The sequence below is a fragment of the Stenotrophomonas oahuensis genome, from assembly GCF_031834595.1.
In the GTDB taxonomy this organism is placed as follows: Bacteria; Pseudomonadota; Gammaproteobacteria; order Xanthomonadales; family Xanthomonadaceae; genus Stenotrophomonas; species Stenotrophomonas oahuensis.
Map to the genome: position 1 here is coordinate 169,434 of NZ_CP115541.1, position 57,671 is coordinate 227,104.

Annotated in this window: 46 protein-coding genes, 3 tRNA genes and 1 pseudogene (2 of these 50 cut by a window edge); 8 read left to right on the forward strand and 42 right to left on the reverse strand. The window is 65.3% G+C overall.

The window, feature by feature from the left end; translation table 11 throughout:
* From PDM29_RS00815 to PDM29_RS00925, 24 genes and pseudogenes are all read right to left on the reverse strand, one after another.
* Positions 1 to 2,033: the 5' portion of an autotransporter family protein gene (locus tag PDM29_RS00815; protein ID WP_311192019.1), read on the reverse strand. Its footprint begins 865 nt before the window's first position; the window shows 2,033 of its 2,898 coding nt (coding positions 1-2,033); the start codon lies at positions 2,031 to 2,033; its stop codon lies beyond the left edge, outside the window.
* Positions 2,034 to 2,701: 668 nt separating this feature from the next.
* Positions 2,702 to 2,911: pseudogene (locus tag PDM29_RS21000) on the reverse strand (RHS repeat-associated core domain-containing protein); the annotation flags it as partial.
* Between the two features lie 39 nt (positions 2,912 to 2,950).
* Positions 2,951 to 3,844 (reverse strand): RHS repeat-associated core domain-containing protein, encoded by an 894-nt coding sequence (locus PDM29_RS00820; protein ID WP_311192020.1) that lies wholly within the window; start codon positions 3,842 to 3,844, stop codon positions 2,951 to 2,953.
* A gap of 233 nt (positions 3,845 to 4,077) precedes the next feature.
* Positions 4,078 to 4,154: transfer RNA gene (locus PDM29_RS00825), tRNA-Met, on the reverse strand.
* A 43-nt stretch (positions 4,155 to 4,197) separates the two neighbouring features.
* Positions 4,198 to 5,031 carry an RHS repeat-associated core domain-containing protein gene (locus tag PDM29_RS00830; RefSeq protein WP_311192021.1) on the reverse strand — a complete coding sequence of 278 codons (834 nt, stop codon included), beginning with the start codon at positions 5,029 to 5,031 and terminating at the stop codon, positions 4,198 to 4,200.
* A gap of 232 nt (positions 5,032 to 5,263) precedes the next feature.
* A tRNA-Met gene (locus PDM29_RS00835) sits at positions 5,264 to 5,340 on the reverse strand.
* 118 nt (positions 5,341 to 5,458) lie between these two features.
* Positions 5,459 to 6,919 (reverse strand): NADH-quinone oxidoreductase subunit NuoN, encoded by a 1,461-nt coding sequence (nuoN, locus tag PDM29_RS00840; protein WP_311192022.1) that lies wholly within the window; start codon positions 6,917 to 6,919, stop codon positions 5,459 to 5,461.
* A 15-nt stretch (positions 6,920 to 6,934) separates the two neighbouring features.
* Positions 6,935 to 8,443 (reverse strand): NADH-quinone oxidoreductase subunit M, encoded by a 1,509-nt coding sequence (locus PDM29_RS00845; RefSeq protein ID WP_311192023.1) that lies wholly within the window; start codon positions 8,441 to 8,443, stop codon positions 6,935 to 6,937.
* A gap of 23 nt (positions 8,444 to 8,466) precedes the next feature.
* Positions 8,467 to 10,659, reverse strand: coding sequence for an NADH-quinone oxidoreductase subunit L (gene nuoL / locus PDM29_RS00850; protein ID WP_311192024.1), 2,193 nt, complete (start codon positions 10,657 to 10,659; stop codon positions 8,467 to 8,469).
* Positions 10,660 to 10,666: 7 nt separating this feature from the next.
* The gene (gene nuoK, locus PDM29_RS00855; RefSeq protein WP_125360403.1) at positions 10,667 to 10,972 is read right to left on the reverse strand and encodes an NADH-quinone oxidoreductase subunit NuoK; all 306 of its coding nucleotides are present in this window, start codon (positions 10,970 to 10,972) and stop codon (positions 10,667 to 10,669) included.
* Positions 10,969 to 11,625, reverse strand: coding sequence for an NADH-quinone oxidoreductase subunit J (locus PDM29_RS00860; protein WP_311193858.1), 657 nt, complete (start codon positions 11,623 to 11,625; stop codon positions 10,969 to 10,971). The genes nuoK and PDM29_RS00860 overlap by 4 nt, the downstream gene beginning before the upstream one ends.
* A 9-nt stretch (positions 11,626 to 11,634) precedes the next feature.
* Positions 11,635 to 12,123 carry an NADH-quinone oxidoreductase subunit NuoI gene (gene nuoI, locus PDM29_RS00865; RefSeq protein ID WP_311192025.1) on the reverse strand — a complete coding sequence of 163 codons (489 nt, stop codon included), beginning with the start codon at positions 12,121 to 12,123 and terminating at the stop codon, positions 11,635 to 11,637.
* Between the two features lie 3 nt (positions 12,124 to 12,126).
* Positions 12,127 to 13,218 carry an NADH-quinone oxidoreductase subunit NuoH gene (gene nuoH / locus PDM29_RS00870; protein WP_311192026.1) on the reverse strand — a complete coding sequence of 364 codons (1,092 nt, stop codon included), beginning with the start codon at positions 13,216 to 13,218 and terminating at the stop codon, positions 12,127 to 12,129.
* Positions 13,215 to 15,455, reverse strand: a complete 2,241-nt coding sequence (nuoG, locus tag PDM29_RS00875; protein ID WP_311192027.1) for an NADH-quinone oxidoreductase subunit NuoG — start codon at positions 15,453 to 15,455, stop codon at positions 13,215 to 13,217. Before nuoG ends, nuoH begins: the two co-directional genes overlap by 4 nt.
* Entirely contained in the window at positions 15,452 to 16,792 is a 1,341-nt protein-coding gene (gene nuoF / locus PDM29_RS00880; protein WP_282295090.1) for an NADH-quinone oxidoreductase subunit NuoF, read from the reverse strand. Before nuoF ends, nuoG begins: the two co-directional genes overlap by 4 nt.
* 3 nt (positions 16,793 to 16,795) lie before the next feature.
* Complete coding sequence (gene nuoE / locus PDM29_RS00885; RefSeq protein WP_125360409.1) at positions 16,796 to 17,323, reverse strand: NADH-quinone oxidoreductase subunit NuoE; 528 nt, start codon at positions 17,321 to 17,323, stop codon at positions 16,796 to 16,798.
* A gap of 94 nt (positions 17,324 to 17,417) precedes the next feature.
* On the reverse strand, positions 17,418 to 18,647 hold the full coding sequence (locus tag PDM29_RS00890; protein WP_425508770.1) for an NADH-quinone oxidoreductase subunit D: 1,230 nt from the start codon (positions 18,645 to 18,647) through the stop codon (positions 17,418 to 17,420).
* Between the two features lie 89 nt (positions 18,648 to 18,736).
* Positions 18,737 to 19,486, reverse strand: a complete 750-nt coding sequence (locus tag PDM29_RS00895; protein WP_311192029.1) for an NADH-quinone oxidoreductase subunit C — start codon at positions 19,484 to 19,486, stop codon at positions 18,737 to 18,739.
* 32 nt (positions 19,487 to 19,518) lie between these two features.
* On the reverse strand, positions 19,519 to 20,073 hold the full coding sequence (locus PDM29_RS00900) for a NuoB/complex I 20 kDa subunit family protein (RefSeq protein WP_017354657.1): 555 nt from the start codon (positions 20,071 to 20,073) through the stop codon (positions 19,519 to 19,521).
* Complete coding sequence (locus tag PDM29_RS00905; RefSeq protein ID WP_026069699.1) at positions 20,064 to 20,420, reverse strand: NADH-quinone oxidoreductase subunit A; 357 nt, start codon at positions 20,418 to 20,420, stop codon at positions 20,064 to 20,066. Before PDM29_RS00905 ends, PDM29_RS00900 begins: the two co-directional genes overlap by 10 nt.
* Before the next feature lie 113 nt (positions 20,421 to 20,533).
* Positions 20,534 to 20,618 (reverse strand) — tRNA-Leu (locus tag PDM29_RS00910).
* Between the two features lie 49 nt (positions 20,619 to 20,667).
* Complete coding sequence (gene secG, locus PDM29_RS00915) at positions 20,668 to 21,120, reverse strand: preprotein translocase subunit SecG (RefSeq protein WP_311192030.1); 453 nt, start codon at positions 21,118 to 21,120, stop codon at positions 20,668 to 20,670.
* Between the two features lie 26 nt (positions 21,121 to 21,146).
* Entirely contained in the window at positions 21,147 to 21,902 is a 756-nt protein-coding gene (tpiA, locus tag PDM29_RS00920; protein ID WP_311192031.1) for a triose-phosphate isomerase, read from the reverse strand.
* A 378-nt stretch (positions 21,903 to 22,280) separates the two neighbouring features.
* On the reverse strand, positions 22,281 to 23,216 hold the full coding sequence (locus PDM29_RS00925) for an isopenicillin N synthase family dioxygenase (protein ID WP_311192032.1): 936 nt from the start codon (positions 23,214 to 23,216) through the stop codon (positions 22,281 to 22,283).
* Between the two features lie 201 nt (positions 23,217 to 23,417).
* On the opposite strand from PDM29_RS00925, the gene PDM29_RS00930 reads away from it, so the two are divergent.
* Genes PDM29_RS00930 through PDM29_RS00940 form a run of 3 tightly spaced genes read left to right on the forward strand, consistent with a single transcriptional unit; the run spans position 23,418 to position 27,309 of the window.
* A complete protein-coding gene (locus tag PDM29_RS00930) occupies positions 23,418 to 25,283 on the forward strand; it encodes a DUF3413 domain-containing protein (protein WP_311192033.1) in 1,866 nt (621 codons plus the stop codon).
* Between the two features lie 18 nt (positions 25,284 to 25,301).
* Positions 25,302 to 26,468 carry a glycosyltransferase family 4 protein gene (locus PDM29_RS00935; RefSeq protein ID WP_311192034.1) on the forward strand — a complete coding sequence of 389 codons (1,167 nt, stop codon included), beginning with the start codon at positions 25,302 to 25,304 and terminating at the stop codon, positions 26,466 to 26,468.
* Positions 26,455 to 27,309 (forward strand): polysaccharide deacetylase family protein, encoded by an 855-nt coding sequence (locus PDM29_RS00940; protein ID WP_311192035.1) that lies wholly within the window; start codon positions 26,455 to 26,457, stop codon positions 27,307 to 27,309. Before PDM29_RS00935 ends, PDM29_RS00940 begins: the two co-directional genes overlap by 14 nt.
* Before the next feature lie 1,400 nt (positions 27,310 to 28,709).
* On the opposite strand, the gene glmM is transcribed toward PDM29_RS00940, so the two are convergent.
* The 4 genes from glmM to trpB form a co-directional block, all read right to left on the reverse strand.
* The gene (gene glmM / locus PDM29_RS00945; protein WP_311192036.1) at positions 28,710 to 30,077 is read right to left on the reverse strand and encodes a phosphoglucosamine mutase; all 1,368 of its coding nucleotides are present in this window, start codon (positions 30,075 to 30,077) and stop codon (positions 28,710 to 28,712) included.
* Positions 30,077 to 30,952, reverse strand: a complete 876-nt coding sequence (accD, locus tag PDM29_RS00950) for an acetyl-CoA carboxylase, carboxyltransferase subunit beta (protein ID WP_311192037.1) — start codon at positions 30,950 to 30,952, stop codon at positions 30,077 to 30,079. Before accD ends, glmM begins: the two co-directional genes overlap by 1 nt.
* A gap of 231 nt (positions 30,953 to 31,183) precedes the next feature.
* Positions 31,184 to 31,999: a tryptophan synthase subunit alpha gene (gene trpA / locus PDM29_RS00955; protein ID WP_311192038.1), complete on the reverse strand. Its 816-nt coding sequence runs from the start codon at positions 31,997 to 31,999 to the stop codon at positions 31,184 to 31,186.
* Positions 32,000 to 32,041: 42 nt separating this feature from the next.
* Positions 32,042 to 33,265, reverse strand: coding sequence for a tryptophan synthase subunit beta (gene trpB, locus PDM29_RS00960; RefSeq protein WP_311192039.1), 1,224 nt, complete (start codon positions 33,263 to 33,265; stop codon positions 32,042 to 32,044).
* Between the two features lie 95 nt (positions 33,266 to 33,360).
* Between trpB and PDM29_RS00965 the strand changes: the two genes are divergently transcribed.
* Positions 33,361 to 34,248: a LysR family transcriptional regulator gene (locus PDM29_RS00965; protein WP_311192040.1), complete on the forward strand. Its 888-nt coding sequence runs from the start codon at positions 33,361 to 33,363 to the stop codon at positions 34,246 to 34,248.
* Positions 34,249 to 34,281: 33 nt separating this feature from the next.
* On the opposite strand, the gene PDM29_RS00970 is transcribed toward PDM29_RS00965, so the two are convergent.
* The 12 genes from PDM29_RS00970 to prmB form a co-directional block, all read right to left on the reverse strand.
* Positions 34,282 to 35,382, reverse strand: a complete 1,101-nt coding sequence (locus tag PDM29_RS00970; protein WP_311192041.1) for a toxic anion resistance protein — start codon at positions 35,380 to 35,382, stop codon at positions 34,282 to 34,284.
* A 41-nt stretch (positions 35,383 to 35,423) separates the two neighbouring features.
* On the reverse strand, positions 35,424 to 36,128 hold the full coding sequence (locus PDM29_RS00975; protein ID WP_311192042.1) for a hypothetical protein: 705 nt from the start codon (positions 36,126 to 36,128) through the stop codon (positions 35,424 to 35,426).
* Entirely contained in the window at positions 36,125 to 41,506 is a 5,382-nt protein-coding gene (locus tag PDM29_RS00980; RefSeq protein ID WP_311192043.1) for a DNA repair ATPase, read from the reverse strand. The genes PDM29_RS00975 and PDM29_RS00980 overlap by 4 nt, the downstream gene beginning before the upstream one ends.
* A 75-nt stretch (positions 41,507 to 41,581) precedes the next feature.
* Positions 41,582 to 43,600, reverse strand: coding sequence for a hypothetical protein (locus tag PDM29_RS00985; RefSeq protein WP_311192044.1), 2,019 nt, complete (start codon positions 43,598 to 43,600; stop codon positions 41,582 to 41,584).
* Complete coding sequence (locus PDM29_RS00990; protein WP_311192045.1) at positions 43,597 to 44,277, reverse strand: OB-fold-containig protein; 681 nt, start codon at positions 44,275 to 44,277, stop codon at positions 43,597 to 43,599. The genes PDM29_RS00985 and PDM29_RS00990 overlap by 4 nt, the downstream gene beginning before the upstream one ends.
* A 197-nt stretch (positions 44,278 to 44,474) precedes the next feature.
* Positions 44,475 to 45,131, reverse strand: a complete 657-nt coding sequence (locus tag PDM29_RS00995; RefSeq protein ID WP_311192046.1) for a phosphoribosylanthranilate isomerase — start codon at positions 45,129 to 45,131, stop codon at positions 44,475 to 44,477.
* Positions 45,128 to 45,901 carry a tRNA pseudouridine(38-40) synthase TruA gene (gene truA / locus PDM29_RS01000; protein ID WP_311192047.1) on the reverse strand — a complete coding sequence of 258 codons (774 nt, stop codon included), beginning with the start codon at positions 45,899 to 45,901 and terminating at the stop codon, positions 45,128 to 45,130. Before truA ends, PDM29_RS00995 begins: the two co-directional genes overlap by 4 nt.
* Before the next feature lie 64 nt (positions 45,902 to 45,965).
* On the reverse strand, positions 45,966 to 47,939 hold the full coding sequence (locus tag PDM29_RS01005) for a type IV pilus assembly protein FimV (protein ID WP_311192048.1): 1,974 nt from the start codon (positions 47,937 to 47,939) through the stop codon (positions 45,966 to 45,968).
* A 54-nt stretch (positions 47,940 to 47,993) separates the two neighbouring features.
* Entirely contained in the window at positions 47,994 to 49,019 is a 1,026-nt protein-coding gene (locus tag PDM29_RS01010) for an aspartate-semialdehyde dehydrogenase (protein WP_311192049.1), read from the reverse strand.
* 120 nt (positions 49,020 to 49,139) lie between these two features.
* Complete coding sequence (locus PDM29_RS01015; protein WP_311192050.1) at positions 49,140 to 50,213, reverse strand: 2-hydroxyacid dehydrogenase; 1,074 nt, start codon at positions 50,211 to 50,213, stop codon at positions 49,140 to 49,142.
* On the reverse strand, positions 50,206 to 51,309 hold the full coding sequence (gene aroC, locus PDM29_RS01020) for a chorismate synthase (protein WP_311192051.1): 1,104 nt from the start codon (positions 51,307 to 51,309) through the stop codon (positions 50,206 to 50,208). The genes PDM29_RS01015 and aroC overlap by 8 nt, the downstream gene beginning before the upstream one ends.
* Positions 51,306 to 52,235, reverse strand: coding sequence for a 50S ribosomal protein L3 N(5)-glutamine methyltransferase (prmB, locus tag PDM29_RS01025; protein ID WP_125359791.1), 930 nt, complete (start codon positions 52,233 to 52,235; stop codon positions 51,306 to 51,308). Before prmB ends, aroC begins: the two co-directional genes overlap by 4 nt.
* Positions 52,236 to 52,368: 133 nt before the next feature.
* Here prmB and PDM29_RS01030 point away from each other — a divergent pair, with 133 nt between their 5' ends.
* Together PDM29_RS01030 and asd are read left to right on the forward strand one after the other, a co-directional pair.
* Positions 52,369 to 53,019, forward strand: a complete 651-nt coding sequence (locus PDM29_RS01030; RefSeq protein ID WP_311192052.1) for an SCO family protein — start codon at positions 52,369 to 52,371, stop codon at positions 53,017 to 53,019.
* The gene (gene asd, locus PDM29_RS01035; protein WP_311192053.1) at positions 53,016 to 53,858 is read left to right on the forward strand and encodes an archaetidylserine decarboxylase; all 843 of its coding nucleotides are present in this window, start codon (positions 53,016 to 53,018) and stop codon (positions 53,856 to 53,858) included. The genes PDM29_RS01030 and asd overlap by 4 nt, the downstream gene beginning before the upstream one ends.
* Positions 53,859 to 53,944: 86 nt before the next feature.
* Here the strand turns inward: asd and PDM29_RS01040 are convergent, their stop codons facing one another.
* Together PDM29_RS01040 and PDM29_RS01045 are read right to left on the reverse strand one after the other, a co-directional pair.
* A complete protein-coding gene (locus PDM29_RS01040; protein WP_311192054.1) occupies positions 53,945 to 54,307 on the reverse strand; it encodes a ribonuclease E inhibitor RraB in 363 nt (120 codons plus the stop codon).
* A gap of 52 nt (positions 54,308 to 54,359) precedes the next feature.
* Positions 54,360 to 55,964: a lytic transglycosylase gene (locus tag PDM29_RS01045; RefSeq protein WP_311192055.1), complete on the reverse strand. Its 1,605-nt coding sequence runs from the start codon at positions 55,962 to 55,964 to the stop codon at positions 54,360 to 54,362.
* 131 nt (positions 55,965 to 56,095) lie between these two features.
* On the opposite strand from PDM29_RS01045, the gene PDM29_RS01050 reads away from it, so the two are divergent.
* Together PDM29_RS01050 and greB are read left to right on the forward strand one after the other, a co-directional pair.
* Positions 56,096 to 57,601, forward strand: coding sequence for a helicase HerA-like domain-containing protein (locus PDM29_RS01050; protein ID WP_311192056.1), 1,506 nt, complete (start codon positions 56,096 to 56,098; stop codon positions 57,599 to 57,601).
* Positions 57,601 to 57,671, forward strand: partial view of a transcription elongation factor GreB gene (gene greB / locus PDM29_RS01055; protein WP_311192057.1) — the start only. The gene runs 433 nt beyond the window's last position; only the first 71 of its 504 coding nucleotides appear in the window; its start codon is at positions 57,601 to 57,603; its stop codon lies off the right edge, out of view. Before PDM29_RS01050 ends, greB begins: the two co-directional genes overlap by 1 nt.

Genomic DNA, 57,671 nt, shown 5'->3' on the forward strand with positions numbered 1-57,671 from the left:
CGCACCTCGCCGAGGCGGCGATGCAGATTATCGAGGTCGTCCCACCCGGTGCTGATGAGGCCGTTGAGCATGGCGAGATAACCCGGAACCTGTGGCGCGAGCTCGTAGCGGCCCTCTTCTTCGCCGGCACCGACACCGCTGCCGCCTCCGCTACCGCCACCACCAGTACCGCCACCGGTGCCGCCCCCGCTGCCACCGCCAGTGCCGCCACCTCCGCCACCAGTGCCGCCGCCTCCACCGGAACCGCCACCATCGCCATCTCCCCCACCCGGAATTACAACCACTCCCGGCGGCAGCGGAATGGCGGTTTCGTATCCTCGCTGCAGTCGGTAGTCCCAGTAGCCGCCCGGATTGCCCACCAGGTTCTGCGCCGGCGAAGCGGCCCCGTTGGCGGCTCCCGGACCGTAGGCATACAGGCGGTAGCGGAACGGCGTACCGCCGGTAACGTACGGGCGCGCCAGGAGAAACGCCGACGCGGTGGACTGCCCTGACACCTGTATCAACGACACGCCGGCGTCCGGGCCGTGATACGCCGCCGAAGCGCCGGTGGCGGTGCCGGAGGTCGCGGTGACGACCACACCGGTGAGCCCACTGGCGTCGCCCCGCACCAGCAGTCGGTCGGCGCGCTGGTTGGCCAGGGCCCCCTGATGCGCTTCGTTGACCGATGCGCCCAGGCGGATGGCCCCGAGGCCGTGGTAGCTGCCGCTCACTTGCAATACGTTGCCGAAGTTGACGCCGTCGGTGGCGGCAATCACGGCGCGGTTGTCGAGACTGCCGACGATGTCCAGCGCGCCCGGTGACGGCGACCACGCCACAAGCCCGGAACCCACCGCCAGGGTGCCGTGATTGCTGACCGCCCCTTCAATACGGCTGCCGGTGCCGGCCAGCGTCGTGCTGGTGCCTATGTCGACTGTGTTGCCAGAGAGCACAGCGCCTTGCAGCCCCGGTGCGCCCAGCCAGAGCTGTCCGGTCGTAACAGTGGTCGCCGTGGCTTCGGTACGTCCGAGCAGGCTCCAGCGCTGCGCATCGACGTTCAAGCTGGCGAACTGCAGAAAATCGTTACTGGCCACGCCTTCACCATGCAGCACGATACGACTGCTGCCGGCCCCATAGGCGCTACCGATCAGCAAGGCACCGCTGTCCTGGGTGAGCGTGCCATTGCCGGTTTCGAAGCGCAGCGAGTAGGTACCACCCTGGATCAGGCCGGTGTTGTTGATGGCGGCGGTACCGTTGGTCATGCTGATCCCTACCGTGCCGGCGCGGATCGCGGCACCCTGCTGATTGATCACGGTGCCACCGGAATTGGTGGTGACGCCGACGCCGGTACTGGCCTCCACGCGCCCGGCATTGATCAGCGTCACCCCGCCATTGACCAGGTTGACGCCATGGGTGGTGCCGCTCACGACGGCCGTGTTGGCATTGATGACATCGCCCGCACCGCCTTCCACGTGCAGTGCCTCACCGTTGGTGGCTTCAATCAGGCCGGCGTTGAGCAGACCGTTGCTGCTGTTGATCAGACGTACTCCGTAGTTTCCACCGACCACTTCGGCACCGGCAGCGTTGAGCAGAAAACCGCCGGCGCGAAGCTCCAGGCCTGGGCCAACGCTCGCGGCGATCCGCCCTTCATTGGTGACTGTAGCCGCGCTGTTGATGGCGGTGAATCCGCCGCCCACGCCCTGCACCACCGCGCCGATGTGGTTGTGGAAGGTTTCGCCGTTCTGCAGGCGCACGGCGAATACGTTGGGATCTGCGCTGATGAGTTGACCGTAGTTGTCCAGCGTCCAGCGGAAGTTCTGGCCGACCAATGCTTCGCCGTTGGTGGTGTTGACTGTGGTGCCGGCGGTGACCTGCGCGGTGGCGGCGTTGGAGCCGGGTTCGCTGTCTAGGTTGACGGTGGTGGTGCGGGGGGTGTCTACCACGACCTGGGCGGCGGCCAGGCATGGGGTGATCAGCGCTAGAGCAAGCGCATTGCGCGCCAGTGACGGTGGTCGCGTTCCTTGCCTGACAGCGGCGGGCAGAGCCGATGCACGCATGAGGCGTCTCCTTGCGGGGGAGCCTCGATTGCAGCGGCGGGGGAATCAACAGCGGATGAAAACTGCCCGCTAGAGGTCACATTTTCAAGCAGACCAGTAAAAGTACTTAGGGATTTTCAGGGCTATCACGCGTCAGAGCTCCAGACTGAAACGTCGTCGTCGCGGTCGAACCGCAGCATGTCCAGATCGTCGTTGAAACGTACGCGCTTGTTCACTGCGGCGACCTCGCCTTCTGCGCGAAGGATCGATCCGGGCAGGCGAGCAGCCGGGCGGGCAGACCCTCTGTTCAACGACAGCCGCGGCCGTGGCTTCGCCTGTAGCTGCGGCTTTGGGGGTGGCGGTGGCCGTGAGCGCTGGTTTACGTTGCTCGCCCAACTGCGGGCCTCTAAGGGTTGAGAGCGTTCGGCCAGGCGGACACGAGTTGCTTCAGGATGGGAGCGCCCCGTTTGACTCATGGCGCGTGACTGGGTTCGTGGCGTTGCTCTAGCCAATCCCACTGCAAAGCCCCCCACCGCTGCGGCGACCGCCAGTCCTGCACCCACGATAGCAAGCGCAGAAGCAAGCTTGTGCTTGTCAGTGTGATAGGCGGCTACCGCTCCGATTGTGAAGACCCCCAGAATGCCGACTGCGAGACCAGATGCGATCCATACTGCGGATTGCCCGCTGGGATCCTTGCGATTGATCGGATCCAGATGGCAGTAGGCGTAGCTGTTGAAGCCGCCTTGACCGAAGGGGCTCAAGCCATCAGGGCTCTGAAATCGTGTGAGCGCAGAGCTGTAGCAACGAGCACCATTTCCAAGCAGCTGCCAATTAGTCAGCGGCTCATGAAGGGTGCCTCCTTGGCCGAGGCGCATCTGCGAAGTGCCTACACAGTACATTCCTCGACCCCCTGTTCACCTTCCGGCCACATCCGCGCATCAGTGGCCGCGAAACAGTGGATAGCGCCGGTGAAACGCTTCATTCAAGTATCTGGTTGCAATACTGCGAATCCGTGATTGTGGATGAAACTCGAAGTCGTATCCTGGCTTGGCCACCGGCCTTGACCCCAGCATATCCACGCGCCCCCTCATTTCAGTGACCTTGACCCGCAATGTGTTGGAGAATGCCTGCCCCTGCGAAGCCAGCTTCCCCCCAAAGTCTGCTCTACAACTCAGCAGCAAGGTCGTTTTGTACTGGTAATCCGAACCCATATGCTGCTGGACCTGTCGGCCTAGCGTGGTTCCACTAACGGGCCCTTCAGCGCTTGTCACGAATCGATTCCCGTGCGTTACCAGAGCATCCTTGCCCACACCTGGGTAGAAGGTCGCATTTCCAATCTTGACTGCCTGGGAGTCGTCGAGAACCACACCTTCTAGTGGCGATGGTTTGGAATACCGCCGCGCAGACGATCCGCGTAGGCCACGCTGCATTGCGAATCCCCCCAGGACGACAGCAGCGGCGATACCCAGGCCCAATGCCAGCCGCCCGAGAGTTTCCGAAACTTGCGGATCATCTGCAGTTCGGGCTATGAAGCTCCCTGCACCTGTAATAAGTGCGGAAGCAGCTAAGCCAAGAGCGGCATACTGGAGGAAGTGACCGCTCGGATCATGGCAGTTGATAGGATCGTCACCGCAGTATGCGTATGCGTTCCTCCCTCCCTCTTCAAAGGGACTGAGGTTGTCCGGGTTGTGGAATCGCATCAGCACAGGGTTGAACGAACGATAGCCGTTGCCGAGCAACTGCCAGTCAAAGTGGCGTTCGTGCAGCTCTCCGTTGAAGCCCATTGAACTTGCAGCGTCCGATGACGCGGTAGTGACCGGCGCGGATGACATGGACGGGGGGGGGGGGGGGGGGGCCCCCCCCCCCCCCCCCGAATTTCGAGAATCTGCCGCTTGTCGCCCCCGACAGACCTACGCTGCGATACCCGCGGTTAGAGGGTCGTGAAGAGCAGCCGGGCAAGCCCGGCTCTACGTCGCGGGGCCCCGCGGCGTCGAGCGGGCAACAAAAAAGGCGAGCCGTTGCCGGATCGCCTTTTCGTCTACTGCATCTGCATTGCAGATTGAGTTGGTAGCGGGGGCAGGATTTGAACCTGCGACCTTCGGGTTATGAGCCCGACGAGCTGCCAGACTGCTCCACCCCGCAGCAGAAGCGGAATTGTAGAGCAGTTCCTTTCATCCTGCAAGCATCAGAAGGCACCGCCGTAATAGGGCTTCAAGGAACGCCTGCGACCGTTGTCAGGTTTGCCGACCTTGCGAGCCTTGCCGCCGCCCCTCCCGAGGGGTTTGCGGTATGGCCCGGCGGTAACGAGCGAGAGTTTTCGGATGGACTTGTTTGGCGCTACCAAGGGAGCCGTTGCCTGGGACGCTGTGTGGTCAAAACCCGCGCGGCGTTGCCGCTGCAGTTCTGCTTGGGTCGGGCCGCCCCCCTGCCCTGTCGTCGTCGCAGGCATAGGCCGAGCGGGAACGATGGAACTGGTCGATTGCGTCAACGACGCATCGGTGACGGTGGTCTGGCGTGACAGATTGAACGACGGCGATCGTGCCGGGGGCGTTAGAGGTGGTGCAGTTGGGACCGGGGTCGGGACGCTTGTCACCCCTTGCCTGGGGAAGAATTTGACTTTGATGTAATAAGCCCCCACGCCCGCGGCGGCGATGCCTGTAACGATTCCAGCAATGGAAAAAATTTTTGCCTCAGTGGAGTCAGGGGGAAAGAGACCCCTCGCAGCCGCACTGACACCGGTAAGGCCGGTGAAGACCAATCCGAGTGCCATCACCTTGAAGTGAAAGCGCCCGTTCGGATCGTGGTTGTTCACCGGATCGTCGCCGCAATACCCATAGGCATTCAGGCCACCTTTGTCGAATGGGCTCAACGTGTCGGGGCTGTGGAAGCGCATGAGAAGCGGGCTGTAGATGCGGTGACCGTTGCCCAGCGCCTGCCACGCGCTCGTTGGTTCGTGATATTCGCCGTTGTAGCCTAGGCGCGCTGCGATGAGTGCGTGGGTGTTTGCGCCGGAACCCATGATGGTCTTCCCCGCTTTGGTGATGCTGGTGTTGTCCCCGTGGGGTTACGCTGCGTGAGGTGCTGTTAGTTGGTCGTGAACGGCAGCCGGGCAAGCCCGGCTCTACGTGTACCGCGACATTCCGGCGATACGACATTCCGGCATACCGGCGGTTCGGCGGTTCGGCATTCCAGCGCCCGGAGAGGGCAAACAAAAAAGGCGACCCGTTTCGGGGTCGCCCTTCTTGTTTTCTTGGTAGCGGGGGCAGGATTTGAACCTGCGACCTTCGGGTTATGAGCCCGACGAGCTGCCAGACTGCTCCACCCCGCATCAGAAGCGGATGAGCCGGAATCTGTAGATTCCGTAAGCAACGATCTTCTGGCGAAACCGCTGCAGCAACAACTCAGGAAACGAATATTACACGATTTGTGCAGTTTTGTATCGTTTTTTATGCAAGATGTGCAAAAGCCTGCTGGCACCAGACCATGATCGGGTTCCAGGCGAAGCCCAGGGCCAGCAGCGCCAGGGCGTTCACGCCCAGCACCACGCCCAGAACACGGTCGTTGTGGGCCGGCAGCGGCTCACCCACCGGCTCATCGAAGTACATGACCTTGATGACGCGCAGGTAGTAGAAGCAGCCGACCACGGCGCACAGCACACCCAGGATGGCCAGCCACAGCAGGCCGCCATCGACAGCTGCGCCGAGCACGGCCAGCTTGGTCCAGAAGCCAAGGAACGGCGGGATGCCGGCCATCGAGGCCATGATGCACAGGACCAGCCCGGCCATCCACGGGTTGCGGGCGTTCAGGCCCTTGAAGTCTTCGATCTTCTCGGCTTCGAAGCCATTGCGCGACAGCGCGATGATCGCGCCGAAGCCGGCGGTCGACATGATCGCGTAGCTCAGGGCGTAGAACAGCGCCGCCGAGTAGCCGCGCTCGCCACCACCGGCAATGCCCAGCAGCAGGAAGCCGATGTGCGACACGGTGGAGTACGCGAGCATGCGCTTCAAGTTGCTCTGCGCGATGGCCATCAGGTTGCCGATGACCAACGACAGTGCCGCCAGGCCACCAATGAGGATCTTCCACTCGGCCGCCAGCGGGCCAACCCCGACTTCCAGCAGGCGGTAGGCCATGCCAAACGCAGCCAGCTTCGGTGCGGAGCTGATGAACAGCGCGACCGGTGCCGGAGCACCCTGGTACACGTCCGGCAGCCACATGTGGAACGGCGCCGCACCCAGCTTGAAGGCTACGCCGGCAATCATGAACACCACGCCGGTCAGCAGCAGCACGCGCTCTTCGGTGTGGGCGATGGAATCGTGGATCACGTCCAGGTGCAGCGAACCGGTGGCACCGTAGATCAGCGACATGCCGTACAGCAGCAGGCCCGAGGCCAGCGACCCCAGCACGATGTACTTCATCGCCGCTTCGGTGGCCAGCTTGTTGTCACGGTTGCTGGCAACCAGCGCGTACGAGCACAGCGCCAGCAGTTCCAGGCCCAGGTAGACCATCAGCAGGCTGCCGGCCGAGACCAGGATCATCATGCCGGCGGTGGCGAACATGATCAGCACCGGGATCTCGCCCTGGAACAGATCGCGTTCGCGCAGGTAGCTCCAGCCGTAGATCAGGGTCAGGCCGCTGCACAGCACGACCACGGTCTTCATGACGTCGGCGGCGGTGTCGCGGATGAACATGCCATGGAACACCTCACCCTGCCCGCCCACGCCGGTAGCCAGCATGAACAGCACCACGGCCAGTGCAGCGACCGAGAACAGGTGGGTCCAGATCTTCTTTTCCTTGCTGATGAACAGGTCAAGGATCATCAGCGCGAAGGCGCTGCCGATCAGCACCAGCTCGGGAGCGAGCGGCGGCAGGTCAGCGGCGGTCAATGGCAACAGCGAAGAGGTGGTCATCATCAAATCCTGGAATTACAGCAGCTTGCTGGATGCGATCTGCATCGCCAGCTTCGCGATCGAGGGCTCCATCAGGTCGGTCAGCGGCTTGGGATACAGACCCAAGGCCAGCGTGCCGACGGCGAACACGCCCAGCACCAGCCACTCGCGACCGTTGATGTCCTTCATTTCAGCCACATGCGGGTTGGCCACTTCACCGAAGAACACGCGCTTGTACAGCCACAGCGTGTAGGCAGCGGTGATCACCAGGGTGGTCGCCGCGCCCAGTGCCAGCCACGGATTACGCTGGAAGCTGGCCATGATGATCATGAACTCGCCAACGAAACCGCTGGTGCCCGGCAGGCCGGCATTGGCCATGAAGAACAGCATGGCGAAGGTGGCGAACCACGGCATCACGTTGACGACGCCGCCGTAATCGGCGATGCGGCGGGTGTGCATGCGGTCGTACAGCACGCCGACGCAGGAGAACATCGCACCGGAGACGAAGCCGTGCGAGACCATCTGCACCATCGCACCCTGCAGGCCGAGGCGGGCGGCGTCGGGGTTGCCGGCGTCACGCACCAGCCACAGCGCGATGAAGGTGCCCAGGGTGACGAAGCCCATGTGCGCGATCGACGAGTACGCGATCAGCTTCTTCATGTCGTCCTGGACCAGGGCGACCAGACCGACGTAGATCACCGCGATCAGCGACAGGGTGATGACCAGCCACGCCCATTCCTGCGAGGCGTCCGGGACGATCGGCAGGTTGAAGCGCAGGAAGCCGTAACCACCGATCTTCAGTGCGATGGCGGCCAGGATCACCGAACCGGCGGTCGGTGCTTCCACGTGCGCGTCCGGCAGCCAGGTGTGCACCGGGAACATCGGCACCTTGACCGCGAAGGCGATCAGGAACGCGAAGAATATCCAGGTCTGCTCCTGGGCGCTCAGCTGCAGCTGGTACAGGTCGGCCAGCTGGAAGCTGCCGCCCTTCAGGTACAGGTAGATCAGCGCCACCAGCATCAGCACCGAGCCGAGGAAGGTGTACAGGAAGAACTTCAGGGCGGCGTAGATGCGACGCGGACCACCCCAGACACCGATGATCAGGAACATCGGGATCAGCATGGCCTCGAAGAACACGTAGAACAGCATCGCGTCGGTGGCAGCGAAGATACCGACGGTGACGCCTTCCAGGATCAGGAAGGCCGCCACGTACTGGTTGACGCGCTTGTCGATGGCGCTCCAGGCACCAATCAGCGCCAGCACCGAGACCAGGGTGGTCAGCAGGATCAGCGCGATGGCGATGCCGTCCACACCCAGGTTGTAGCCAATGTCGTAGGCCGGGATCCAGGCGCGGGTCTCGACGAACTGCAGGGCGTCGTTGCTCACGTCGTAACCGCTGAGCAGGAACAGGCTGGCCACGAAGGTCAGCACTGCGACGCCCAGCGAGGCCCAACGCGCGGTCTGGGCATCACGGATGGCAAGGATCAAGGCACCGCCGATAATCGGCAGCCAGATGAGAACACTGAGTAGAGGCCAGTTCGACACGTCTTCTTATTCCGTACAGGTCATCAACGCAGGTAATGCATCAGCGCGCCCAGCAGGGCAATCAGGCCGATGATCATCGCGAAGGCGTAGTGATAGAGGAAACCGGATTGGGTGCGACGCAGCAGGTTGGCAGCCAGGTCGATCAGGCGTGCCGAACCGTTGACCACCACACCATCGACCAGATTCGTGTCGATCGCGCGGGAAACCTTGCCCAGCTTGACGCCGCCGCCGGCGAAACCGCCGATCCACAGCTTGTCGAAGCCGTACTTGTTTTCCAGCACCGAGACCAGCGGGGCGAAGGTCTTGCGGGCCTTCGTCGCCAGTTCCGGCTTCCACAGGTAGAACAGCACCGCCAGCAGGAAGCCCGCCACGGTCAGGAAGAAGGCCGGAGCCATCATGCCGTGCAGGGCGAACGCCACCGGACCGTGGAACTCTTCCGCCAGCGCACCAATGGTGTTGCGCGCCGGATCGTAGAAATCGACGACACCGGTGAAGAACGAGTGCACCTGACCCGGAACGCCGCCCTCGGCGTGATGGCCGGCCCAGTCGGTGCCGTACAGCATCGGACCGATGCTGAAGAAACCGATCAGGATCGACGGGATCGCCAGCAGGATCAGCGGCAGGGTCACCACCCACGGGGTTTCGTGCGGCTCATGCGGACCGTGGCCATGGCCGTGGTCGTCATGTGCATCACCGTGATGGGCATCGGCATGATGCGCATCGGCGGCAGGGTGATCGTCATGGCCGTGGCCGTGATCGTCATGTGCGTCGCGGAAGCGCTCCTTGCCATGGAAGGTCAGGAACAGCAGGCGGAAGCTGTAGAAGCTGGTGACAACGACGCCACCCAGCACGGCCCAGTAGCCATAGGTCGCCACCCAGCTCGAGGAGATGTGAGCGTGGTGCTCGGCCGCCTCGATGATGGTGTCCTTGGAGTAGAAGCCGGAGAAGAACGGCGTACCGACCAGGGCCAGGGTGCCGATCCACATGGTGATGAAGGTGATCGGCATGTACTTGCGCAGGCCGCCCATCTTGCGCATGTCCTGCTCGTGGTGCATGGCGATGATCACCGAGCCCGCGCCGAGGAACAGCAGCGCCTTGAAGAAGGCGTGGGTCATCAGGTGGAACACGGCCGCCGAGTAGGCCGACACGCCCAGCGCCACGGTCATGTAACCCAGCTGCGACAGCGTGGAGTACGCGACAACGCGCTTGATGTCGTTCTGCACGATACCGATCAGGCCGGTGAAGAACGCGGTGGTGGCACCGATGAACAGCACGAAGTTCAGCGCGGTCTGCGACAGCTCGAACAGCGGCGACATGCGGGTGACCATGAAGATGCCCGCGGTGACCATGGTCGCCGCGTGGATCAGTGCCGAGATCGGGGTCGGGCCTTCCATCGAGTCCGGCAGCCACACGTGCAGCGGAACCTGGGCGGACTTGCCCATGGCACCGATGAACAGGCAGATGCAGATGATGGTGGCGATCGACCAGATCACCGGCTCGGACATCACTTCGATCGAGGTCAAGCCGAACAGGTTGATCGTGCCCGACCACACCTGCAGCTGGGCTTCCGGGTGGTTCAGGATCGGCGCATTGGCGAACACGGTCGCGTAGTCGAGGGTGCCGAACACCCACAGCACGCCGGCGATGCCGAGGATGAAGCCGAAGTCACCGACACGGTTGACCAGGAAGGCCTTCATGTTGGCGAAGATCGCGGTCGGTCGCTTGAACCAGAAGCCGATCAGCAGGTACGACACCAGGCCCACCGCTTCCCAGCCAAAGAACAGCTGCAGGAAGTTGTTGCTCATCACCAGGGTGAGCATCGAGAAGGTGAACAGCGAGATGTAGCTGAAGAAGCGCTGGTAGCCCGGGTCTTCTTCCATGTAGCCGATGGTGTAGATGTGGACCAGCAGCGACACGAAGGTCACCACCACCATCATCATCGCGGTCAGCTTGTCGATCATGAAACCGACATGCGCCGAGTACTGGCCGACTTCAAAGAAGGTGTAGACGTTCTGGTTGAACGGCTGCGCGCCGCCCCACAGCAGCTGGTAGAACACGTAGCTGGACATGACGCAGCTGGCTGCGACGCCCAGGATGGTGACGGTCTGCGCGCCAAGGCGCCCGACCTGACGACCGAACAGGCCGGCGATGATGCTGCCGAACAGCGGTGCAAGCACCACTGCGATCAACAGACTCTTGGAGAGAGTAATTTCCATCTACGGATCAGCCCTTCAGCGAATCGACTTCGCCGACATTGATGGTGCGGCGGGTACGGAACAGGGTTACCAGGATCGCCAGACCGATCGCCGCTTCTGCGGCGGCCACGGTCAGGATGAAGAAGACGAACAGCTGGCCAGCCGTGTCGCCCAGTTCACGCGAGAACCCGACAAAATTGATGTTGACCGACAGCAGCATCAACTCGATCGACATCAACAGCACGATGATGTTCTTGCGGTTGAGGAAGATGCCGGCAAGGCTGATGCAGAACAGCAGCGCGCCCAGCGCCAGAAGATGACCCAGAGTGATCACGGAGCAGTCTCCTCGTTGCTGGAGGGCTTGGTCAGGGTGTGGACCACCGGCTTTTCGGCGTCCATCTTGACCACGCGCAGGCGGTCGCTGCCCTTGACCATGGTCTGTTCGGTCGGGTTCTGGGTCTTCAGACCCTCACGGCGACGCAGGGTCAGCATGACGGCGGCAACCACGGCCACGGTCAGGATGACGGCGGCGAACTCGAACGGCAGCAGGTATTCGGTGAACAGGCTGCGGGCCAGCCAGGTGATGTTGGAGCTGTCGGCGGCGACGGCCGCGGCGTTGTCAGCCGGGAACGGGTTGACCGCCCTGCCCTTCACACCGATCAGTACCAGCATCTGCACCAGCATGGTGATGGCAACCAGCAGGCCGATTGGCAGGTAACGCACCCAGCCCTCGCGCAGGTTGTTGTCGTCGATGTCGAGCATCATCACCACGAACAGGAACAGCACCATCACAGCGCCGACGTAGACCAGCACCAGAGCCACGCCCAGGAACTCGGCCCCGACCAGCAGCCATACACAGGCGACCGAGAAGAAGGTCAGGATCAGGCACAACACGGCATAGACCGGATTGCGCACGCTGATCACCGCCGCAGCGGAGATGCCCGCCACGATGGAGAAGACCCAGAAACTGATATTTACCCAATCCATCATTCGACCTCAGCGGAAAGCGGCATCGGCGGCGCGACGCTCGGCGATTTCGGTTTCAAGCCGATCACCGATGGCCAGCAGCTGCGGCTTGGTAACGATGTTCTCGCCACGCTTCTCGAAGTGGTACTCGAGAATGTGGGTCTCGACGATCGAGTCCACCGGGCAGCTTTCTTCACAGAAGCCGCAGAAGATGCACTTGAACAGGTCGATGTCGTAGCGGGTAGTACGGCGGGTGCCGTCTTCACGCTTGGCCGAGTCGATGGTGATGGCCAGCGCCGGGCACACCGCTTCGCACAGCTTGCAGGCAATGCAGCGCTCTTCGCCGTTGGGATAACGGCGCAGCGCGTGCAGGCCACGGAAGCGCGGCGACTGCGGGAACTTCTCCATCGGGTACATCAGCGTGTACTTCGGCTTGAAGGTGTACTTCAGCGTCAGCCACAGACCGCCGAGCAGTTCGAGCAGGAGCAGGCTTTTGAAGTAATGGGTAATTCTGTTCATCACTTAGACGCCCTTCTGGATCACGCCGTAGAACACCATCAACGCCGTTACTGCAATCCACGCGATGGTGAGCGGGATGAAGACCTTCCAGCCCAGACGCATGATCTGGTCATAGCGGAAGCGCGGGAAGCTGGCACGGAACCAGATGTAGGCACTGGCGAAGAAGAACACCTTGACGAACAGCCACGGTGCACCGCCCTTCCAGACCCAGTCGATCCACGGCGAGATGTCCGCGGTGACCCAGCCCTGGATCGGGCTCAGCCAGCCACCCAGGAAGAAGATCGAGATCAGGAAGCTGATCAGGATCATGTTGGCGTATTCGGCCAGGAAGAACAGCGCAAACGCACCACCGGAATATTCGACCATGTGGCCGGCGACGATTTCCGATTCACCTTCCACCACGTCGAACGGCGCACGGTTGGTTTCGGCCACGCCGGACACCCAGTACACGACGAACAGCGGGAACAGCGGAATCAGGAACCAGTCGAAGAAGCCGGAGCTGCCGGCCTGGGCCATCACGATGTTGCTCAGGTTCAGGCTGCCCGCCGCGATCATCACGCCGACCAGAGCAAAGCCCATGGCGATTTCGTAGCTGATCATCTGCGCCGAGGCGCGCATGGCACCGAGGAAGGCGTACTTGGAGTTGGATGCCCAACCGGCCAGGATGATGCCGTAGATGCCCAGCGAGGTCATCGCCAGCAGGTACAGCAGGCCGGCGTTGGCGTTGGACAGCACGATCTGCGAATCAAAGGGCACCACCGACCAGGCCGCGAAGGCCGGGGCGAGGGTGATCAGCGGAGCCAGCACGAAGATCGCCTTGTGCGAGCTGGCCGGCTGGATGATTTCCTTGAACAGCAGTTTGAAGACGTCGGCGAAGGCCTGGAAGATGCCCATGCCCACGTACATCGGGCCGTGGCGGACATGCATCCAGCCGATCAGCTTGCGCTCCCAGACCACGTAGAAGGCCACCGAGATGATCACCGGCATGGCGATCAGCAGGATCTTCAGGATGATCCAGATCAGCGCGCCGATTTCACCGAGGCCAAGCAGCCACTGGTGCAGCGGGTCGACCGCGTTCAACAGCAATTCGTTCATGCAGCCACCACCGTTACGCGTGCGGCACCCAGCGGTGCGGTCGCACCGTGGCCCGATTCAATCCAGACCGAACCCGCGGCGACGCGGGCGTCGACCACCACCGGCAGCGTGGCCTTGCCGGCATCGGTGCCGACCTTGGCCATCTGCCCTTCCACCAGCTGCAGGCGGGCGGCATCATCGGCATTGAGCACGATGCGCGGCGCGTTGTTCAGCGGGTGCGACTGCAGCGCCTGCGCGCGGCGGACCACGGCGTCGGTGCGGTAGATCGCGGCGGTGGACGCCACTTCCAGGCCTTCGCCGGTGACCGGCGTGGCAGCGGAAGTGGAGACATTGACGGTTACCGGGGCCAGGCTGGCACGCAGGCCGGCCAGGTCGGTGAAGTTGAAACCGGCCAGAGCCAGTTCGCCGCCAAGCGCGCGCAGCACGCGCCAGCCTTCACGGGCCTCACCTGGCAGCTTGCCGCCGGCACGTGCCGACTGCTCGCGACCATCAAGGTTGGTCAGGGTGGCGTCGATTTCCGGCAGCGCGCCGATCGGCAGGATCACGTCGGCCACATCGCGGGTCGAGGCACAGGCGAACTGGCTGAAGGCCACCACCTGGGCACCGGCCATCGCCTTGCGGGCGGCAGCAGTGTCGGCGAAGTCCAGGCCCGGTTCGATGCCGTAGATCGCGTACGCCTTGCGCGGCTGGGCCAGCATGGCTGCCACATCCTTGCCGGCCGGCAGCACGCCCGCGCGGGACAGGCCCACGGCATTGGCACCCTGCGGAATGCGGCACAGCTTGGCACCGGTGGCGGCGGCGAAATCACGCGCGGCAGCGCGGATCGCGGCGGCTTGCGGGTGGTTCTCGGCGATGCCACCGACGATCAGCACGGCATTGCCGGTGACCGCCTGGCGCAGCTCGGCATTGCCCAGCGCTTCGACGAACTTCGACGGAGCAACGATCTGCTTGCCAGCCAGCTTGAAAGCGAAGTCAAAGTCGACCGGGTTGATCGCGTGGATCTTCGCGTTGCGCGTGGTCTGTGCCTTGCGCAGGCGGGCGTGCAGCAGCGGCAGCTCGTGGCGGATGTTGCTGCCGAGCACGACGATGTTGTCAGCCGCTTCGATCTCGGCCAGCGACAGGCCGAAGGTCTCGGCGATGGCGGCGTCGGAGAAGTCGCGGTTGTTGATGCGGTGGTCGATGTTGCCGGTGCCGAGGCCCGAGGCCAGGCGGGCCAGCAATGCGCCCTCCTCGTTCGAGGCCGACGGGTGCACCAGCACGCCGAGGTCGTCGCCCTTGTTGGCCGACAGAATTTCTTTGGCGGCGGCCAGGCCTTCGGCCCAGCTCACTTCCTGCCATTCGCCATTGACCTTGCGCAGCGGCTTCACCGCACGATCGGCGCTGTACAGGCCCTGGTGCGAGTAACGGTCACGGTCGGACAGCCAGCATTCGTTGACCAGCTCGTTGTCGCGCGGCACCGCGCGCAGCACTTCGCCGCGACGCACGTGCAGGAACAGGTTCGAGCCCATCGCGTCGTGGTAACCCAGCGACTCGCGTGCGGTCAGTTCCCACGGACGGGCGCGGAACTGGAACACCTTGTTGGTGAGCGCGCCGACCGGGCAGACGTCAACGACGTTGCCGGACAGCTCGGTGGTCAGCGGCTTGCCGTCGTAGGTGCCGATCTGCAGGTTTTCACCGCGGTACATGCCACCCAGTTCATAGGTACCGGCAACGTCGGCGGTGAAGCGGACGCAACGGGTGCACTGGATGCAGCGGGTCATTTCGGTGGCGACCAGCGGACCGATGTCCTCGTCCGGCACCACGCGCTTGCGTTCGTTGAAGCGGCTGACCGAACGGCCATAACCCAGCGACACGTCCTGCAGCTCGCATTCGCCGCCCTGATCGCAGATCGGGCAGTCCAGCGGGTGGTTGATGAGCAGGAACTCCATCACCGAGCGCTGGAACTTCAGTGCCTTTTCGCTGCGGGTGGCGACCTTCATGCCATCCATCACCGGCGTGGCGCAGGCCGGTGCCGGCTTGGGCGACTTTTCAACGTCGACCAGGCACATGCGGCAGTTGGCCGCGATCGGCAGCTTTTCGTGGTAGCAGAAGCGCGGGATCGGAATGCCAGCCTTGTCGGCGGCCTGGATGATCATCGAGCCCTTGGGCACCACCAGGGACTGGCCGTCGATCTCGACGGTCACGTGCCCTTCCGGCACTACTGCCGGGGCGGCGGGATTGTTGGGTTGCGCGCTCATGCAGCGGCTGCCTCCACCTTCTTGCCGTCAACCATCGAATGACCGTTGACGATGTAGTACTCGAATTCGTCCCAGAACTGGCGCAGGAAGCCCTGGATGGGCCATGCCGCCGCTTCACCGAACGCACAGATGGTGTGACCTTCGATCTGGCCGGCCACGGCCTTCAGCTGGTGCAGGTCTTCCATGGTGGCCTTGCCGGCGACAATGCGCTCGAGCACGCGGTGCATCCAGCCGGTGCCTTCACGGCACGGGGTGCACTGGCCACAGGATTCCTTGTGGAAGAACTGGCTGATGCGGCACGCGAACTTGACGCAGCAGACGCTGTCGTCCAGCACCACGATGGCACCCGAACCCAGGCCGGTGCCCAGGGCACGCAGGGTGTCGTAGTCCATCTGCAGTCCCTTCAGCTCTTCAGCCTTCAGCACCGGCATCGACACGCCGCCCGGGATCGCGCCCTTCAAGGTGCGGCCCGGCTTCAGACCACCGGCCATTTCCAGCAGGTCGTCAAAGGTGGTGCCCAGCGGCACTTCAAAGTTGCCGCCCTTCTGCACACAACCGGAGACCGAGAAGATCTTCGGACCGCCGTTCTTGGTCAGACTCAGGCTCTGGAACCATTCCGGGCCGTTGCGGATGATCGCCGGCACCGACGCATAGGTTTCGGTGTTGTTGATCGTCGACGGCTTGCCGTACAGGCCGAAGTTGGCCGGGAACGGCGGCTTGTAGCGCGGCTGGCCCTTCTTGCCTTCCAGCGATTCCATCAGTGCGGTTTCTTCGCCGCAGATGTACGCGCCGGCACCCAGCGCACCGTAGATGTCGATGTCCACGCCGCTGCCGAGAATGTTCTTGCCCAGCCAGCCGTTCGCATAGGCGTCGGCTAGGGCCTGTTCGAAGTTCTCGAACGGCTCGTGGTGGAACTCACCACGCAGGTAGTTGTAGCCCACGGTGCTGCCAGTGGCGTAGCAGGCAATGGCCATGCCTTCGACCACGGAGTGCGGGTTGTAACGCAGGATGTCGCGGTCCTTGCAGGTGCCCGGCTCGGATTCATCCGAGTTGCACAGGATGTACTTCTGCATGGTGCCCTTGGGCATGAAGGACCACTTCAGGCCGGTCGGGAAGCCCGCGCCGCCACGGCCGCGCAGGTTCGACTGCTTGACCATCTCGATCACCTGCTCCGGCGGGATCTTCTCTTCGAGGATCTTGCGCAGGGCAGCGTAGCCACCGGTCTTGAGGTAGCTTTCATACGACCACGGGGTGTCGTAGTGCAGCGTGGTGTAGACCACCTGGTGCGGCAGCGGTGCGGGACCGACCGGGCCAGTGGGTGCGTGATGATGTGCCATGGCTTACTCCAACCCGTCCAGCAGCGCGTCGACCTGTTCGACGGTCAGGCGCTCGTGATAGTGGCCATTGATGACCATCATCGGCGCACCGGCACAACCGGCCAGGCATTCTTCTTCACGCTTGAGGTAGATGCGACCGTCCGCGGTGGACTGGCCGGTCTTGCAGCCGAGCTTCTTTTCGGCGTGCGCGACCAGGTCCTCCGCACCGTTCAGCCAGCAGCTGATGTTGGTGCAGAAGGCCACGTTGTGGCGGCCAACCTTCTCCAGCTCGAACATCGAGTAGAAGCTGGCCACTTCGTAGGCCCACACCGGCGGCAGGTCGAGGTACTTGGCCACGCCGGCGATCAGTTCGTCGGTCAGCCAGCCCTGGTTCTGTTCCTGCGCGGCATGCAGGCCCTGCAGCGTGGCAGAGCGCTTGCGGTCCGGCGGGAACTTGGACAGCCAGTGATCGATGTGAGCACGGGTCTTGTCGCTCAGCACCACCATCGGGTCGACGTCGCGCGCCGCCTCGAAATTACCTGTCGCCTTCATCGGCCGACCTCAACGAATACCAAATCGTGGAAAACCAGAACCTGCAGCGCCGGCAGCAGCCGGCGGGTGTCAGGCATCGTGCTTGCGGCCGGCATCACCGGTCGACCTCGCCGAACACCAGGTCGTAGGTGCCGATCATGGCCACCACGTCGGCGAGCATGTGCCCGCGCACAACCGAGTCGATCGAGGACAGATGGGCGAAGCCCGGTGCGCGCAGGTGCACGCGGAACGGCTTGTTGGCGCCATCGGACATCAGGTAGCAGCCGAACTCACCCTTCGGGGCTTCCACCGCCGAATAGGTTTCGCCGGCCGGCACGCAGTAGCCTTCACTGAACAGCTTGAAGTGATGGATCAGCGCTTCCATGTCGTCCTTCATGTCCTCACGCTTGGGCGGAGCGACCTTGAAGTTCTTCACCATCACCGGGCCCGGGTTGGCCTTCAGCCACGCCACGCACTGCTGGATGATGCGGTTGGATTCACGCATTTCCGCGACGCGGACCAGGTAACGGTCGTAGCAGTCGCCTTCCTTGCCCAGCGGAATGTCGAAGTCGACGGCGTCGTACTTGGCGTACGGCTGCTTCTTGCGCAGGTCCCAAGCAATGCCCGAGCCGCGCAGCATTACGCCGGTCATGCCCCACGCATGGGCCAGTTCCGGGGTGACCACGCCGATGCCGACGGTACGCTGCTTCCAGATACGGTTGTCGGTCAGCAGGGTTTCGTATTCGTCAACGCGGCTGGGGAATTCCTTGGTGAAGTTCTCCAGGAAGTCCAGCAGCGAACCTTCGCGCGCGGCGTTGAGGTTCTTCAGGGCCTGGCCCTTGTGCCAACGCGATTCCTTGTACTTCGGCATCTGGTCCGGCAGGTCGCGGTAGACGCCGCCCGGACGGTAGTAAGCCGCGTGCATGCGCGCGCCGGAGACGGCTTCGTAGCAGTCCATCAGCTCTTCGCGCTCACGGAAGGCGTACAGCATGACCGCCATCGCGCCCAGGTCGAGTGCGTTGGAGCCCAGCCACATCAGGTGGTTCAGGATGCGGGTGATTTCGTCGAACATGGTGCGGATGTACTGCGCACGCTCCGGCGCTTCGATTCCCATCAGGGTTTCGATCGCGCGCACGTAGGCGTGTTCGTTGCACATCATTGACACGTAGTCGAGGCGGTCCATGTAACCGATGGACTGGTTGAACGGCTTGGACTCGGCCAGCTTTTCGGTGCCCCGGTGCAGCAGGCCCACGTGCGGGTCGGCACGGACGATGGTTTCACCGTCCATTTCCAGGATCAGGCGCAGCACACCGTGCGCAGCCGGATGCTGGGGGCCGAAGTTCATGGTGTAGTTGCGGATTTCCTGGCGCGATTCGGCCGGGTTGCTCGCAAACGCCTGGTGGGACTGATGAGGGAACTGATTCACGGCCGGGCTCACTTCACTGCCTCCGACTGCGCGGTTTCACCGGCAGCGGTCTGGAAACGGGCATCGTCACGGATCACGCGCGGCACGCCGACGCGCGGTTCGACCGAGGTCACCGGTTCATAGATCACGCGCTTCTTTTCTTCGTCGTAGCGCACTTCGACGTTGCCGATCAACGGGAAGTCCTTGCGGAACGGATGGCCCACAAAGCCGTAGTCGGTCAGGATGCGGCGCAGGTCCGGGTGACCTTCGAAGATCACGCCGAACAGGTCGAACGCTTCACGCTCGAACCAGTTCAGGCCCGGCCACACAGGGGTCAGCGAGGCGACCACCGGCAGTTCTTCGTTCGGCGCGAAGCAGCGGATGCGCATGGTCAGGTTGTGCTGGTAGGAGCGCAGCTGCGCCACCACGGCAAAACGCTGCTGCGGCACCGGCTGCGGCTGGGCACCGTCGGCGGTTTCGCGAGTGGGGAATTCACCCCACGCGAAACGGCCGGCACCCTTGCCTTCCACGCCGCGGCTGAAGCCGTGCGAGGAGACATCGGCGGTGTCCCATTCGTCGTCGCCGTAGCCGAGGTAGTCCAGACCACACAGGTCAACGGACTGCTCGAAACCGAATTCGTCACGCAGCGCAATCGCCGTCGCCAGCCAGTCAGCAGCGGGCACTTCCAGCGTCACTTCGCCGCGGGGTTCGACCACGAAGACCTGCGCACCTGCGAAACGTGCGGAAAGTCGGTCGATGAAGGATGCTTGCTCTGCCATGGGGGCTTGGCGTGCTCTTGTCAGGAGGAATGTCAGCGGGCGATGGTCTGCGTACGCCAGATCTTCTTCTGCAGCTGCAGGATCCCGTACACCAGCGCTTCCGCGGTTGGCGGGCAGCCCGGGACGTAGACGTCCACCGGCACCACGCGATCACAGCCACGCACCACTGCATACGAGTAGTGGTAGTAGCCGCCACCGTTGGCGCAGCTGCCCATGGAGATGACCCACTTCGGGTCCGGCATCTGGTCATAGACCTTGCGCAGCGCCGGGGCCATCTTGTTGACCAGGGTACCGGCCACGATCATCACGTCGGACTGACGCGGCGACGGGCGGAACACCACACCGTAGCGGTCAAGGTCGAGGCGCGCCGCACCGGCGTGCATCATTTCAACCGCGCAGCAGGCCAGACCGAAGGTCATCGGCCACATCGAGCCGGTACGTGCCCAGTTCAACAGCGCGTCAACGCTGGTGGTCACATAGCCCTTCTCGAGCAGCGGGTTGTCACCTTCCGGCCGCAGGATGTCGTCGACCCGCCCTTCCGGGACCGGGTTGTTCATCAGGCCATCGAGAGTCTGAATTACTCCCATTCCAGCGCTCCCTTCTTCCAGACGTAAATGAAACCGAGGAAAAGCATGCCCACGAACAGGCCCATCGTGACCAGGGAACGCGCCCCCAGCTCCATGAACACCTGGGTCCACGGCACGATGAAGATGATTTCCAAGTCAAATACGATGAACTGGATCGCGATCAGGTAGTAGCGCACATCGAACTTCATGCGCGCGTCCTCGAAGGCCTCGAAGCCGCATTCGTACGGCGAGAGCTTCTTCAGATCTGGACGCCGGGGACCGAGGAACCGACCGACCAGCATCAGCGCAACGCCGATACCGGTGGCAACAATCAGAAACAGCAGAGACGGCAAATATTCGGCCAGCACAGCGATTCTCTCTTGCCTCTGCCGCCACGCCTGCAGGCGTTTTGGCATGGGGGAGTGGACGGAACGCAGATCTGGCGCATGACGCGCCAGACCGCAGACCGCTTACAAACAAATGGTGCCCAAGAGGGGACTCGAACCCCTACGACCTAAGTCGCTACCACCTCAAGGTAGTGCGTCTACCAATTCCGCCACCTGGGCTTACGATCACACCGGGGGTTGCCCGGTGCGCCGCATATTGTAACCGTCTTCAGCGATTCTGGGAGCCTTCAGCGGGCTTTTCTTCACCAGAATTCGACGTTTCCGCCTGAGCCGGCACAGTGGCCGGGGCAGCAGCGGCCGGAACCGGCTGCGGCGCAGCGGCTTCCGGGGCTTTCGGCACGGCCGGCAGCTCGCCAGCCGGCACCGCCGGAGCGCTCTGGACCGGGGCGGACATCACACCCAGGCCGGCATCAACGGTCGGACGGGCACCATGGCTGGCATACCAGGCCATGAAGAGGCTGATGCCGAAGAACACCACGGCCAGCCACTTGGTGGTCTTGGACATGAAGTTGGACGCACCGCGCGCACCGAACACCGTGCCCGAGGCACCGGCACCGAAACCCGAGCCTGCGGCCGCGCCGGAACCACGCTGCATCAGGATGAGCGCGATCATGGCCACCGATACCAGCACGTAGACCACATTGAGGATCAACATCAGCATTTCGAATCCGTCCTCGGATTATTCATTTAACGCCCGGTCGCCGCCTCGACGATGGCCAGGAAATCTGCGGCGACCAACGAGGCCCCGCCTACCAGCCCACCATCGACATCGGGCTGCGCGAACAGTTCCCCAGCGTTGTCGGGCTTGACGCTGCCGCCGTACAGGATCGGCAACGAATCGGCGATTCTAGCATCCCGCTTGGCCACTTCGCCACGGATGAAGGCATGGACCTCCTGCGCCTGTTCCTTGGAGGCGGTTTTGCCGGTGCCGATGGCCCAGACCGGCTCGTAGGCAACCACGGCGTGCTGGAAGCCGGCAGGACCGACCAGGTCCAGCACCGGGGCGAGCTGGCTGGCGATGACGTCTTCGGTCTGCCCGGCCTCGCGCTGCTCCAGGGTTTCGCCCACACACAGCACGGGAACCAGGCCGGCGTGGATGGCGGCGGCGAACTTGCGCGCGACCAGCTCGCTGCTTTCATGGTGGTACTGGCGGCGCTCGGAATGGCCCACCAGCCCATAGCGGGCCCCGACCTCGGCCAGCATGGCGGCGGACACCTCACCGGTGTAGGCCCCCTTTTCATTGGAGCTGACGTCCTGCGAGCCAAAAGCGACAGCCCGACCCTCGAAATCGTTGACCAGCTCACCCAGGTACGGCAGCGGCGGCAGGATGACCACCTCGACCCCGTCCTTCGGCAGGCTGGCGACCACGTCACTGACCAGGTCGGTCGCGAATTGACGGCTGCCGTGCAGCTTCCAGTTACCGGCGACGATCTTGCGGCGCATGGCGGTCTCCTTTTGGGTATCAGCCGGCAATGATACCGGATGTAACGAATCCCTGTTCCACCGAAAACGCTTACATTTCAATTGGATAATTCACAGGCACGACAGTGCGTCGGTGGCCACGGACGATCAAAACCAACTCATCACTTGTTCGTGCGCTGGACCTGCTTGCGCTGGATCTGCTTTGGTGGGATCGGTCGACAGACGATCGCCGTGAAAGCCCCAACGGACCGTAGAAAACATGGATGTTTTCTACGAGCCCCCATGGACGGGTTTACGGCGTGTCCCGCAAACCCACCCCGGCACGCCCAAACACGGAAACCGATGACCGAGGGCTGTTAGCCCAAATGCGAGAAGGCCACCTTGCGGTGGCCTTGAGGGTTACTTCAGCTTGATCTCGCGCAGGCGTTCTTCCAGGAAGCCGTGGGCGGTGATGGCTTCAGGGTAGCGACTGGGGTTGTCCGGGGTAATGCAGGTCGGCAGCACGTCGATCAGGAAGTCCGGGTTCGGGTGCAGGAAGAACGGCACCGAGTAGCGCGGCTGGCGTGCCTGTTCGCCCGGGGGGTTGACCACGCGGTGGATGGTCGACGGATACACGTGGTTGGTCAGGCGCTGCAGCATGTCGCCGATGTTGACCACGATGGTGTCCGCGTCCGAGGTGAAGGGCACCCACTTGCCGTCGTGCGCCTGCACTTCCAGGCCGGCCGCGCTTGCGCCCACCAGCAGGGTGATGAAGTTGATGTCGCCGTGCGCGCCCGCACGCACGTTCGGGATGTCGTCGGCGGTGATCGGCGGGTAGTGGATCGGACGCAGGATCGAATTGCCGTTGTTGGTTTTGTCCGCGAAGAAGTCGATGGGCAGGCCGATGTGCAGCGCCAGTGCCGACAGCACCCGCGAACCCAGGTTGTCCAGTGCCTGGTACAGACCGTAGCCGCGCTCACGGAAGCCCGGCACCTCGGTCGGCCACAGGTTCGGGGCCATCACGTCGCGGTACTTGGAGTCGTCTGGGATCTCACGGCCGATATGCCAGAACTCCTTCAGGTCGAAGTGCTTGGAGCCCTTCGCCGTCTCCACCCCGAACGGGGTGTAGCCGCGTGCACCGCCGGTGCCCGGCACGTGGTACTTCAGCTTGGTCTCTTCCGGCAGCGCGAAGAACGCCTTGAAAACGTCGTAGGCCGCGTCGATGTCCGCCTGCGGGATGCCATGGTTGCGGATGCCCGCGAACCCCCATTCACGGTAGGCCGCGCCCAGCTCCGCGACGAAGGCGTCACGGTCACTGTCGAAACGGGTGATGTCGAGGGTCGGGATCTGGCTCACAGCGGTTCCTGGGATATCGGTTGGGGACGGGGCCGCAGCTGTGGCCCGGCTGAATATTGTGCCAGATCGGACGGTAATCGCCGCCGATACATTGATACAAACCGATACAATGCGCGCCGCCCTGCCGCATCACAGGCCGGGCGGCCACGGACGCCGCCGCCGCCACGTCTCCAACTTCCCTCTTCGCGCGCTACCCGCTACATGGACGATTCGCTTTCCGCCGTTCCCCTGCCCCGCAGCCATCGCTGGCAGCGCCTCGGCTGGCTGACCCTGTTCACCGCCCTCAACGCCTGTGTGGCCATCGCCATCGTGCTTGGCAACACCCCGTTGCAGGACAATCCCGGCGGCACGCTGGGGCTGGGCTACCTGGCACTTGCCCTGCCCGGCCACTTCCTGTTCTTCGGCGCACTGGTCTCGCTGCTGCCGCTGGCCATCGGCTTATGGCCGCGCTCGCCGCGCCCGCTGCTGATCAGCGCGGTGGTACTGCAGGGGCTGTGGCTGTGCCTGCTGCTGGTGGACGCCAAGGTGTTCGAGCTGTACCGCTTCCACCTCAATGCCATGGTGCTGAACATGGTCTTCGGCGGTGCGCTGCAGGACCAGGTCGCGCTGTCCTGGCAGACCTGGCTGCAGGTGGGCGGCGTGCTGCTGGCCGTGGCCGCTGCCGAGGCCCTGTTCGCCTGGGCCTGCTGGAAGCTGCTGCTGGGTCGCCTGCGCCGCCGGCCGGTGCTGCTGGCCTGGACCGCCGGTGCCGCGCTGATGCTGACCGGCCAGATCGCCACCGCTTACTACGATGCACTCGGCGAACGCGCCGTTACCAGCCAGTGGGCCTACCTGCCCTGGGCACAGCCCATCACCGCCAAGCGCCACATGCACAAGCTGGGGGTGCGCAGCGCGCCACAGGCCAACCTGCCCGATCCGCGCATGAGCCAGCTGGAGTACCCGCTGCAGCCGCTGCGCTGCCAGAGCCACACCCGTCCCAACGTGCTGGTGGTGGTGCTGGAATCGCTGCGCCACGACGCGCTGGATGCCACCACCATGCCCAACGCCTGGGCGCTGGCCCAGAAGTCGGAAACATTCGACCGCCACTACAGCAGCGGCAACGCCACGCGCTATGGTCTGTTCGGCCTGCTCTACGGCCTGCCCGGCGGCTACTGGCAAAGCATGCTGAGTGAACAGCGCGGTTCACTGCTGTTCCAGGTGCTGGGCCAGCAGGGCTACAACCTGCACCTGTATGGCAGCGCCCCGCTGTACAGCCCCGAATTCGACCGCACCGTGTTCGCACAGGTCCGCGACCAGCTGCACATGGCTCCATCGGAGCTGCCGGTAGCCGCGCGCGACCGTCACATTGTCGAAGCGATGCAGAGCGATATGCTGAAGCCCACGAACTCCCCCTGGTTCGGCTTCGTGTTCCTGGACAGCACCCACGCTCCGTATCACCTGCCGGCGGACTATCCGCCGCTGGCCACGCCGATGGCGCAGCAGATCAACTTCCTGGCGCTGGACAAGGACCATGACCCCACGCCCGAGCTGAACCGGTACCGCACGGCCGTGCACTACGCCGACAGCCTGATCGGGCAGCTGCTGCAGACCCTGCGCGACAGCGGGCAGGCCGACAATACGATCGTGTTGATCACCGGTGACCACGCCGAGGAGTTCAACGACCTGGGTCTGAACTACTGGGGCCACAACGGCAACTTCTCCGATTATCAGATGCAGGTACCGTTCGTACTGCACTGGCCGGGCCGCGACGTGCAGGCCCATGCCACCACCAGCAGCCATGAGGACTGGGTGCCCACGCTGATGCGCCATGGCCTGGGCTGCGAGAACGCACTGGCCGACTTCAGCACCGGGCACGATCTGTTCGAGGAACAGCGCCCCAATCGCCCCGTGCTGGTGGAGAGCTGGTCGCAGCGTGGTATCCGCGACGGCGACAACACCTACGTGTTCGACAAGTTCGGCAACGCCACCGCACTGGACCGCCATTACCTGCCCCTGCCCGACCAGGAACCTGACCCCGCTGCGGTAAAGGCCGCGTGGGACGCATTGACGCATTTCCGCAAGCATTGACGCCTGGAACGTTCATCGATGAACACACCCCTCAATCGCAGACCCTTGAAGATTCTGCACACCGAAGCCGCCAAGGGATTTGGCGGCCAGGAAATCTATATCTACCGCCACATGCTGGCGATGCGCGAGCGTGGCCACGATGTCTCGCTGCTGTGCCAGCCGGGTTCACGCCTGGGCGATATCGCGCGCGATGCCGGCTTCACCGTGCATTCGCTGAAGATGGGTGGGCTGCTGCGCCTGGTGCGCGGGGTCTGGTCGGTCTCACGACTGGTGCGCCGCCAGCGCTACGACGTGGTCAACACCACCAGCCGCCGTGATGCATTGATCGCCGCCGCCGGCGCTCGATTGGCGCATGCGCCGCTGGTGGTGCGTTCGCGCCACCTGATGAGCCCGGTCAACTCGCTGCTGACCTATACCGGACTGCCACACCGGGTGCTGACGGTGAGCAGCTTCGTGAAGCAGATGCTGGTCACGCGCGGCGTGGCGGATGCGCATGTGGGCATCGTGCCGCCGATCGCGGTCCCCATGCAGTGGACCGAGGATGACGGCAGCGACGCGTGGCAGTGCCTGCAGAACACCCGCGCCGAGGTCCGCCGTGAGCTGGGCTTTACCGACGACCAGGTGGTGGTGGGCTGCGTGGCGGTGCTGCGTGAGCCGAAAGGCCACATCGACCTGCTGCGCGCCATCGCTCCGCTGTGCCGGCAGCATCCGCAGCTGCAACTGGTGGTGGTGGGCGATGGCCAACCGATGATGGACCGGCTGAAGTCGCTGCGCGCGGAGCTGGGGATCGAATCGCAGGTGCACCTGCTGGGCTACCGGATGGGTGCGTGCCGGCTGATGACCGGTTTTGACATCTTCGCGCTGGCCACGCACAAGGAAGCGGCCGGCACGGTATTTCTGGAAGCGGCCTACGTTGGCGTGCCGATCGTGGCGACACGGGTGGGCGGTGTGCCGGAAATGGTAGTGGAAGGCAGCAATGCGCTGCTGGCCCCGCTGGGCGACAGCGCGGCGCTGACCACGGCGCTGCAGGCGCTGGTAGAGGATCCGGCGCGTCGGCAGAAGATGGGGCGAGCAGGCTGGGACTGGATGCGCAACGCGCACCGGTTCACTCCGACGGGGCACACCGAGGCCACCGAGCACTATTATCACCAGTGGCTGAAGGAGCTGGGACATGGCAAACGCTAGAACGGTACCGGTGCTGATGCACCACCATGTATCGCCTTCGCCGGGGATGATCACGGTGTCGCCGGAAAACTTCGAAAGCCAGATTGCGTGGCTGGCGCGCAACGGATGGACGTCGTTGACGCTGGCGCAGTACGCGGACTTCCTGGCGGGCAAGCCGGTACCGCGCAAGTCGATTGTGATCACCTTCGACGATGGCTACCTGGACAACTGGGTGTACGCGCACCCGATCCTGAAGAAGTACAACATGCACGCGGTGGTGTTCGTGGTGACGGGCTGGATGGGCGAAGGCCCGATCCGCCCGCACGCGGGCGAGCCGGGTGCGGTGCTGCCGGCAACACCGGACCATCGCGGCTGCGAGGCGGCGATCCTGCGCGAGAACCGCCACGACGAGGTGATGATGCGCTGGAGCGAGGCCCGGGCGATGATTGCCGAGGGCACGTTCGAGGTGCATTGCCACACGCACACGCACACGCGCTGGATGAAACAGGACATCAGCCGCGACGAGAAGCGCGCGGGCATCCGCGGTGATCTGTCGCGCGCGCGCGAGGTGCTGCAGGAGAAGCTGGGCGAGGCCTCGGACACGCTGTGCTGGCCCTACGGCGACTTCGACGAGGATTACCTGCCAATCGCCCGCGAGCAGGGCTTCCGCTACCTGCACACAACGCATCCGTTCGGTCGCAACGTGGTCGGCGGCAATCCCGAGCACATCTACCGCTTCGCGATCCGCAACCGCCCGGCCAGCTGGCTGCGCAAGCGCATCGCCTGGAGCTACCACCCTCTGATCGCCCCGGTGTTCAACCGGTTCAAGGCGCGCCAGAAGAAGATGGCTCCCGGGCCCTGATTGCGATTGCACAATCTCTTCGGCGCCGCATTTTGACTGCAACTGCACAATCGCTTCGACGCCGCATTTTGACTGCAATTGCACAATCTACGTAGAGCCGGGCTTGCCCGGCTGCTGTTGGATTCGTGCGAACAGCCCTCGGCTCACGCCCCCCCTGGCTTGGCGGCTCGGGATGGGCGTTCCGGGGGACGCCGCAAGTACGTCCCTGTAGGCTCAGTCGCGGCATCCATGCCGCTCATGCCCCCTCCAGCCCACCCCGACCCGCCATAGACAGGTCATCGGTGGCCACGGGAAATCAAACGCCTGCCCATGCGCTGCCCCTGCTTCGGTGGGATCGGTCGAAAGACGATCGCCGTGAACGCACCATCGGTCTTTAACGCATGAACCAAAATCGAAGCCGCACTTCGTGATGCCGAATGCCACACGGACCAATCACGACACCTCTGCCTTCTCGCTCGCGCCTGAAAACTGCAACATCGATCACGCTTCCCAACATCCACCATTTCATGCCACATACGCCAAAACCGCGCCTGACCCGTCATGCCCCCGGTGTCATGCGTCATTTGCGACGCGCGAATTTCACGTTCCCGCCATAAAGACGAAAGCCGCTGAACGGCTTCGATCATTCGCTGACTCTTGTTCGATGCTATGGTGTGCACACGAAGCGTAGCAACTTCTGAAAAACACACATTTCCAGTTGTTTTTGATGAGGTTTGCCATGCAGAAGCAATGGGCTGCCATGCCCGAAATCCCACCCGCCTATCACCCTTGCCCCGACATGAGCGTTCGACCGAGTTGCTTCGGTGCAGAAGTGCAGGAGGTCTGCCAATGAAAAGGCCAGCTTGGGTGCGAGTAAAGGTGGAACAGAGTCTGCGCCGACAGTTCAAGAAGGTGGCACGAAACAGAGGTCAGTATCCGGCCGAGATGATCCGGGGCTACATGCAGCGGTGTGTGGATGAAGCGCCGAAGGTGCCGGCAGATGGCGCGGATGGTTCCCAGCGCGATGATTGACGGCCGTCCGTTCGTAAGCGGTGTTGGCAGGTCAGGCGCGGATTCGATCCGGGGTCATGCGTTACCGGGCGCGGCAGATTTCACGGCGATCGTCTTTCGACCGATCCCACCAAAGCAGGTCAAGGCCCGGGCAGGTCAAGAGCCGGATGAGCGATGCCTTGGTTTTGATTTTCCGTGGCCACCGATAACCCATCGAAGGTGGGTCGGGGTGGGTTTGCGGGACCGTCAAAAACATGGATGTTTTTGACGAGCCCCCATGGATGGGTTTACGGCGTGTCCCGCAAACCCACCCCGACCCGCCAAACCAGGGATGCAGTGAACCGAGGGTTGTTCGCACGAATCCAACAGCAGCCGGGCAAGCCCGGCTCTACGTAGGTCGTGCAATCAAATCAGGAGGCGGCTGCAGCTTTTACCGCGCCGGAGAGGCTGTCCAGCGTGGCCTGCATCAGCTCGGCGCTGTCGGCCTCGACGGTGACGCGGACCACCGGCTCGGTGCCGGAGGGGCGCAGGAAGGCGCGGCCGCGGCCTTTGACCGCCTGCTGCGCGTCGGCCAGGGCCGACTGCACGCCTTCGGACTGCACGATCGCCTTGGCTGACACGCCGGCCAGACGCACGTTGACCGTCTTCTGCGGCACCTTGGTGATGTCGGACAACGCAGCGCGCAGGGTCTTGCCCTCGCGACGCAGCACTTCCAATACCTGCAGTGCGCTGACGATGGCGTCGCCCGTGGTTGCACGGTCCAGGCACAGCAGGTGGCCAGAGGCTTCACCGCCGAGCACACCACCACCTTCCACCAGTGCCTGATGCACATAGCGGTCGCCCACGTTGCTGCGCACGAACGGCAGGCCCAGGCGCTCCAGCGCCTGTTCCAGGCCGAAGTTGGTCATCAGCGTGCCCACCACCGGGCCACGCAGACGGCCGTTGCGCTGCCAGGAAGCGGCCAGCACATACAGCAGGTCGTCCCCGTCCACCGGGTTGCCCTGGTCATCGGCCATCAGCACGCGGTCGCCGTCGCCGTCGAACGCAATGCCCAGGTCCGCCCCCACTTCGCGCACCTTCGCCGCCAGATTGTCGATGTGCATCGACCCCACGCCGTCGTTGATGTTCACGCCGTTGGGCTCAGCACCGATAGCGGTGACCTCTGCACCCAGCTCGCGGAACAGCAGCGGCGCGATGTGGTACGTCGCACCGTGCGCACAGTCGAGCACGATCTTCAGGCCGCGCAGGTCGAACTTGCGCGGCACGCTGGCCTTGCAGAACTCGATGTAACGGCCGACCGCATCACGCGCGCGGGCCGCCTTGCCCAGACGGTCGGATTCGGCGGTGGTGAACTCGCTGTCCAGCGCCGCTTCCAGCGCCAGCTCGGTTGCATCGTCCAGCTTTTCGCCATCGGCCGAGAAGAACTTGATGCCGTTGTCGTAATGCGGGTTGTGCGACGCGCTGATCACAATGCCTGCGTCCGCACCCAGGGTGCGGGTCAGGAACGCCACAGCCGGGGTCGGCATCGGGCCCAGCAGCTGCACGTCGGCACCCGCCGCGACCAGCCCGGCTTCGAGTGCCGCTTCAAACATGTAGCCAGAGATACGCGTGTCCTTGCCGATCACCACCACCGGGCGATGGCCCGGACGGTGACCGTTGCGCTCGGTCAGCACGCGACCCAGCGCGTTACCCAGGCGCAGCACGAAATCGGCGGAAATGACGCCCTCGCCGACCCGACCGCGAATGCCGTCGGTGCCGAAATACTTGCGCGCCCCCATCAGGCAGCGTCCGCCGGCGACTGACGGCCCAGCATGGCCAGCAGGTCGGCCAGACGATCGCGCATTTCGCGGCGGTCGCAGATCTGGTCGATCGCGCCGTGCTCCAGCAGGAACTCGGAGCGCTGGAAGCCTTCCGGCAGCTTTTCACGCACGGTCTGCTCGATCACGCGCGGACCGGCGAAGCCGATCAGCGCCTGCGGCTCGGCAATGTTGATGTCGCCCAGCATCGCGAACGAGGCCGACACGCCACCGGTGGTCGGATGGGTCAGCACCGAGATGTACGGCAGGCCAGCGTCGCGCAGGCGCCCCAGCGCAGCGGAGGTCTTGGCCATCTGCATCAGCGAGAACAGGCCTTCCTGCATGCGCGCGCCGCCACTGGCGGAGAAGCAGACGTAAGGCGCACCGATTTCCAGCGCCTTCTCAGCGGCCAGCGCAAAGCGCTCGCCGACCACAGAACCCATCGAACCGCCCATGAAGGCGAAGTCGAACGCCGAGGCGACCAGCGGACGGCCCTTCAGCAGGCCCTGCATGGCGATCAGCGCGTCGTACTCGCCGGTGTTCTTCTGCGAGGCCTTGATACGTTCGCCGTATTTCTTCTGGTCCTTGAACTTCAGAAGGTCGGTCGGCCCCAGGCGGGCGGCGATCTCAGTGGTGCTGTCGGCGTCGAACAGCGAGGCCAGGCGCGCGCGTGCGCGGATCGCCATGTGGTGGCCGCACTTCGGGCAGACTTCCAGGTTTTCTTCCAGCTCCGGGCCGTACAGCGCGCTGTTGCAGTTGCTGCACTTTTCCCACAGGCCCTCGGGGACGCTGCGCTTCTTGCTGGGAACATTGTCGGTGCGGATGCCCGACGGCATCAGTTTGGTCAGCCAACTCATGCTTGTTGATACGTCCATTCAGGGCGGCCCGAAGGCCGCAAAGGCGGACAGTCTAGCTCACCCGCCGTTGAGCCGGGATCCCTACGGGGGCGTGTGGAGGGGGTGTGAATGCCGCGTGGAACGTTTGTTCAGGGCTTCCGCCGCACGACCAACGGTCGTGCGCTACCGGCCGGGCAGGCAGAGCCGATGTGTTGCCCGGTAGCGCACGACCGTTGGTCGTGCGCGGCCATGTCAGGCGGCACCGTCCAGCGCCTTGCGGAGGGGTTCAAGGAACGTCTTTGCTACCGCAGCTGCGGCGTCCGGGCCATCGGCCTCCGCCAACGCCGCCACCAACGCGCTGCCGACCACCACGCCGTCGGCTTCCTTGGCCATCGCCGCCGCACTGGCCGCATCCTTGATGCCGAAGCCGGCTATCACCGGCACCGACGAACGCCCGCGCAGGGTGCGCAAACGGGCACCGGCGGCATCGCTGTCGAGGCGATCAGAGGCACCCGTCACGCCGGCAAAGCTCACGTAATACAGGTAGCCACGCGCCATTGCTGAGAGCTGGTCCAGACGGGCATCCGCGGTGGTCGGCGAAGCCAGCAGGATCAAGGCCAAGCCAGCCTGCTCAAAGATGGCCAGGGTTTCTTCCGCTTCTTCCGGCGGCAGATCCACCAGCAGCACGCCATCCACCCCGGCGCTGATCGCGTCTTGGGCGAAGCACTCGGTCCCGCGGATCTCGATCGGATTCAGGTAACCCATCAATACCACCGGCGTGGTCGCGTCATCACGGCGGAACTCGCGCACGGCATCCAGCACATAGGTCAAACCCGCCCCCCGCGCCAGCGCGCGCTCGGAACTGCGCTGGATGGTGGGGCCGTCGGCCATCGGGTCGGAGAACGGCACGCCGAGCTCGATTACATCGGCACCGGCGGCGGCCAGCGCGTGCATCACCGGCACGGTCGCGTCCAGACCGGGATCACCAGCGGTGACGAAGGGAATCAGCGCCTTGCGGCCAGTGGCGCGCAGGCGGGCAAAACAGGCATCAATACGGTCAACGGACATGTCAGGCGCGTTCCAGAGTCAGTTCAATTGCGTGGCGGGCGGTCACAGCACCAGGCCTTCGCGGGCGGCGATGGTATGCACGTCCTTGTCGCCACGGCCAGACAGGTTGCACAGCACCAGCTTGTCTTTGGGCAGCTCGCGCGCCAGTTTGATCGCCTGCGCCACTGCATGGCTGGACTCCAACGCGGCGAGGATGCCTTCGCTGTGCGCCAGCTGGTGGAACGCGGCCAGCGCTTCCTCGTCGGTGACGCCGACGTACTGGGCGCGACCGGTATCGGCCAGGAACGCATGCTCCGGGCCCACACCCGGGTAATCCAGGCCCGCGGACACCGAATGGGTTTCGATGATCTGGCCGTCGTCGTCGCAGATCACATAGGTGCGGTTGCCATGCAGCACGCCCGGGCGGCCGGCCGCGATGGATGCGGCGTGGCGACCGGTTTCGATGCCGTCGCCTGCGGCTTCAGCGCCGACAATGCGCACGTCGCGGTCGTTGAGGAAGGCATGGAACAGCCCGATGGCGTTGCTGCCACCGCCGACGCAGGCGGTGATGGCGTCGGGCAGACGGCCGTAATCGTTGAGCATCTGCGCACGCGCTTCGCGGCCGACGATGGCGTTGAAGTCACGCACCATGCGCGGGTACGGGTCCGGGCCGGCCACCGTGCCGATGATGTAGAAGGTGTCGCGCACGTTGGTGACCCAGTCGCGCATGGCTTCGTTGAGCGCGTCCTTCAGCGTGGCCGAGCCGGAGGTGACCGGCACTACCGTCGCACCGAGCAGCTTCATGCGGTAGACGTTGATCTTCTGCCGCTCGATGTCGGTGGCCCCCATGTAAACCACGCATTCCAGGCCCAGGCGCGCGGCGACGGTGGCACTGGCAACGCCGTGCTGGCCGGCACCGGTCTCGGCAATGATGCGCTTCTTGCCCATCCGCGCGGCCAGCAGGGCCTGGCCGATGGTGTTGTTGATCTTGTGCGCGCCGGTGTGGTTCAGGTCTTCGCGCTTGAGCAGGATCTGCGCACCGCCGACCTGCTGGCTGAGCCGCTCGGCGTGGTAGATCGGGCTGGGCCGGCCCACGTAGTGGGTCAGGTCCTTGTCGTAGGCGGCGATGAAGCTGGGATCCTGGCGTGCCTGGTCGTAGGCGGCGGCCAGTTCCTGCAGCGGCCCGATCAGGGTTTCAGCGACGAAGCTGCCGCCGTACCGACCGAAATGGCCGTTGGCGTCCGGGTAGGCGTGGAAATCGGTGACAGGCGTTGGGGATGCGGACATGACGCGACAGCCGGTAGAGACAGGGCTTCACTCTAACGCACGTATCCTGACCGGAATATCGATATTATCTGGCATGACCTGTCAGGAAAACTCACATGAGTGACACCCCCCTGCCCTCGCTCAACGCCCTGCGCAGCTTTGAAGCCACCGCGCGGCTGGGCGGTGTTGGCCGGGCGGCGCAGGAGCTGCATGTGACCCACGGGGCCATCAGCCGGCAGCTGCGGCTGCTGGAGGAGCAGTTGGGGTTTGCGCTGTTCGAGCGCGCCGGACGCGGACTGCGCCTGACCGCCGCAGGGGAAACCCTGCAGGCCGCCTGCGCCGGGGCATTCGGGCAGATCCGCGAGGCGGTGAGCGGGTTGCAGCGCCGGCAGCGGCCGGAAGCGCTGGTGCTGGGCTGCAGCGGCAGCATCCTGGCGCGCTGGATGATTCCGCGCCTGCAGCAGTTGCAGGCTGACCTGCCACAGCTGCCGCTGCACTGGTCGGCGCAGGATGGCAGCTTCACGGCGGATCAGCAGACGCTGGATGCGGTGTTGCTGCTGGCGCATGCGCCTTGGCCGTCGGGGTGGCGGGTGCGTGAGTTGGCCCCGGAGCGTGTTGGCGTGGTGGTCAGTCCGCAGCATCCGGCAGCGGCGCGGCTGCGTGGGCATCCGCCTTCCGTGCTGCTGGGTGAGCCATTGCTGCATACGACGTCACGCCCGCAGGCGTGGCCGGACTGGGCGTTGTCGCATGGGTTGGAGCCGGCGCAGCTGGTGATGGGCACCGGGTTTGACCACCTGTATTACCTGCTGGAGGCGGCGGTGGCCGGGCTGGGCGTGGCGATTGCGCCGGAGCCGCTGGTGGCCGATGAGTTGGCGGCCGGGAGGTTGTTGGCCCCGTGGGGGTTCGGGGCGACCGGGGGGTTCTGGGTGTTGGCTGCGCCGGAGGGGGCGGTGGATGCGCGGGTGGATGTTCTTGCGGAGTGGTTGGGTGCGCAGTTGGGGTAGTGACACGCCATGCGTGTCATCGACCCAGCATGATCAGCCCGCGGTTGGCGCGGCCAATCGTGCCTGCACCTCTTCGCGCAGGCGCGCGAGTTCGACTTCGGCCTGCTGGCGCTGCTGCATGCCTTCGCGGTGAATGGTGCGCACTTCTTCCACCGTGGCGATCAGCTGGTCGTGCGCATGGCGCAGGGTGGCCACATCGATCACGGCGCGCTGGTTGGCCTTGGCGGTTTCCACCGAGGTCTGGCGCATCAGGTCGGCATTGCGGCGCATCAGGTCGTTGGTTGCATCATCAATCGCATTGGACAGCTCCACCGCGCTCTTCTGCTCGCTCAGGCTGAGCTGGATGGCGAACTGGCGCTTCCACGACGGGATGGTGATGTCGCGCACCGTGTTGAACTTCTCGATCAGCTGGATCGCGTTGGCCTGGATCAGGCGGATCATCGGCAGCGACTGGTCCGCCGCATGCTGCATCACCACCAGGTCGCCGACGCGCTTGTCGAGCAGGCGGATGGCATTGTCCAGCTCGCCTTGGCGGATGCGCACCTGCGGGTCGTCGTTGCCAACCGATGCCTGTTGTTCCGCCCGAAGCTCGCCCAGACGCTGCTTGCCGGCGGCGATATGCAGACCCAACGCGTGGCGCTCTTCGCGCACGATCTCGTGCATGCGGTCGAACTCGCCGACCCGCTGGCCCATCAGCGCCTGCTGGCTGCCGACGTCGCCGAGCAGCTGCTCGATCTGGCGGTTGGTGTCGCTGAATTTCTGCACCAGTTCGCCCTTGGACGCGCGCAGCTTGTCGATCAGGCCGCCAATCACCGGCACCTTCGAACGCTGGGTCAAACCGTCCAGGTTGAGCGTGCGTGCGATGCGCACCACTTCGCCCAGCTTCTCACCGCTGGCGTCCAGGTCACGGTTGCGCACCTGGTCCAGCAGCTGGCTGGAGAATGCGGCCGTCTTGGCCGCTGCGTCGCGCCCGAACACCTGCAGATTGCCCGGGCGGATGTCTTCCAGGCTGCGGCCGATCTCGGCGATGCGCGGCAGGTCGTCCTGGGCCAGGCCCAGTGCCTTCAAGGTGGCGTCATCCACCGTGGGCGCTGCCACGGCTAGGGCCGAGCTGTTCGGCGTGTCCTGGGTCATGGCGAAGTCTCCTTGAAGGGGATGGCAATGAAATGCATGGGTCAATCCAGTCTAGCCTGCGCCGAGGCGACTTCGGCATGGATCTGGGCGAGCAGCTGTGCGGCCTGCTGGCCGCGCTGCTGCTGGTCGCCCGCACGATGGGCCAGCAGGGTCTGCCGCCACGCCGGCAGCAGGGTTTCGGTGATGCGCTGGCTGCGGGCCAGCAAGGCAGCGTTCTGTTCGCGCAGCAGTTGCCACTGCCGCGCCTCCACCTGCTGCAGAGCAGCCAGGCGGCGCAGATGATCCAGTCGCTGCGCCAGCACGTCCTGCAGTGGCGGAGCCAGCGCCGCCATCTGCACGTGCCCAGCATCGGCCCAGGCTTCCAGCGTGATGGCGGCATCTGTGGCGCGCTCCTGTGCCGCCGCCTGCTGCACCAGCTGCGCGCGGATGCCCTGCGCGGCCGCATCGGCCTGCACCAGCAGCACCCCCAGGCGCGACTGACTGTCGTGCGCGTCCAGCTCCTGTTCGACATCGCGCCCGAGCAGACGCCCCCACCAGCTGACACGACGTCGCGCGGCGGCGGGGTTGGCCGCCTGCACCACCGCGCCCAGCTCCGTCAGCACCGCCAGCAGGCGGGCAGCCGCCGGGTCATGCCCGACCGGCGGTGTCGCGCCCTGCCCCAGCGCATCGAGCAACGACGCGCCGTAGCGTGACAAGCCGAGCGCGTCGGCCGCCACGGGTACTGGCACGGGCCAGCCGCGGATCATGCCGGCGCATCATCCGCAGCGCCGGTCCACTGCGGCGGCAGGGTTGATTCACCGTAGAAGTGACGCATCAGGGCTTCGTCGAGCGCACGCTCCTGCGGCGTGCTGGCGCGGCGCGCGCGTAGGCGCGGCTGTGCCACCGGGCCGCGCTCCATCTGCTCACGTACCCAGTTGGCCAACAGCGCCAGGGTTTCCCCGGTGCGGGCCTGCTGCGCATTGGACTGGCCCAGCAGCTGCAACAGCGGGGCCAAGCCTTCCTGCAACCCCTGCGCAATGGGCTCAACTGCGGGCAGTGGCGGCGGCGTCGGAAGGGCCGGCCCGACTTCGACTGGAGTGACGACTGAAGGCTGTACCGGAGCCGGAACCAGGCGCTCCAATGCCGCCAGCAATGCGGGCCACGGTGCCGGATCCGCTGCGCTCAGCGGTGCGGAATCAACACTGCTCTGCAACGCACTGGCGATATCGGCCAGCTGCGCCACCACGCGACCGCCGACATCGGCGTCACCCGCACCCATCGCCTTGTTGCGCAGGAAGTCGCGCTTGATCTGCGCCCAGCGCTGCTGTTCGTCCTCGCCGAGAACGCCACGCAGCTCGCCCAGCTTGAGCAGGTTTTCTTCGGCACCGGTGGTCAGCAGCTGCGCTTCGCCCAGGTAGTGGTCGGAAATCAGCTGCTGCAGCTCGGCCTCGTTCATCACCGGCGAGATTTTCTCCGACAGCTTGTTCATGTTGCGGTAGCTGCCCTGCAGCCGGAACGGCGGCTCGGTGCGGTAACGGTCGTCCTGCGCGGCACTGGCGATGTACTGCTGGTTGACGCGGTAAACGACGTCACGCACGCGCAGCATGCGCTGCAGGGTGGCGACGATCTCGTTGACCTCCGCACCGCTGTAGGCATGGCTGAGCGCGTTGGTGGAGACCTCCTTGCCCATCGCACGGTCAACCAGCAGGTACAGGTCGGCCATGTCACGCGTCGCCAACGGAGCCAGCACGGCATTCGAGGTGAGGCTGTTTTCGATATAGCTCAGGGTGAAGGCATCTTCCATGCCGCCCAGCACATCGCCCAGATTGTAGATGTCGGCACGGTTGGCGAGCATGTCCGGAATTTTGAACACCTCACCGGACTCGGTGTACGGATTTCCGGCCATCACCACGCAGAACTTCTTGCCGCGCATGTCGTAGGTGCGGGTGCGCCCACGCCACACGCCTTCGATGCGGCGGGTGCCGTCGCAGAGCGAGATGAACTTCTGCAGGAACTCGGGATGGGTGTGCTGGATGTCATCGACATACAACATGGTGTTGTTGCCCATCTCCAGCGCGAGGTTGAGCTTTTCCAGCTCCTGCCGCGAGGTGGCATCCGGTGCCTGCGCCGGATCCAGCGAACGCACCTCATGGCCCAGCGCCGGCCCGTTGATCTTCATGAAGACCAGGCCCAGCCGGTGCGCCACGTATTCCATCAGCGTGGTTTTGCCGTAGCCGGGCGGCGAGATCATCATCAGCAGGCCCATCAGATCGCTGCGCTTGTTCTCGCCAACCGTGCCCATCTGTTTGGCCAGGTTGTCGCCGATCACGCCCAGATAGACATCGTTGATCAGCTTGTTGCGCACGAACGAGGACAGCGGGCGGGCCTTGAACTCGGACAGGCGCAAGGCGTCGCGTTCGCGCACGATGATGCGCTGGCGCACGCCCTGGTAGGCATGGAAGGCCGGCACGAACTGCTGCAGGTGGGTGCGCAGGCGTGCCAGGAAGTCATCCAGCGACAGCGTGAGGTGACCCTGCTGGATACGCGAATGTTCGCCCAGCAGCCCCTGCACCTGGACCTGCAGGGCGACGTCGCTGGGACGCGTGCGCAGCGCGCGCGACACCAGCAGCAATGCGGCCGCTTCGTCGGCGTAGCCGGTGTGCGCGGAATAGGCCGGAAGCTGGCACAGCGCACGCAGCCACTGACCGGCCAGTGTCCAGCGCGCAGCGAGCCCGTCCTGCTCGCGCTGCAGGGCGCGGTCGAACGCTTCACGCTGGCCGGCGGACTGCAGGTGCTGGGTCAATGCGTCCAGCAGCGCCTGTGCGTAGCGACTGGTGCTGAACACCGGCTCGCCCGTACTCAGCTCAGCCGCCAGATAAGCAGCTGCCGCCTGCGCATCGGCCGGCAGGAACGGCAGCTGCCGCTCCTGCACGAAGGCATCCAGTGCGGCGGTCATCTCGGACAGCAGCGTCTGCTGGCCCTCGTTGGAGCCGAACAGACGCGCGATGGCATCGGCTCCGGCCTGGCGCGTGGACCACTGCGCCACATCCTCGCGGCGCTGCTGTGCGGCCCAGAACAGCAGGGCCAGCGCACGCGCACGCGGCGCGTGCTGCAGCGTGCCGGCGGCCTGCTGCAGCGGCAGCAGCGCATGCAGGATCAGGCTGGCATCATGGTCATGGATGCCGCGCTCATAGCCTTCGCGATAACGCGGCGCGGCGAAGTCGCGGACGATCTTCTCCAGCGCGTCCGGTTCGGCGGCGGCATGCTGCAGCGCGGGCAGGTCCAAGCCATCGCGACCTTCCATCGCGGCCAGCAGCAGGCTGCCGGCGAGGTATTCGGCCCGGTACAACTGCGCGGATTCCGAATCCAGTCCCAGCTGCCAGTATGCCTTGAGTTCGGCCAGTTCCGGGTCGTGCAGCGCCTCCAGGAAGTCGGTGCCGGTCAGGTGGATGGCCAGCTCGTCGCCGCGTGGCAGCAAGGTCAGGTCCAGCGCCTGGGTGTTGACGCTGAAGCGATGACGCGGGCCCAGCCGCACCACGTTGCCGCCCGCTTCGAACAGATCACTGCGGTCACGCAGTGCACGCACGGCCTGGTCGCGTACACCTTTCAGGCGCGCTTCGACGTCGTCCGCCTTGACGCTGTCGCGCAGCTCACGCAGACGCTCGGCCAGCTCGCGCAGCTTGAGCACCAGCGGGTCGCCGGCGAAGAAGGCGTTCAGTTCGTCGGCGCTGGCAAAGCGCTCGGTGCGCTTGGCCAGACCGTCCAGAATGCGGGTGGCGGCGTCGAGCACCGAGCGCGCCTTGCGCTGGCGCTCGTCCAGCAGCGCCTGCTTGTGCGTTTCAAAGGCTTCGATCAGCTCTTCGCGCTTGGCCAGGATGTCACCGAGGAACTGCTCGTGCTCGCCGAACTGGCTTTCCAGCTCTTCCAGCTGCACCAGCAGGCGCGACATCTGCTCGTCGGCGCGCTCCGGGTCGGTGGCCATCCCCAGCGCACTGGTGATGGACTGGGAGAACAGCGCGAACTGGGCCGCGAACTGAGCCACCGCCTCGGCGGAACCGAGGGTGCGGCGACGCTGTTCGGCACGCACCCGGCTCTGGTTGAGCTTTGCGTACACGGCCGAGATCGCTTCCACCACCCGGGTCCGGGCGGTGGCATCGTCCACCTTCAGCCCGGCCATCAGCGCAGACAGCATGTCCAGGTCGGCGGCCATGCCACGCATGCCGGCCAGCTGCTCATCCAGCACGCGCGCGCTTTCGGCCTCTTGGGCGGCTGCGTCCAGCGTCTGCAGGCGCTCGCCCAGCGGAGCCAGCGCGCGCTCGTCGGCGAGGAACTGACCGGTGGCGGCGCCAATCCGGTCGTGCGCCTCCTGCAGGGCCGTGGTCATCGCATCGATCACGTCGGTGTCGATGTAGCGATAGTCGCGAATGGTCAGCAGGTGACCGCGCTGGGTGGAGATCGCGTTGAGCGCTTCCACGAACGCCTGCACGTCGGTCCAGTTCTCCGGCTGCAGCCGGCCCAGCAGGGCCTTCTGGCTGGACTGTGCCTGGGCCATGGCCTGCGCGGACTGCTGGCGGATGCTCTGGACCTTCTCGTACTCGTCCAGCACCGACTCGCCGGTGGCACTGATCTCACGCAGCAGACCGGCCGCACCATCACAGCTGGCGTCGTCCAGCCAGTGGTGGGCGTCGAACATGCGACGGGTGTCCTGCACCAGGCGCTGGTAGCGCTGCACCGAGACGTCCCGGCCCTCGATGGTGCGGGCCAGGTCGAACAGGTTGGAAACGCCGCGGACCAGCTCGGCATTGCCGATACGGCCCATGAAGGTGTTGCCCGGCGGCCGGCTGGCGGCAAACTCGTCACTGCTGAACGGGGTCTGCCAGACCTGCATCGGATGGATGCGGGTCGGCTCGGTGCCCTCCGCATGGAACAGCACCATGCGCCCGTCATGCATGAAGGCGTAGCCGTGGCCGAACACCGGGTTCTGCAGCACACGCTGGATGGTGTTGTAGACGAACAGCGCCGAGCGCCCGCCTTCACGCTCGTAGAAGATGTACAGCACGTCCTCGCCATTGGGCGAGCGGATCGCACGCTTGAACTGCATGCCCTGCATCGAGGCGTCGAACGCCTTGTGCTCGCCGCTCTGCAGGTAGTAGCCGCCGGGGAAGATGATGCCGTGGTCTTCCGGCAGCTGCACGCACGCCTGCACGATGGCGTCGTTGCGCACGATCGCACCGGTGAGGGTGTTGTAGATCAGCCCGCGCCACACGGTTTCGCGGTACGGCAGCACCTTGAGCAGCACCAGCGAGCCAACCCGCACGAAATCGAACTGGGCGTCGTCCAGCGACTGGGTGCTGTCGTCGACCGGCTCGCTGTAGATGCCCTGCCCGCTTTCGGTGTTGTTCTCGACCTTGATGGTGAGATCGCCACCAGTGGTTTCGACGAACAGGGTGTCGAGGATGTTCAGGTGTGAATGGCGACCGCTGACCGCCATGTCACGGGTGGCACGGATCCATTCGAAATCAAATGGGGGCGGCAACGCGATGTCACGCTCGCCGCGCGCATCCAGATAGGTCAATTCGCCCTCGCGCGACACCGCCCATCGGAATACGCGCACGTCACTGCTGCGCTCGCCGATCTGGAACGAGGCCAGCAGCTTGTCACCGACCTTGATCAGCTGCAGCAGGCGCGCATGCTTGTAATAGGCGTACAGCTCGCCGAAGTCATGCACGAACCCGGCCTGGGCCAGGAAGCTGCCCTTGGCGTCCACCGGTACCACGTCATAGCCCTCGCCCGACTGCACCAGCCGGTACAGGCCGAACACGTCCTCGACCCGGGTCTGGGTCTTCAGGCCCAGGTAGACGTTGTAGCCGAACAGCAGCAGGTCCGGCCCCACCTGCACGATGTCGCGGCCGACGCAGTTGTTCTCGCTGCGGATCCGGAAGCGGCCGATGACCTCCAGCCGGCTGTCGCCGAACTCGGTCAGGCGCTGGCGGTTGAGCGCGTCGGCCAGCCCGCGCAGGCGCGTGCCCTGCTCACCGAGGCGGCGGCGCAGCACTTCATAGGCACCGCCCTGGGCGACCGCCTGATCGACAGTGGAGGTGGCTTCCGCCGACGGGGCGTCGGGACGGGGGGCGGAATCAGACATCGGCTTCCTTCCGGGTCACGGAGCACCGGCCGGAGGTACCGGCCGGTGAACATGTAGAGCGGGGATCTGCCCCGCTCAGCGGGCGTCGACCACGGTGGCCGACACGGTGTCGGACACGGCCGTGTGCTCGTCGACGATCTGACGCGGCGCGTCTTCGCGTGCGGTGACGCCCAGGTAACGCTGCATCAGGTCCTGCACGATCGGGCTCTTGCCGGCCAGGCCTTCAATCGACTTGCCCAGCGAGACCGCCTTGATCAGGTTCTCGAACATGCCGCCGTCGCCACCGACCAGGTCGATATCCGCATTGCGCAGCGCGCTGGCGATGACACCGGCGTTCTCGCGCGAGACTTCCTTGCCGGCTTCGATCGACGCAAGGGCCTGCTTGAGGCTGTTGTCCAGCATCATGCGGAACTCTTCGTGGCCGCGGGCGCTGTCGCTGAGCGAGGCGATGGCTTCGAACTTGCGGACCAGGCCTTCGGCTTCGGCCAGCAGCTTCTTCTGCACCACGCCGGCCTCGGCACCGCCGACCGATTCGGTCGCGGTGGCACGGGCACGGCCCATCTGCTCCTCACCCTGGGCCTGGGCATGCAGGGTTTCGGCGAGCACGCGGGCGTCGTTGGTGCCCTGCTTGAGGGTGGCGTCGGCCTTGGCCTCGATCACGCGGGCTTCGGCAATACCCACCTTCTCGATGGCCAGTGCCGAGGCTTCACGCACCTGCGCTTCGGCCAGGCCCGGTGCGGCCTGTTCGGCACGGGTACCGTCGGCCAGCAGGCGCTTGGCTTCGGCCTGCTTGCCGGCGGCTTCGTGTTCGGCCTGGGCCAGCGTGGTGATCTCGACTGCGCGGTGCTTGGCCGCGGTTTCGGCGGCCTGCGCTTCCTTGACCTGGCGCACCAGCAGTTCCTGTGCCTTGGCTTCGGCTTCCAGGATCAGCACCTGCTTCTGGCGGTCCGCCTCGGAAACTTCACGCACTTCCTTGATGCGTTCTTCTTCCTGGGCCACGGTCTTGTCGATGGCGATACGTTCGCGGGTGATGTTGGCCACATCCATCTTGCCGGACTCGACCACCTTGTCGCGCTCCACGCCCTGCAGTTGCACTTCGCGTTCGGTGGTGACCTGCTCCAGCTGGCGTGCGCGTTCGACGCGCTCGGCTTCGATGGCGACGGCGCGCTGACGGTTCTGCTCGGCGACTTCGACTTCGCGCAGGCGGTTCTGCTCGCGGATGTCGATCAGTTCCTGGGCCTCGATGCGGGCATGCTCGGACAGCTGGCGCTGCTCTTCCTGCACCTTGGCGGTTTCAGCCTGCTCGCGGGCCTGGATGGTTTCGATCTCACGCTTCTGCCGGGCCTCGGCTTCGGCCTGCTGGCGTTCCAGCGCCAGCAGCGCTTCACGCGCTTCGACGTTCTTCTTGGTGATGGCCAGCTTTTCGTTCTGTTCCAGCTCGTTGGTGACCACGTTCTGCGTGGCGGTCAGCTCGGTGATCTTGCGGATGCCCTGGGCATCGAGAATGTTGTTCTGGTCCAGCAGCGACTTGGGCGTCTGCTCCAGGTAGTCGATGGCGACGTCCTCGAGCGCGTAGCCGTTGAGGTCGTTGCCGATCACCGCGATGATCTCGTCGCGGAATTCCTGGCGCTTCTCGAACAGTTCGGTGAACTCGAACTTCTTGCCGACGGTCTTGAGTGCTTCGGAGAACTTCGCGTTGAACAGATCGTCCACCGCGTGCTTGTCCGAGGCGCGGTCAGCACCAATCGCCTTGGCCACGCGCAGCACATCGGCCTGGGTTTCATTGACGCGCAGGTAGAACGCCACGGCAATATCAGCGCGCATGTTGTCGCGGCAGATCAGGCCTTCCTTGCCACGACGGTCGACCTGCAGGGTGATCAGGCTGATGCGCATGAGTTCGGCGCGGTACAGCACCGGGATGATCAGTGCACCGGTGAAATGCACCTTGGGCTGGGAGCTCATGTCGTTGACGATCAGCGCGACGCCCTGGTCCACCTTGCGGTAGAACGCCTTGAACAGGCCGGCAAGGCCGAGCAGCAGGACTATCAGTACGCCCACGCCGATCAGGAACGGGGCCATGGCAGCAACACTCATCGATGGATCTCCTTATCGCCCGCAATCAGGCTGTCTTGGAACGAAAGCGCGGGGTGGCTGTCTTCGGCAGCGACCCGGTAATGGTTGTGTTCGGCAACGTAGTCGATCAGCACCACGCGCGACCCGCGCGGCAGGGTCTGGCCGTCGGGCAGGCGGACCTGCAGGATCAGCCCGGCCCCGCCATCGTCAACGGTGGCGTAGCCGGTGCTGGCGGTGACCTGCGGTGAGGCGATCACGCCGATGCGGCCCAGCAATGACGTTTGTGGCACGGCGCGCAGGCGCAGCAGCAGGCGACGCACGGGACGCAGGATGAGGGCGGTGAGCGGCACGGCCGGCACCAATGCCAGCAGCGCCACCGCGCTGCCGGCGGCCCAGCGCAACGGCACCGGCAGCGGCTGCAGCAGGAACAGATGGGTGAGGTAGGTGCCGGTCCAGCCGAAGAAGGCCAGCAGCGCGATCACCAGCATGACCGGTGCGCCACCGAGGCCGAGCCGCGAGAACATGCCGGAGATGCCGTGCAGGCCCTCCTCGCCACCGCCCAGGTCGATGCCGTCGGTGGCAAAGCCGTCGTCGACCACGCCACAGGCGGCCAGCAGCCAATAGACCATGGCAAATGCCAACACGATGCTGTACGGCAGCGTGGGGAATGTCAGCGCGACATTGAGAAATTCGGCCATTTCACGACTTCCTTGCATCGATGCCGCGGTTTCCCCCTGCGGCGTCCCTGGGAACGCGCTCCGGCGCTCCCTTGTTTCGTTGATGCTACGTGAAATTGGCGGTGGCGCACATAGGGGGTTTCTGACCCTGTGTGTGAATGCGGCTGATGTCTCACGACCAACGGTCGTGAGCTACCCGCCGATTCGGCCCGTTGGGCCTAATCGGCTTCGTGGCAATCGGCGCGGCGGACTTCCTCTACGAACTTGCGCATCTTGTAGCCGTCCTTGATGCCGGGTTCGGTCTCGATGCCGCTGGAGACGTCCACGCCCCACGGCAGAGTGGCGACGATGGCGTCGAACACGTTGTCCGGTGTGATCCCGCCGGCCAGCAGGAACGGACGATGCAGGCCGGTGGGCAGGCGGGTCCAGTCGAAGGTCACGCCAGTGCCGCCGCCACCGCCGGGCGCGTGGCTGTCGAACAGGAAGCCGGCGGCACTGGGATAGCGCAGCTGCAACTGGCGCGCATTGACCTCTTCACGCCCGCCCATGGCGACCGCTTTCAGATAGGGCATGTTGAAGCTGCGGCAGAACGCCTCGTCTTCGCCACCATGGAACTGCAGCAGCGTGGGCCGCACGGTGCGCAGCACCTCGCGCACCTCTTCCTTGCTGTTGTCGCGGAACAGGGCTACCACGTCGACCATCGGTGCAATCGCCTGGCGCATGGCGCGGGCTTCGGCCGGGGCCACCCGGCGCTTGCTTTCACGGGCGAAGATGAAGCCCACGGCGTCCACACCCAGCTCGCCGGCCAGGCGTACGTCGCCGGCGCGGGTCATGCCGCAGAACTTGATGCGGGTGCGGTAGTAGGAGCGGCTCATAACGTAACCTCGGCAGGCAGGTGCCAGTTGTCGGGATACAACGGGCCAACGAACACAAGACCCTGAGACGGTGCAGTGGGGCCGGCCACGGTACGGTCCTGGCCGGCGAGCAGCTCGGCCATCCATGACACCGGTTGTTCCCCACAACCGATCAGAATCAGTGAGCCGACAATATTGCGCACCATGTGATGAAGGAATGCATTGGCCTGAACGCAGACCTCGATCACCTCGCCCTGCCGGGTCACGCTGATCGCCTGCAGCTCGCGCCGGGCATGCAGCGCTTCACACTGGACACTGCGGAATGCACTGAAGTCGTTTTCACCCAACAACGCCTGCCCGGCCTCGTGCATGCGGGCGGCATCCAGCGGCCGGCGCTCCCAGCTGAGGGTCTGCCGGTACAGTGCGGGACGCACCTGACGGTTCAGCAGGCGATAGCGGTAGCGCCGCGCCCGGGCAGAAAAGCGGGCGTGGAAATCATCGGCCACCGGCACGCACCAGCGCACCGCGATGGAGCGCGGCAGCCGCGTGGTCGTGCCCAGGGTCCAGCCGCGCGGGTCGCGCACGGCGTCGGTGTCGAAATGGACGACCTGGCATTCGCCGTGCACGCCGGCGTCGGTGCGGCCGGCGCAGGTCACCTGGATCGGTGCATCCGCCACCGAGGACAGCGCCTCCTGCAGGCTGGCCTGCACGCTGGGGCAGCCGCTTTCCCCCAGTTGCTGCCAGCCCTTGTACTCACTGCCGTCGTACTCCACGCCCAGTGCGTAGCGCATGGTCAACCTCGATTACGTCGTTGAAGGCCGGCCCTGCGGCCGGCCAGGGCTTGCGCCCGGTGTGTCACGGCAGGCGGGCCAGCAGCTCGCGCGCCTGGATCTGGCTGTGGATGTCGCCGGCGGCGGCTACTTCCTGCAGCAATGCACGGGCGGTATCGGCATCCCCCAGGTCGAGGTAGGCGATGGCCAGCTCCAGCCGCTCGCGCCCCGGGGTGCCCAGCGTTTCCGCGCCGGCGACAGGCTCGCTGGCCACCGCAGCGGCGGCGGGATCAACCGGCTCCTCTGCCGCAACGGGCGCAACAGGCTCTTCGGGGAACTCGAACACGCCGCGATAGGACGGCTGCGCCGCCGCATTCCAGGCGTGCGCGGGAACCACCACGTGATCATGATTCGCCACGCCTGCATCGGCGGCAGGGCCGCCCTGGCCGGGCTGCGGTTCCAGTGCGAACACGGGTTCGCGGCGCGCCACTTCGGCGGCCAGCTGATCGGCGGTGCTGTCGTATTCGGCCGAGTCGTAGGCCAGCTCGGCATCCTGGTCGGCCTGCTCCTGGTCTGCGCGCTCCTGTGTCGCCAGCTCGTCGACGTAGCCGGCAGCCGGTACCGCGGCCGCCAGCGCGGCAGCATCGAATCCATCGCGGCGCAGAGGCGGCAATGGCGACGGCTTGCGGCGGCGCGCCAGCGCCCAGCCGGCTACCACCACCAGCAACACGCCCAGCCCCAGCCAGTACCAGCCGCCGCCGCCCTCACGGGCCGCCGGGGCGTCCGCCAGGCGCTGCTGGGCCGCGGCGAGGTCGCTGTCCTTCATGCTGATCAGCGCTTCCTGCTGCTTCTGCAGTTTCTCCAGTTCGGCCACGCGGCCGCGCAGCTCTTGGATTTCCGCATCGCGGGTAGCCACGTCTTCCTTGGCCTGCTGCAGTTGTTCGTTGCCCAGCATGTCACCCTCACTGCCGGCAGCAGTGCCGGTGATAGTCCCTGCGTTGTGGTCGGTGGCGGCAACCGCGGGGGCGATTTCCAGTCGCCCGCCAGCGCTTGCCGGCGCGGCCGCCGTTGCTGCGCCCGCTGCGTTGGCCGGCGTACTGGCTGGCGTGCTGGCCACGCCCGTGGCGGCAGGTTGCGGAATGGCCGAACGGGCCTGACGCCACTGCGCGGTGTGCTCGCGCACCATGGCCGCGGCTTCGGCCGCATCCACCGGGGTTGCTGACGCAGCATCGGCCGTACGCAGCACCGCGCCCTGCTTGAGCAGGTTCACATTGCCGCGAATAAAGGCTTCGGGATTGGCGCGCAACAGCGCGATCATCGCCTGGTCACGGCTGAGGCCGCGTTCGCGGGCCAGGCCACCGGCGATTTCAGACAGGGTCTGGCCGCGCTGCACGGTGATGCTGCCATCGGGCGCAACGGTCGGAGCCGGTGCAGGACGCGCCGGTGCGGGGGCACGCGCGGATGCGGGCGCAGCATTGCGGGCCGGCACCGGACTGGTACGCGACGGGGTCGCTTCGGCCGGCTGCGATTCGGCGGCCAATGGTTCGGCCACCGTCGGTGCCGGTTCGGGCTCGCGCACGATGGCGTTGGACATCGCCCCTTCCGGCGCGACGATTTCAGGTTCAGCCACGGCCAGCGCACTGTCAGGCGCATCGACCAGTGCGGAATACTCGCGCACCAGACGCCCCTGCCCCCAGTCGGCTTCGATCAGGAAGTTCAGCGACGGCGTGGTGACCGGGGCCTGGCTGCTGACCCGGACCACGGCGCGGCCCTGGGTGTTGCGGGTGAGTTCGAACTGCAGTTCGCTGACCAGACCGGTGGGGCGATCCAGCCCGACCCGGGCGAAGGTAACCGGCGAAGCCAGCGCGACGCGCAGGTTTTCCAGTTCAGACGGGTCGGCGGAAATGATCGGAATTTCGGCCAGCAGCGGCTGACCGGGCTTGGACAGCACGCGGATGTCGCCCAGGCCCAGGGCCATGGCCGAGCTGCTGGCCAAGGCCAGCAGCAGGGTGGAAACCACCTTGAGCGGGCGCTTTGCGCCCGGAGCTCGTTTCTTCATGCCGGCAATATAGCGATTCCGGACGATTCCAGCCACGCAGGGCGTGGCGTTGCATCAACCTTCGGCGGCGACCAGCTCGGCCAGCTGCACGGCGTTCAAGGCCGCACCCTTGCGGATGTTGTCCGACACGATCCACAGGTTCAGGCCACGCGGATGCGAGATGTCTTCACGGATGCGGCCGACGTACACCGCGTCGGTGCCCGAGGCATGCGTCACCGGGGTCGGGTAGCCGCCAGCTTCGCGGCGGTCCACCACTTCCACGCCCGGCGACTGTTCCAGCAGTTCGCGCGCGGCTTCCGGCGTGACCTTCTCACGGGTTTCAATCGCCACCGCTTCGGAATGGCCATAGAACACCGGCACGCGCACGGCGGTGGGGTTCACCAGAATGCTGTCGTCGCCGAGGATCTTGCGGGTCTCCCAGACCAGCTTCATTTCTTCCTTGGTGAAGCCGTTGTCCTGGAAGTCGTCGATGTGCGGGATCAGGTTGAAGGCAATCTGCACCGGGAAGCGCTGCGGATCGATGTCCTGGAAGCTGAGCAGCTGGCCGGTCTGCTTGCCCAGTTCTTCCAGCGCCGAACGACCACCGCCGGACACCGACTGGTAGGTGGCGACATTGATGCGCTCGATGCCATAGCGGCGGTGCAGCGGGGCCAACGCGACCAGCATCTGCATGGTCGAGCAGTTCGGGTTGGCGATGATGCCGCGCGGACGGTTGGCAACCTGTTCCGGATTGACTTCAGAGACCACCAGCGGCACGTCGTCGTCGTAGCGGAAGGCCGAGGAGTTGTCGATCACCACTGCACCGGCGGCGGCAAACTTCGGGCCGTATTCCTTGGAGACGCTGCCACCTGCGGAGAACAGCGCGATGTCCACGCCGCTGGGGTCGAACTCGGCCAGGTCCTGGACCTTGATCTTCTGGCCCTGGAACTCGATTTCACCGCCGGCCGAGCGCGACGAGGCGAGCAGGCTCAGGGTGGCGATGGGGAAGTTGCGTTCGGCCAGGATGGACAGCATTGTTTCGCCCACCGCACCGGTGGCACCGACGACGGCGACGTGGAAACGACGATCTGCATTGCTCATAAGAACCTCTGTGTAAGGTGTACCGACCAACGGTCGGTACCTACCGGGTGTGTACCGACGGTTGGTACATACCGCACTATTTGGATTGGAAAACGCACAGCGGGCTGGGTTCGGGGAACCTCACGTGTTGGCCGCGGAGGTTCCCAGTCGTTTGTCGTCTTTTTTGCCGCCCACGACAGCGCCGCCGGCTTTCACGGCAGCCACTGCGTCGGCGTTGAGCGCGCTCGGCGGATGATTCGCATTCGGGCCCTGCCCCAGCGCGGCGGTCAGGTTGTCCACCGCCAGCTGCACCATGGCGCGGCGGGTCGCCTGGCTGGCACTGCCGATATGCGGGGTCAGCACGATGTTTCGCAGTGCAAGAAGTTCCGGGCGCACCGTCGGCTCGCCTTCGAACACGTCCAGACCGGCGGCAGCCAGACGGCCATGGGCCAATGCGTCGGCCAGCGCGAGTTCGTCGACGATGCCGCCACGGGCGATGTTCACGAGGGTGGCGGTCGGCTTCATCTTCGCCAGTGCGGCAGCATTGATGATGTGATGCGAGCTGGCGCTGTAGGGCAGCACCAGCACCAGGTGATCGACTTCGGCCAGCAGGGTGTCCAGGTCGACATACTGCGCGCCAACCTCGGCCTCGGTGGCCTCCGGCAGGCGCGAGCGGTTGTGGTACAGCACGCGCATGCCAAAGCCGAGCGCGCCGCGGCGGGCGATGCCCTGGCCGATACGCCCCATGCCGAGGATGCCCAGCGTGCTGCCGTGGATATCGGCACCCAGCATGGTCTGGAACGACCACTGCCCCCACTGCCCGTCACGCAGCCAGCGCTCGGATTCAGTGATGCGCCGGGCCGTTGCCATCAGCAGCGCAAAGCCGAGGTCGGCCGTGGTTTCGGTGAGGACATCGGGGGTGTTGCTGGCGAGGATGCCGGCCGCGCTGAGCGCGTCGATATCCAGATTGTTGTAGCCCACGCCGACGTTGGCGATGGCGCGCAGCTGCGGTGCACCTGCGATTTCAGCGGCACCAATGCGTTCGTTGAGGGTGATCAGCGCGCCATCGACCTGGGCCAGCTGGTCGGCCAGCATGTCGGGGGTATAGCGCGTTACCGCGTCGGTCACGGCCAGGTCGAAATGCTGCCCGAGCTGTTCGATGACGTCATCGAACAGCGGCTGGCTGACCCACACCCTGGGACGCGTGTCAGCCATCGATGCCGCCCGGAATGCGCGGAGTGATCTCGCCGACATCGCCACACTGGGCGCGGTGGCGCAGCGCCTGGTCCATCAGCACCAGCGCCATCATCGCTTCGGCGATGGGGGTGGCGCGGATGCCGACACAGGGGTCATGGCGACCGGTGGTGATGACGTCCACGGCGGCACCGGTTGCGTCCACCGTCGCGCCGGGCAGGCGCAGGCTGGAGGTGGGCTTGAGCACGATCGAAGCGGTGACCTGCTGCCCGGTGGAGATGCCACCGAGGATGCCGCCGGCGTGGTTGCTGGCGAAGCCTTCCGGCATAATCAGGTCACGATGTTCGGTGCCCTTCTGCGCGGCGCTGGCAAAGCCATCGCCAATTTCCACGCCCTTGACCGCGTTGATGCTCATCAGCGCGGCAGCCAGTTCGCCATCGAGCTTGCCGTAGATGGGTTCGCCCCAGCCCGGCGGCACGCCGTCGGCCACCACGTTGACGCGCGCGCCGACCGAATCGCCGGACTTGCGCAGCGCATCCATGTAACTTTCCAGCGCTGGCACCTGCTCGGCTACCGGCCAGAAGAACGGGTTGTCTTCCACCGCCGACCAGTCATGGCCGGTGGGGGTGATTTCGCCCAGCTGCGAGAGGTAACCGCGCACGCTGACCCCGTAGCGCTGCGCCAGCCACTTCTTGGCGATGACGCCAGCAGCCACGCGCATGGTGGTTTCGCGCGCGGACGAGCGACCACCGCCGCGCGGATCGCGGATGCCGTACTTCTGCCAGTAGCTGTAGTCGGCGTGACCCGGACGGAACTGCTGGGCGATGTTGCTGTAATCCTTGCTGCGCTGATCGGTGTTGCGGATCAGCAGCGCGATCGGGGTACCGGTGGTGCGGCCTTCATACACGCCCGAGAGGATTTCAACCTCATCGGCCTCGCGGCGCGCCGAGGTGTGCCGGCTCTTGCCGGTGGCACGCCGCTGCAGGTCGTGGGCGAATTCGTCGGCGCTCAGTTCCAGCCCCGGCGGGCAGCCATCGACCACGCAGCCGATCGCCGGACCGTGCGATTCGCCGAAGGTGGTGACCGACAGGAGCTTGCCGAAGGTATTGGAACTCACGGCCGCTGCGCCGCCAGTTCGGTGATGCGGGCGCTGTGGGCGATCAGCTCGCGGCATTCGACCGCGAAGATGCCCATCTGGCCAACCTTGAACTCCACCCAGGCGAAGTCCACTTCCGGCAGCAGCTTGATCAGGTGCTGTTCGGACTCGCCCACTTCGCAGATCAGCAGGCCGTCCTCACTGAGGTGCAGCGGCGCGTCACGCAGGATCTTCAGGACCAGATCCAGGCCGTCGTCGCCGGCGCGCAGGCCCATTTCGGGCTCGTAGGAGTATTCCTGCGGCAGCGCGTCGGTTTCGTCATTGGTGACGTACGGCGGGTTGGTCACGATCAGGTCGTAGTGACGGCCAGTGAGGCCGTTGAACAGGTCCGACTTGAGCAGGGTGACGTTGTGCGCCTGCAGGCGTTCCTTGTTTTCTTCAGCCAGCGACAGCGCGTCATCGCTGAGGTCGACGCCGTCCACTTCCCAGTTCGGGTAGTAGTGGCCCATGGCGATGGCGATGCAGCCCGAACCGGTGCACAGGTCCAGCGCGCGGTGCACGTCGCGACCGGCCAGCCACGGTTCGAAGCCGGACTCGATCAGCTCGGCAATCGGCGAACGCGGCACCAGCGCGCGGGTGTCGCTTTTGAAGCTCAGGCCGGCAAACCAGGCTTCGCCAGTGAGATAGGCGGCCGGAATGCGTTCATCGATACGGCGCTGGAACAGCTCCAGCACCTGCAGCTTCTCGTCGCGGGTGACCCGCGCCTGACCATAGGCCGGACCGAGGTCGTGCGGCAGATGCAGGCTGTGCAGGACCAGCTGGGTGGCCTCGTCCAGGGCGTTGTCGTAGCTGTGCCCGAAGGTCAGCCCGGCGGCGTTGAAACGGCTGGTGCCGTAGCGGATCAGGTCGATGATCGTATGGAGTTCGGCGGCCGTATCGGCAGTCATGGCAAGGCAACAGACAAATTGGCCCCCGATTATAGGCGCTGGAAGGGGCGGCGGCATCCGTTGCAGGCGAAACGGCTGGGCGGGGCCGGAGCCCTCCCCTATGATGGTGGGCCACTCCGGGAACGGGTTCTCCATGTTCAACCGCACCACAGGCATCATCCTGATCATCGCGCTGGCCGCCGGGCTGGGCCTGGTGACGGCGCAGAAGGTGTTCGCACCGAAGCCGGCGGCCAACCACCCCGCCACCGAAACCATCACCTTCTACCCGCAGCCGCGCCCGCTGCCGGACTTCAACCTGAGCCAGTCTGACGGCACCCGGCTGATTCCCGGCGAGCTGAAGGGTCACTGGACCCTGGTATTCCTGGGCTTCACCTTCTGTCCGGACGTCTGCCCGACCACGTTGGCCGACCTGGCCCGGGCCCAGAAAAGCTGGGAGACCCAGCCGGAAAGCCTGCGCCCACGGGTGCTGTTCGTGTCGGTGGACCCGGAGCGCGACACCCCGGCGCGACTGGGCGAGTACGCCCACGCCTTCCACAAGGACACTCTGGCGGCCACCGCCGACGTGCCCTCGCTGGAGCGCTTTGCCACCTCGCTGGGCTTCGTGTTCCAGAAGGTGGAAGGCAAGCATTTCGATGAAAACCCCCAGGATTACACCCTGGAGCATTCGGCCAGCCTGGCCGTCCTGGACCCGGACGGCAAGCTGGCCGGCCTGATCCGCCCGCCCTTCCAGGCGCAGGCCATTGCCCGCGACCTGCAGCTGCTGACCGAGAAAACCGCACCATGAGCCTGACCACGAAGCTGACCTACGTCCTGCCGCACCGCCTGCTGTCGTCCATGGCGCGGAGCCTGGCGTATTCCAGCAACCCGAAGATCTCGCGCTGGCTGATCGACACCGTGACCGCGAAATTCGGGGTGAACCTGGCCGAAGCGGCCAACCCGGACCCGCGCAGCTACCCGACCTTCAACCAGTTCTTCACCCGCGCCCTGAAGCCGGGCGCGCGCGTGGCCGATCCCAACCCGCGCAGCCTGCTGATGCCGGCGGACGGCCGCATCAGCCAGCTGGGCCCGATCCTGGACGGGGTGATCTTCCAGGCCAAGGGCCAGTCGTTTACCGCAGCCCAACTGCTGGGTGACGACGCCGCTGCCGAGGTGTATCGGAATGGCCTGTTCGCCACGGTGTATCTGTCGCCGAAGGACTATCACCGCGTGCACATGCCGTGGACCGGCACCCTGGTCGAGACCGTGCATGTGCCGGGGCGGCTGTTCAGCGTGGGCCCGGCGGCCGTGAACACGGTGCCGGCGCTGTTCGCCCGCAACGAGCGTCTGGTGTGCCACTTCGACACCAACTTCGGGCCGATGGTGCAGGTAATGGTGGGCGCGCTGCTGGTGTCGGGCGTGGAAACGGTGTGGAGCGGCGAGGAGATTCCCGCCTATGGCGACCGCATTACCCGCAAGGACTATCGCGGCAAGGGCATCACCCTGGAGCGCTTTGCAGAGATGGCGCGGTTCAATTACGGGTCGACCGTGATCGTGCTGCTGCCGCCGGGCGTTGCCGAGTTTGCGCCGGGGCTGGGCGCGGAACAGGCGGTGCGCCTGGGCGAGGCCTTGGCGACGTTGCGTTGATCGACGGGCGTCACGACCAACGGTCGTGACCTACCGTGGGGGACCCGACCGGTGGGCGTCACGACCAACGGTCGTGACGCCCACCGTCAGGCGTCGTCGCCGCCGTGCGCGAACTCGACCGGGCCCACATCCATGCCGTCGTAATCCTCGACGCCATTGGCTTCGGCCAGCGCCTGCAACTCATGGTTGCGCTTGTCCAGCGACTCGGCCGTGTGGATCTCGATCTTCTCCACATGCAGCACGTGGTAAGGCGCTTCGCCCTCTTCCAGCTCCGGCTCGAACTGCTCCACCACGGTGTAGCCCTGCTTCTCCAGCACATCGGCCAGTCCTTGCAGGGGCTCCGGCGTGGTGTTGACGAAGAAATAGCCCCAGACCAGGTTGCCCTGCAGGTCCCAGTCGGTGTTCTCGCGGATGTTGGCGAACATCTCGTTGATGGCGGTGATATCCATCGTCATTCCTTAAAAAAGCGCTTCAATGGCGGCGAGCCTAACAGGTTCCGGGCTACTTCCCGCATCCCTGCAGTTTCAGGGACTGCCCCTGCCGCAGTGCATAGGCCGGTGCTTTGAGTCCGTTGGCCCGGGCAAGTTCGCGTAGATCGCAACTGTATTTGTCGGAAATCCGCCCTAGGGTGTCGCCCTTGCCTACCTTCACGCTGCGCACCGGCTTGGGCTTGGGCTTGGCGGCCACGGCCACCGGCGCGGTCGGTGCGGTTGCGGCTGCCGCAGCTTCCACGCCGGCCACCGGCACCACGCTGCCCACTGCCACGTTGCCGGTGTAGCTGGCCGCGTTCGGGCGCACGATGGCGGCATTGAGGTCGGCGGTGATCAGGGTGCGGGCCAGGTCGGCGCGCGGGCCGGACACGCAGTAACGGTTGTACAGCCCGGCAATGCGGGTGGTGGCGTTGATGAGGGTGCCGGCCGGAATCCAGCCGTCCGCCTCATAGCGCGGGTTGAGGTTGCGCAGCACGCGCATGTAGCCATCACGGGTGCCGGCACTGCCCAGGCAGATGGTCAGTTCGTAGATGGTGGTCGACTTGGCCAGGCGCAGGGTGGCCGGCTGCGCGCTGATCTTCGGGAACTCGACGCCGTACTGCTGCGGGTGCAGGTAGATCCAGGCGGCGGCGATCACCATCGGCACATAGTCCTTGGTTTCAGCCGGGAACTGGTTGTAGACGCTGTCCACCCAGAAGCCCTGCCCCGGGTTCTGCCGGTACACGCGCAAGGACCGGCCTTCACCGCCGTTGTAGCCGGCCAGCGACAGCTCGACACTGTTGTTGAGCTCGCGCATGCGCTCGTTGAGGTAGGTGGCGCTGGCCTCGGCCGCACTGCGCGCATCGAAGCGGGTGTCAAATCCGGTGCCGTCCGGGCCCAGGCCGAAGCGGCGACCGGTGGCCGGCATGAACTGCATCAGGCCGGCCGCGCCTGCGCGCGAGCTGGCGTGCACGCGGCCGTTGGATTCCTTGGCCATGATGCCGAACAGCAGGGCCTCGGGCAGACCGCGCTTTTCCCATTCGGGCCACATCACCGAACGCAGGTTCTGGTAGTTCTCGTAACTGGTCAGCAGCGCCGGGCGCATGTCGGTCAGCCAGCGGCGGATGCCGGCCTGTACGGCGGGGTTGTACTCCACCATGTTGTCGAAGGCATGCCGCTTGTCGTTGAGCAGCGCAGCGGCACGGGCCGCCTCGGGCACGTCGGCGGCCAGCGGGCCGATATGGTCGGGGTCGGCTTCCAGCAGCGCTGGGCCACTGCCGGCGATCTCCTGCTCTTCTTCGTTGCCGGCATCGGCGTTGCTCTTCAGCAGGCGCTTGTAGGTGGTCAGCAGGTTGCTGACCTGGCAACCCTTCTGCGCCACGCAGTCGCTGACCACGTCCTCCATGTCTTCCAGCGCCGCATCGCTTTCGTTGCGGCCCTTGGGGTCGGCATTGGCGACCAGCACCTGGGCATCGGCATAGCGCTTCTCGGCAGCGGCCATGCGCTGGTCCAGCGCCTCGATCTTGACCTTGTCGCGCGCCGAGACACGCTGGGCCTGCGCCTGCGGCGCAACGGTGAACAGAGCAGCCAGTGCCAGCAGCGGCCAACCACGGACAAACAGGACAGGAACGGGCATCTTTGGCACTGTGAACGAATGAGCAGGCAGAGTAGCCGCGCAACTTGCATCCGGGCAACCCGGTCACGCGCCAGCCCCCTTCCGGCGTTTAGAATTTCCCCATTCACCTGCCCGACCACAGCGAGTTGACCATGGACCCGATCCTGCTTGGCAAAGGCGTCACCGACGATATCGCCGTCACCCTGCAACCCGCGCTGGGCAACCGCCACGGACTGGTGGCCGGAGCCACCGGCACTGGCAAGACCGTGACCCTGATGACCCTCGCCGAGGGCTTTTCACGGATCGGGGTGCCGGTGTTCCTGGCCGATGTGAAGGGCGATGTCTCCGGCCTGGCCGTGCCCGGTGCCGGCGGCGAGAAGCTGCTGCAGCGCGCGCAGGAGATCGGCGTAAGCGACTATGCCCCGGCGGGCAGCCCGGCGATCTTCTGGGACCTGTACGGCAAGCTGGGCCATCCGGTGCGCACCACCGTCAGCGAGATGGGCCCGACCCTGCTGGCGCGCATCCTGGAGCTCAACGACACCCAGGCCGGGGTGCTGGACATCGTGTTCAAGCTGGCCGACGACCGTGGTCTGCTGCTGCTCGACCTCGACGATCTGCGTGCCCTGCTCGGCCTGGTGGCCGATGAGCGCAAAGACATCTCCACCGAATACGGCCTGGTCAGCGCACAGACCGTGGCCGCGATCCAGCGCGCGCTGCTGCGGTTGTCGCAGGACGGTGGCGAGTCGTTCTTCGGCGAGCCGGCGCTGGAGCTGGCCGACTTGATGCGGGTCAACCACGACGGACGCGGGGTGATCGGCATCCTCGCCGCCGACCAGCTGGTGCTGAAGCCGCGGCTGTACTCCACCTTCCTGCTGTGGCTGCTGTCGGAACTGTTTGAAACCCTGCCGGAAGTGGGCGATCTGGAAAAGCCCAAGCTTGTTTTCATCTTCGACGAGGCCCACCTGCTGTTCGACGACGCCCCGCCGGCCCTGGTCCAGCGCATCGAGCAGGTGGTGCGGCTGATCCGCTCCAAGGGGGTGGGCGTGTATTTCTGCTCGCAATTCCCGGATGACGTGCCGGCCAACATCCTCGGCCAGCTGGGCAACCGGGTGCAGCACGCGCTGCGCGCGTTCACCCCGCGCGACCAGAAGGCGGTGAAGATCGCCGCAGAGACCTTTGTGCCGAATCCTAAACTGGATGTGGTGGCCACCCTGTCGCAGCTGGGCACCGGCGAAGCGCTGGTCTCCACGCTGCAGGACAAGGGCATCCCCTCGCCCGTACAGCAGACCCGGATCGCGCCGCCGCGCTGCCGCATGGGCGCGATCACCGAGGCCGAGCGCGCACAGGTGCGTTCCGGCAGCCCGGTGGGCACCCGCTATGACACCGCAGTGAACCGCGAGTCGGCGGCCGAACTGCTGGCCCAGCGCGCGGAGAAAGCGGTGCAGCAGGCCGACGCACCCAAGGCGCGTACGCGTGAGCAGGACGAGGCTCAGGATGGCGGCTTCGGCCAATCGATCAAGGACGCCATCTTCGGCACCAAGCGCCGCCAGGGCATGATTGAAACCATGGCCAAGCAGACCACCCGGACGGTCGGCACCAAGCTGGGCAACCAGATCGTGCGCGGCATTCTCGGCAGCATTTTCGGTGGCAAGCGCTGATGTCGCGTTGGCGTCCACCCGGCGAAAAGAGCACGGCGCTGATTACCGCACAGGGGCATCAGCGCCTGAA

What these genes read in the sequence shown, in the direction of transcription:
- PDM29_RS00820 (WP_311192020.1), bottom strand. Translation starts at nt 3,844, where the DNA reads ATGTCATCCGCGCCGGTCACTACCGCGTCATCGGACGCTGCAAGTTCA.
- PDM29_RS00830 (WP_311192021.1), bottom strand. Translation starts at nt 5,031, where the DNA reads ATGGGTTCCGGCGCAAACACCCACGCACTCATCGCAGCGCGCCTAGGC.
- nuoN (WP_311192022.1), bottom strand. Translation starts at nt 6,919, where the DNA reads ATGACCACCTCTTCGCTGTTGCCATTGACCGCCGCTGACCTGCCGCCG.
- nuoL (WP_311192024.1), bottom strand. Translation starts at nt 10,659, where the DNA reads ATGGAAATTACTCTCTCCAAGAGTCTGTTGATCGCAGTGGTGCTTGCA.
- PDM29_RS00860 (WP_311193858.1), bottom strand. Translation starts at nt 11,625, where the DNA reads ATGGATTGGGTAAATATCAGTTTCTGGGTCTTCTCCATCGTGGCGGGC.
- nuoI (WP_311192025.1), bottom strand. Translation starts at nt 12,123, where the DNA reads ATGAACAGAATTACCCATTACTTCAAAAGCCTGCTCCTGCTCGAACTG.
- nuoH (WP_311192026.1), bottom strand. Translation starts at nt 13,218, where the DNA reads ATGAACGAATTGCTGTTGAACGCGGTCGACCCGCTGCACCAGTGGCTG.
- nuoG (WP_311192027.1), bottom strand. Translation starts at nt 15,455, where the DNA reads ATGAGCGCGCAACCCAACAATCCCGCCGCCCCGGCAGTAGTGCCGGAA.
- nuoF (WP_282295090.1), bottom strand. Translation starts at nt 16,792, where the DNA reads ATGGCACATCATCACGCACCCACTGGCCCGGTCGGTCCCGCACCGCTG.
- nuoE (WP_125360409.1), bottom strand. Translation starts at nt 17,323, where the DNA reads ATGAAGGCGACAGGTAATTTCGAGGCGGCGCGCGACGTCGACCCGATG.
- PDM29_RS00890 (WP_425508770.1), bottom strand. Translation starts at nt 18,647, where the DNA reads ATGAACTTCGGCCCCCAGCATCCGGCTGCGCACGGTGTGCTGCGCCTG.
- PDM29_RS00895 (WP_311192029.1), bottom strand. Translation starts at nt 19,486, where the DNA reads ATGGCAGAGCAAGCATCCTTCATCGACCGACTTTCCGCACGTTTCGCA.
- PDM29_RS00900 (WP_017354657.1), bottom strand. Translation starts at nt 20,073, where the DNA reads ATGGGAGTAATTCAGACTCTCGATGGCCTGATGAACAACCCGGTCCCG.
- secG (WP_311192030.1), bottom strand. Translation starts at nt 21,120, where the DNA reads ATGCTGATGTTGATCCTCAATGTGGTCTACGTGCTGGTATCGGTGGCC.
- tpiA (WP_311192031.1), bottom strand. Translation starts at nt 21,902, where the DNA reads ATGCGCCGCAAGATCGTCGCCGGTAACTGGAAGCTGCACGGCAGCCGT.
- PDM29_RS00930 (WP_311192033.1), top strand. Translation starts at nt 23,418, where the DNA reads ATGGACGATTCGCTTTCCGCCGTTCCCCTGCCCCGCAGCCATCGCTGG.
- PDM29_RS00935 (WP_311192034.1), top strand. Translation starts at nt 25,302, where the DNA reads ATGAACACACCCCTCAATCGCAGACCCTTGAAGATTCTGCACACCGAA.
- PDM29_RS00940 (WP_311192035.1), top strand. Translation starts at nt 26,455, where the DNA reads ATGGCAAACGCTAGAACGGTACCGGTGCTGATGCACCACCATGTATCG.
- glmM (WP_311192036.1), bottom strand. Translation starts at nt 30,077, where the DNA reads ATGGGGGCGCGCAAGTATTTCGGCACCGACGGCATTCGCGGTCGGGTC.
- accD (WP_311192037.1), bottom strand. Translation starts at nt 30,952, where the DNA reads ATGAGTTGGCTGACCAAACTGATGCCGTCGGGCATCCGCACCGACAAT.
- trpA (WP_311192038.1), bottom strand. Translation starts at nt 31,999, where the DNA reads ATGTCCGTTGACCGTATTGATGCCTGTTTTGCCCGCCTGCGCGCCACT.
- trpB (WP_311192039.1), bottom strand. Translation starts at nt 33,265, where the DNA reads ATGTCCGCATCCCCAACGCCTGTCACCGATTTCCACGCCTACCCGGAC.
- PDM29_RS00965 (WP_311192040.1), top strand. Translation starts at nt 33,361, where the DNA reads ATGAGTGACACCCCCCTGCCCTCGCTCAACGCCCTGCGCAGCTTTGAA.
- PDM29_RS00970 (WP_311192041.1), bottom strand. Translation starts at nt 35,382, where the DNA reads ATGACCCAGGACACGCCGAACAGCTCGGCCCTAGCCGTGGCAGCGCCC.
- PDM29_RS00975 (WP_311192042.1), bottom strand. Translation starts at nt 36,128, where the DNA reads ATGATCCGCGGCTGGCCCGTGCCAGTACCCGTGGCGGCCGACGCGCTC.
- PDM29_RS00980 (WP_311192043.1), bottom strand. Translation starts at nt 41,506, where the DNA reads ATGTCTGATTCCGCCCCCCGTCCCGACGCCCCGTCGGCGGAAGCCACC.
- PDM29_RS00985 (WP_311192044.1), bottom strand. Translation starts at nt 43,600, where the DNA reads ATGAGTGTTGCTGCCATGGCCCCGTTCCTGATCGGCGTGGGCGTACTG.
- PDM29_RS00990 (WP_311192045.1), bottom strand. Translation starts at nt 44,277, where the DNA reads ATGGCCGAATTTCTCAATGTCGCGCTGACATTCCCCACGCTGCCGTAC.
- PDM29_RS00995 (WP_311192046.1), bottom strand. Translation starts at nt 45,131, where the DNA reads ATGAGCCGCTCCTACTACCGCACCCGCATCAAGTTCTGCGGCATGACC.
- truA (WP_311192047.1), bottom strand. Translation starts at nt 45,901, where the DNA reads ATGCGCTACGCACTGGGCGTGGAGTACGACGGCAGTGAGTACAAGGGC.
- PDM29_RS01005 (WP_311192048.1), bottom strand. Translation starts at nt 47,939, where the DNA reads ATGAAGAAACGAGCTCCGGGCGCAAAGCGCCCGCTCAAGGTGGTTTCC.
- PDM29_RS01010 (WP_311192049.1), bottom strand. Translation starts at nt 49,019, where the DNA reads ATGAGCAATGCAGATCGTCGTTTCCACGTCGCCGTCGTCGGTGCCACC.
- PDM29_RS01015 (WP_311192050.1), bottom strand. Translation starts at nt 50,213, where the DNA reads ATGGCTGACACGCGTCCCAGGGTGTGGGTCAGCCAGCCGCTGTTCGAT.
- prmB (WP_125359791.1), bottom strand. Translation starts at nt 52,235, where the DNA reads ATGACTGCCGATACGGCCGCCGAACTCCATACGATCATCGACCTGATC.
- PDM29_RS01030 (WP_311192052.1), top strand. Translation starts at nt 52,369, where the DNA reads ATGTTCAACCGCACCACAGGCATCATCCTGATCATCGCGCTGGCCGCC.
- asd (WP_311192053.1), top strand. Translation starts at nt 53,016, where the DNA reads ATGAGCCTGACCACGAAGCTGACCTACGTCCTGCCGCACCGCCTGCTG.
- PDM29_RS01040 (WP_311192054.1), bottom strand. Translation starts at nt 54,307, where the DNA reads ATGGATATCACCGCCATCAACGAGATGTTCGCCAACATCCGCGAGAAC.
- PDM29_RS01045 (WP_311192055.1), bottom strand. Translation starts at nt 55,964, where the DNA reads ATGCCCGTTCCTGTCCTGTTTGTCCGTGGTTGGCCGCTGCTGGCACTG.
- PDM29_RS01050 (WP_311192056.1), top strand. Translation starts at nt 56,096, where the DNA reads ATGGACCCGATCCTGCTTGGCAAAGGCGTCACCGACGATATCGCCGTC.